The sequence below is a fragment of the Brucella sp. 22210 genome, assembly GCF_052045675.1.
Lineage (GTDB): Bacteria > Pseudomonadota > Alphaproteobacteria > Rhizobiales > Rhizobiaceae > Brucella.
In genome coordinates this window covers 176874-233365 of sequence record NZ_JBQEPD010000005.1, presented here as the reverse complement: position 1 = coordinate 233365, position 56492 = coordinate 176874, and the positions used below count along the sequence as shown (strand labels likewise).

The following is a 56492-nucleotide window of genomic DNA, read 5'->3' as shown; positions in this document are numbered from 1 at the left end:
AATAGTGAAAAGCGTTCTTTAGCAGCGCCGCTTTGGTCATCCCAAAGTCTATCCCGCAAACTTATCCTCCCTTGCAATTTCCTCATTATAAGAAGATATTCCTACTCAGATGAGGGAAGATGAATGTCTTTGGAACTATCGGATGTCATTCATACACGGGCAGATGCTTTTGAAGCATTGCGGTTGATCGCGGCCCGGCACGGGAGGCCCCTTCTTCTCGACCCGGTTGAAGGAACGACGGATCGCAAGCGGGAGGAGTACAGTGTGCAATTGTGCGAGACGCTGATCGACCTTCTGGTGGAGTCGTTCGGTGTGGATGGCAAGGAGTTGCGTGCGCCAACGCGCTGCCGGCGCAATGTGGCACGCATCCGGCAGATCGGGATGTATGTGGCGCATACATCGTTCGGTCTGGCGATGCGGGAGGTGGCGCTGGGGTTCGCGCGGGATCGCACGACGGTCATGCATGCCTGCCATCTCGTGGAGGATATGCGTGACGATGTCGATTTTGACGCCATCGTGACCGCCTTTGAACGCATTGTGAATTCGGCTGTTTCAACCTGGAGGATGGCGGCATGACCACACAGTTTTCGGCCTCGGAAATGAGAGTGCTGAGCTTCCTGAAGACAGGGGCCTGCGAGATGCAGGACTCGGTTCGTGACACGCATATGCTGCTCGTTGGCGAGCAGGGGTCGATTGCTGTCGCGCGGGGCGAAATAGCAGCCATGTGCGGCAAGGGACTGTTGCAGATTGACGGTCAGAAGCTGGCGCTTTCCGGCAAGGGGCGCGGGAGCGCGAAATCCATCAGAAAGGCGTCGCACGAACCGGCGCGCATCACCGCTTCCGTCGAAATGGCTCCCGGCGAGACGGTTGAGGTCAATCTGGCGGAATCGCCACTGGCCATGCTCTATCGGCGCAAGGGCGCGGATGGAAACGCTTTCATTTCGGAGGATGAGTTCCACGCCGGGGAACGCTTGCGGGCTGATTTCACACGGGGTTCGCTGATGCCGTCGATCACATCGCGCTGGGATATCGGCGTTGGTGGCGGTGGACGCGGCGGGGCAGGCGGCATGGCGGAATTGACCGATATTGCGCTTGCCAGCAGGATGCGGGTTGAGCGGGCGCTGGAAGCAGTCGGGCCGGAATTGAATGGTGTGCTGGTTGATGTCTGCTGTTTCCTGAAAGGGCTGGAGCGCGTGGAGCGTGAGCGGCAATGGCCGGTGCGCTCCGGTAAGGTCGTGTTGAAAACGGCCCTTGCCATGCTTCACCGGCATTATAATCCGCCGCGCGAAAGCGACCGCCGCCGGGGCGTGGTGTTGCATTGGGGGGCGGATGGCTACCGCCCGGCAGCGCGGCCCCAGGCGAGGTGAGGCCGCACGCGGATCGATCAAACCGCCTTGCCTTTCTTTGCGAGGGAACCTGCGATAATCAGCTTCTGAATATCGCTGGTTCCCTCGTAAATGCGGCAGATGCGGGCATCGCGATAGATGCGTTCGACGGCGAAATCCTTGAGATAACCATAGCCGCCGTGAACCTGGATCGCTTCCGAGGCGACTTTTTCGGCAATCTCAGAGGCGAATAGTTTCGCCATTGCGGCTTCTGTCTTGCAAGGCTGGCCTGCATCGCGCAGCCGGGCGACATAGTGCAGATAGCTGCGCGCTACCTCGATCTGTGTCTGCATTTCCGCCAGCCGGAAGCCAACGGCCTGATGCTCGATGATAGCTTTGCCGAAAGTCTGCCGCTCCAGCGCATAGGCATGAGCGTGGTCGAAGGCCGCCTGCGCCAGCCCAAGCGATTGTGCCGCAATGCCAAGCCGACCGAGTTCCAGCGTGCTCATCGCCAGAGCATAGCCGCCGCCGACTTCACCCAGCACATGATCGTCGGCGACAAAGACATCGTCGAGTTGCACCTGACAGGTTTCCGACGCGGCAAGGCCGAGCTTGTCTTCGATGCGCACGCAGACATAGCCCGGTGCTGTCGGGGAGACCAGAAATGCGGTGATGCGGCGACGTGGATCATCGCTCTCGGTTGCCGCAAAAATAATGGCGATATCGGCGGATTTGCCATTCGACATGAACTGTTTTGCGCCGGTGAGACGAAAGCCGCCATCAACCCTGACAGCCCTGGTGCGGATCGCAAAGGCATTGGATCCGGCTTCCGGCTCGGTCAGGCCGAAAGCACCGTTGAAACGGCCTTCCGCCAGCGGACGAAGATAAAGTTCCTTCTGCAGGTCGCTCCCATGCACGCGTAAGGGTGACGAAATGAGACCGTTGTGCAGCGCCATCATCGCGCCGATGCTGCCATCAGCGGCCGCGACTTCTTCCAGCGCCAGCACATAGCTCAGATGGTCGGTTGCAACGCCGCCCCATTCCTCGGCAACAAGCATGCCGAGAAAGCCCAACGCCCCGAGTTCCTGCATCTCGGTGCGCGGGAAATAGTGGTGCTCACGGTCGCGCATGGCTGCGGTCGGGGCCAGTTTTTCACGGGCGTAGCTGCGCGCACTGTCGCGGATCATCCGTTGTTCGTCGGTCAGCAGGCAATCATGCGTCATGGTTGGTTTCCTTCAAAAGCGGCTGCGGTTGCAGTGTCAGGTCGTGCAACACGCCGTCGCGCACAAGGCTTTCGATATCCGCGGCAGAGAGTTCCAGTTTTTCATGCAATATGTCAGCAGCATGCGCTCCCAGCGCGGGTGGCGGTGTGGGGGCGGGGCAATCCATGCCGGAGAACTTGGCCGGCTGGCGCAGAACACGGACCGGGCCGTTCGGAGAGATGACTTCCGGCAACAGCCCACGCGAACGCACCTGTTCGCTGCCGGTCGCATCGGAAACTGAAAGCACCGGCGAGCATGGCACGTCATGAGCCTGCAGGGCGTCGATCACTTGTTCAATACTTATTGCCGTGCTCCATGCCTCGATGATGGTCTTCAGTTCGGCATGGTTGTCGTTGCGCGCGGTCGCCGTGGAAAAACGATCGTCGGTCGCAAGCTGTGGTTGGCCGAGAGCCTCTGCCAGACCGGCAAACTGTTTCGAACTCAAAACGGCAATCGTCAAATAGCCGTCTTCAGCCGCAAAGACCCCGAACGGTGCGCTCAGCGGATGGCGGTTTCCTACCCGCTTCGGCGACTTGCTGCCATAAAGCTGCTGGGTCAGTGCCGCAGGCAGAAGATTGAACAGGCAATCATACATGGCCACATCGACAAACTGGCCCTTGCCGGTGCGTTCGCGGGCAAGAAGTGCGGCCAGTGCTGACCAGGACGCAAAAAGCCCGGCTGTCAGGTCAGCAACGGATTCGCCGGTCATCATCGGCGGTCCATCTGGTTCACCGGAAATATCCATGAAACCGGTCACAGCCTGCACGACGAGATCATATGCAGGCAGATTGCCCATCGGGCTTTGCTGGCCGAAGCCGGAAATCGCAACATGGATCAGTCGCGGATTGTCTTTGGCAAGCTCGGCATGCCCGAGCCCCAGCCGGTCCATCACGCCGGGGCGGAAATTTTCCACGATGATATCGGCATTCTTTGCCAGCTCGCGAACGATGTGCCGCCCGCGTTCCTTGCGCAGATCAATGGAGATGCTTTTCTTGTTGCGGTTCATCAGCAGGAACAGCCCGCCGCCATCGGCTGTGCCGGGCGTGATATGGCGATAGTCGTCGCCTTCCGGGCTTTCGATCTTGATGACTTCCGCACCAAGGTCGCCAAGCAAGGCAGTGCAGAACGGCCCGGCCAGAACGCGCGTGAAGTCCAGAACGCGAATCCCGTCGAGGCACGGAGCCCTTTCGTTGAACATGTTGTTATCCCCTTATTGTTTAATTTGAGGGGAGGCTAAACGCAGTTCAGTATCGGAAAAAGAATTGAAATCGAGCAGTCATTATAGGAAAATCCTCTAATGATATCGCTTCGCCAACTCCACTATTTCGTCACTTCCGCCGAGGCTGGCAGCGCGACGGGTGCTGCCGAAAAGCTCAATGTTTCTCAGCCCTCCATATCGGCGGCAATCCGCGATCTGGAGCGCGATCTGGGGCAGCCGCTTTTCGAGCGACGGCAGGCCAAGGGACTGGAACTGACGCCTTTCGGCAGCCGCAAGCTGCAAGAGGCGCGGCTCCTTCTGGCTGGCGCTGAAGACTTCGCCGTATCGGGTAAGGGCGAGGGCGCGGCGCGGCTGACGCTTGGCTATTTCAGCACGCTGGGGCCGGTCTGTATTCCGGGGATATTGGGCCATTTGAAACAGGTTTTTCCCGATATGCGTTTGAAGCTGCGCGAGTTCGATCTGGAAGGCATGGCGCGGGCGCTCGAAAAAGGTATTGTCGATCTCGGCATCACCTATGATGTGGGTCTGCCGGAGACGGTCGCATGGGAAACCATGCTGTCTTACGCACCGCATGCGGTGTTGCCGCCGGACAGTCCGCTGGCTGCAAAGAAGAGCGTGACCCTGGCGGAACTTGCGCGCTATCCGTTCATCCTTGTCGATCTGCCGCTCAGCCGCGAATTTCTGCTGGTGCCGTTCTGGCAGCAGGGTCTGTCGCCAAATATCGCGCTGCGAACCACGTCGGTGGAGATGGTGCGCGGTATGGTGGCGAATGGCCTCGGCGTGTCGCTGCTTTTCACGCGTCCCGGCCATGATTTCAGCCATGATGGGCGAAAAGTTGTGTGCCTGCCCATCGAAGATGAAACGCTGCGCCAGCGTCTGGTGCTGGCCTATCCGTCCGCTGGGCCAGCCACGCTAACGGCGCAAGAGGCCATGCCCGTAATCCGCGACTGTTTTGCCGCACGATCATTTCAGGCGGGGCCGGATAGCTCCGATTGACAGTGACTGGATGCCACCTTATCGCAAGGGCAAAGCCGGTGCGATCTGGTGGAAAAATTGGGGAGAATTTGCATGTCGTCGAATGTCCGGGATCGGCTGGAAACTGTGCTGGCGCGGCTTGAAGCCCGCAGCGATCATGAACATGTTTTCAGCAAGATTTATACGGAGCGGGCGCGGGCGGAAGCAGATGCCGCAGATGTGCGCCTTCGGACGGGGCAGGCCCTTGGTCCGCTGGATGGCCGCATTGTTTCGATCAAGGATCTCTTCGATGTCTCAGGCGAACCGACGCTGGCCGGGTCTGTCGTTCGGCGCACGGCCGCGCCTGCGGTCAGGGATGCGACGATAGTCCAGCGTCTGCGCGATGCGGGCGCGGTGATCGTCGGCAAGACTCATATGACCGAATTTGCCTTCACGCCGGTTGGTCTCAACCCGCATTATGGCGAGCCGGGCAATGCCGTTGATCCGACGCGCATTCCGGGCGGGTCGTCGTCCGGCGCGGCGGTTTCGGCGGCTGAAGGCACCAGCGAAATCGCCATCGGGTCGGATACGGGCGGTTCGGTGCGCATTCCAGCCGCATTGAACGGCATTGTCGGTTTCAAGCCGACGGCGCGGCGCATTCCGCTGGATGGTGCATTTCCACTGGCGCCGTCGCTCGATTCCATTGGGCCGCTCACCAGGACGGTTGCAGATGCCATTTTGACCGATGCCGTAATGGCGGGCGAAGCACCCGTCCTGCCGGATGCGGTGTCGCTGTCCAATCTGCGGATCGCCGTGCCGAGGGGCTATCTTCTGGACGCGATGGAACCGGATGTGGCTGCGCATTTTGAAGCGTCGCTGGCAACGCTTGAAAAGGCAGGCGTGACGCTAGTCGATATCATGCTGGATGATCTGATCCAGCGCTGGCGTGAGGCAAGCACGTCCGGATCGATTGTCGGCATTGAGGCAAGCCGCATCCATGCCAACACATGGCTGCGCGATCCTGACGCCAATGTCGATCTGCGGGTGAAGCGGCCGCTATCGGTGCGCCTGCACGTGCCGGACGAGACCTATCGCGCCATGGTCGAAACCCGAAATCAGCTGATCCGCGAGATGGATGAGCGGTTGAGCGGTTTCGATGCATTCGCCACGCCAGCCACGCCGATTGTCGCGCCGACGATTGCTTCGGTCAGCCACGACGAAGATGAATATGACCGTGTGGAAGGGCTGACGCTGCGCGACACGCAGGTCGGCAATCAGTTCGACCTGTGCAGCATCACACTGCCTATGCCGGGCATGAAACTGCCGACAGGCCTGATGCTGACCGCACGCGGTGGCACCGACAAGCATCTGCTCGCACTCGCTCTGTCGGTGGAAGCTTTGTTAAGCTGAGAGTTTCGCCGCTTCCGCTTCACGGCGGATGCGGGCGACCATAGCACGCAGGCCGTTTGAACGCTGCGGCGTGAGATGCTCGTCAAGGCCGAGCGTCTTCAGCACGCTTTCTGGCTCGATGGCGAGAATTTCCGAAGCGCGTTTGCCGGAATAGAGCGCGAGGACGATGGCAACGAGACCGCGCACGATATGGGCATCGGAATCACCCAGAAATTCGATCACCGGGTCCGTGCCGGTCTGCGGCATCGTCTTGAGCCACACCTGACTGACGCAGCCCTGAACCTTATGTTCCGCATCGCGGGCATCGTCCGGATAGGGTGACAATTCCTTGCCGAGATCGATGACATAACGATAGCGATCTTCCCAGTCGTCGAGAAATTCGAAGTCGGACATGATGCTATCGATTGTGGTCGTCATGATACTCGCCTGAAATGCCGTCTTTGCGGTGTTGTGCCGCTTATATAGTCATGAATGGCGGCAAGGTCACGGGAAAGATCACTGTTTTGCAGGGATCGCGCCCGTGGTCCGGCGATCCAATGCACGCAAGGCCGCCGCACGCGAGGTCGGGATCGGGATGTTGCTCAAACCGGCGGGTTGAGGGGCGTTCTCTCCAGACAGTATTTCAGAGACCGTCATTTCAGGCTTTTCGGTGACGGTTACGGGCTGCGCTTCAGCAGGCGCTTCCTTTTTGTTGCCGAAACGCTGGCTCAGATAATCGAGCATCTGGCCGCTGCCCTTGAGCAAACCACTGCCAGCGCTGGAAATCAGCGATGTGCCATTCTCGCAGAAACTTGGATTGTCCACGCAAAGCTTGCCGATCTCAATGGCCGTTTTGCCATTGGCCAAAAGCTGATCCACGGTGCTCCGCTCACCATTCGCAGTGCCCTGCGCCTCGCCACGTGTCTGGGAGACTGCGGCAGGCTTTTCGGCGCTGTTATTTTCCTGTTCCGCTGGGAAAAAGCGCGGCATCACAATGAATGCCAGCGATAGCCAGAATACGGATTTGATGAGGAAACGGATCATGGCCTTGTTGCTGTGGCGCGCCTTCAACTAGTCGAACAATGTCGCCAATGTCCGATGAAATCGAAAAGATTCCGTAACCGCGCGATTCGCAATTCTGTGATCTGCGGGACGAGAGGCGGAAGATTGTGCCATCTTCGCGCTTTCATACAAGCAATCGCTACCCTCTGTTTACCATAGGTCGAAAAGCACGGCCCTGATGATGCTTATCTGCATTCATGGGCATCGTTTTATCGTTTCCTTAAAGCCTCACCTGCAATCTGAACATCGTCGGGAATGTTCCTCTCGGATGTTCCGGGCCGATGAGTATGTGTATGAGTTTGAGTGAGTAGGGCACGTTGAACGCCATTCTTTTGAAAGCAGCTAAGACCGTTCGCACTGGCGTGCAGACGCTCGGCCGTTTTTACGAACGTTTCTGCCGCCGCTGGGTGATCAAGCCCGATACGACGGCCATGCGCGTTGTCGGCTCGGTCATTGCCGTGCCGGTGCTGCTTATCGCTGCCGTGCTGGCTTCCGGCCTTGCGTCGAGCCCGACCGAATTTGCCATTCTCGCTGCCAGCTTTGCCGGTGTGGCGATGATTTTCTGCGCTCTCTCGTCGATGGGATTGAGCGCTGCCATCCTCGGAACATTGAATTTTGCCGCCTATGGCGCTGGGCTTGCCACGATTGGCATGGTCTCCAGCAGCGATGCCGCCTTGTGGCTGATGGCGTCTGCCTTGCCGCTGGAAATCTGGCTTGTTAGCCGCAAGCCTGCGGCCGCAATCGCTGGTGCCGCTGTGGCCCTCGCCATTCTAAGCGCTTTTGCGATGACGAGCGGCGGTGTGATTGCCGGTGGTTCGCTGACATCCGTCACAGTGCTGGTTCTTTATGCGGCCAGCCTTGTTGCACGTAGCGTCGGTCTGACCGTCAAGCCGCAGCATAGCGAAGCGGTCGCGCGCCAAGTCGCTATTGCCGAAGGCGACGTGCAGTTCGTGCTCGATGCAGAAGGCGTCATCGCATCTGTTGGCAATAAGACTGCTAAGCTTCTTGGCATACAGCCAAAAATGCTGGAGGCGACCGCGCTGGTTGACCGCGTCCATGTGGCCGACCGCGTGCACTATCTTTCACTTCTGGCTGATCTGCGTTCGGGCATTGCGTCTCGTTGCGTCGATATTCGTCTGCGCTCCATCGAAGCTGGCAATCCGGTTTTCCGCGCCTATCGTCTGGAAGGCCTGACTGCTGCTGGCGTCATCACGCTGGTTGGTCGGTCGCTGGAAGGCGAACAGAAGCTTCTGGATGAAATCGCAACCTTGAAGGCCGAGCTGGAATCAGAGCGCGTCGGCAAGGGCCGTCTGCTTGCTTCAGTCAGCCATGAACTGCGCACGCCGCTCAATTCCATTATCGGTTTCTCCGACATGCTTTCGCATGGGGTGGGCGGTCAGCTCGCCAATGAAAAGCATCGCGAATATGCCGGTCTGATCCATCAGTCGGGGCATTATCTGCTGGAACTGGTGAATGCGGTTCTCGACAATTCGCGTCTGGAAACCGGCACTTACGGTATTGCGCCGCAGAGCTTTGCCTTCCGCGACGCGGTAGAAATGTGCACCTCCGTGCTGCTGCCGCAGGCGGAAAAGAAGGGCGTTGCCTTCTGTCACCGCGTTGGCGCTGGCGTCGGCGAACTGACGGCTGACCGCCGCGCAGTGCAGCAGATCCTGCTCAATCTGGCAGCCAATGCCGTGAAGTTCACCGAGACCGGCGGTTGCGTCACAATCGACGCTGCGCGGGTAGTGGCTGACGGTCGCGCCATGCTGGAAATCAGCGTTTCGGACACCGGTATCGGCATTGAGCCGGAAGACTTGCAGCGCATCGGCATGCCTTTTGTACGCGCCGACAACCGTTATACGCGCGCGCAGGAAGGAAGCGGCCTTGGACTATCCGTGGTCAAAGGCCTTGTGGAATTGCATCAGGGATCGATGAACCTCAAGAGCTGTCCCGGCGAAGGCACGGTCGTCACGATCCGCCTTCCGGTGGCAGGTCCGCACTATCTCGCGGGAGATGACGAACAACAGGAACTTGGCACGGTGATCGATATGCACCGTCACCAGGGAGAAAGGCGCAATGACTGGCAGAACGACGAAGACCGGGAGCAGAACCCAGAGCGGGTCGCAGAGCAGATCCACACGCAGACCCGTAAAACAGCGTAGTCTGGGGGCGCGGCTCCTTAAATTCTTCTTCAACTCGGCCTCGGCACTGGCCATAGTTGCCGGTGACTTTGTCGTGCGCAATCCGGTTCTGACCGGTGGGGCAACGGCTTTTCTCGTGGTGATGAGTTTCGTTTCCGCAAATGCACTCTGGTATCAGCCAGAGGCGCACAATGCCGTGTTCTTCCGCACAAGACCTGATTTCGTGTTCAAGCCGACGCCACGCGCGGTTCTGCCCGGCAGCGCTGCCGCCAGTCAGCCGGAAGCAAAGCCCGTCGAAACGGCAACGGTCGACCCGCAGCCTACCGGCAATACGACCGCGCAAGGCGTGAACGATGCGGACCTGTCGGCAGATCGCATGCATGTGACTGCGACGGACGATATGCTGCCCGCACTTGCGCCGAATGCCGATCTGGAGATCGCCCGTCTGCAGCAGCGTCTTTCCATGCTGGGTGTCTATAAGGGCCCGGTCGACGGCTTTACCGGCCCGCAGACCCGTGAGGCTGTGGATCGCTGGCGCGCTTTGCAGCAGAAGCTCGGCGTGCAGCAGGCCAGTGTTCCAGCACAGGTCGAAAGCCCGGCGACTGCTCAACAGGATGACGTCGCCAAGGCTATCGAAGTGGTGGCTGTGCCGACGCCGCGTCCGCAACTATCCGCGCAACCGGCTGTGTTGAAAAACGAGACAACTGCAAAGACGAAGCCTGATCTCGCCGCCTATCAAAAGCCGGTTCAGAAGAAGGAGCCGGCTGGCGCACCGGCAGGCCCGGCGGAGAAAATATCTTCGCAGGATATCATCCGCGTGCAGGCCGGGCTGAAGGCTTTCGGCAATGATATGGTGCCGGTCAATGGTCAGCCGGGCAAGGCGACGGAATCCGCGATTCGTGAGTTCCAGAAGCTGTTCGGCATGCGTCAGACTGGCGAAATTGATTCCACGCTCATCGCCAAGATGCGTGAAATCGGGCTCATCAGCTAGAAGCATTTCCAGCAAAAGTGCGAAGCGGTTTTGCGTCGGATAATGCGTAAGAAAAAAGTATTTACGCGACCATGCGACTGACATCAGATTTCTGGGTTTCAGCATTGATCCGCCGGGTGCAGGGCGAGGGCGGCTTTGCCTATCTTGCTCGCCGCGGATCAACGGAAGCGGGCGCGATCTTCATCAAGGTCAGCTCGCGTCTTGGCACGTGCGATCTCTATTCGCCAGCGCCGCAGACGTCCTATGAGGAAGACAATGATGGCGAGCGCAAGTTCCTACGCATTCTGCACGATGCCGATGACATGACGGCAGGTGACAGGATGCAGCGGGAAATCCGCTTTGATCCGGACCTGTGGCTGGTCGAACTGGAAGATGTGGCCGACGCGTCTTTGTTCTTCGCCATCGCGCAAGACGGCGAGACTTTCTAACTTTATTTGACGAGCCTGTTATCCGCAGCCGGTGCATCGCTATTGGCGGCGTCCGCCAGCGGTTCGTCATCATCGGCCATTTCGCGCAGTTTGCTGCGCAGCATGGCCGACATATCTTCGGCTTTCCAGCGGCGCACGAGCGCCATGGCTTTTTCCCGGTCGATGGAACGGTAGATATGCACGAATTCGCGCAGGCCGTCGCGGTCTGTGTCGATGGTACCAAGAACGGCGGTCATCACCAGAAAGCACTCGGCGGCTGGAAGGCCAAGCGCCTTCAGTGCGATAGGCAGGTGTGATTCCGGCCATTTCCCGATAACGGCATCGGCGCGCTCAAACGACAGATCAAGCGCATCGGCAAGCGCGTTGCGGAAAAACTGGCTGTCGATCAAAAGCGAGGTTTCGATCAGCCGGTCGGAACCGAGCAGCGTTCCCGCATTGAAGAATGGCTGTTGCAGCGCACGGGCCAGACGTTCCGAACTGCCGCCGCTCATCAAAGGCGCTTTGGCTGCCGACAGATCGGGTATTTGCGGTTTTTCAAGCGGCTCGGCTTCGATGTTCGCGAGGTTGTCTTGCAGCGTCAGCGTGCGGTCGATCACCGGATCGGCAAAGCTGCGCAGCACACCTTGCAGCAGAATATCGCCGGACTGGCGACGGGCAATGGCGCGGGCATGGGCAAGGCCATGTTGGTCGATGAGATCGATCAGGTCGCCCGGACGCAGCAGCGGCGAGCGCAAGAGAATGGGGGCGGAGATTTCCACCGGCTCGGCGGCAAGTGCCAGCACGACGCGGCGTGGAGCTTCTTCCAACTGGGCGAGGGCATTGGCCGCGTGACGTTTGCCGCGCGTGGTCGCGCATTGCAAAAGCGGCATCACCAGATCTTCGAGCTGCTGCATGTCCTGACGACCGGGGCGCGTGATACCGGCAAACGCAGAAATAGCGGCCGCCAAAAGGTCGTCCGCTTTGCTCCCCGCTTTTGAATTCGACGGGCTCCGGTTGCCTGAAATTTCCTCCAGGGCGCGGAACTGATCATTTGTCACGCAGAATACTCCGGTAGGCATACACTCGCTGCCATCAAAGGTCCCCGCAATGGCCAGCACACCGGATAATAGGCACGAAGCCTTAGCAACTCATTAACCGTGCCGTAGAAGATTTGGGATCGCCGGAGGCGCGTTCAGTTGCCCTCGAAGGGCGTGCACTGGGCATCGTCGAAGAAGCGTTGCACCTCTGCCTTCCAGGTCGCATCTGGCATAAAGACACGCAGAACAGCAGCACCCTCGCCGATATTTTGCTCGACCGCCAGAGACTGCGCATCGATCTGTGAACCATCCGCCTTGAGGCTCGCCATGCCGACAGGATCAGCGATGATGAGATCAAGCTTGCGCTCGTTGGAGACGTTATCGTTGATGCTGTAGAGATTATCGCCGTTCGGCGCATAGATCGACAAGGACCAATAGGGGACAATGCCCGTGGTGGTCATATGAACGGGCCCATCGGCCAGATCGAAGCGGCAGGTGGCTTCCTTGACCAGCGGGTCCCGATCGCTGACCGGTCCTTTCTTTTCATCAAGCGCGAAAAAGCGATAGGGTGTCGTCGCATTTTCGATGCGCGCCCAGGCATTCGTATCCGAGTAAACCGGAACGAGGAACAGCACGCAGATGTGGACGATGGCCGCGCCGACAAGACCGAGCAGGATGAGGCGGAGGAAACTACCCATGATTGTCATCCATGGCAATCGTCCCCTGTGCGAACAAGGGCAGGCATGACGAGATCGGACAGGCCGGACGAGCTTGCGGCGGGCGTGTCATAGAGTGTCATGACGAGAACCAGCCCGCCTTGGCCCTCCACCGGCAGCCAGTTTCCTGTACGGGCATCGGGACCGATGGTGATGGAAACGCTGCCGTCGCTATCATACAGGGCTTCCTGCGAATGAAGCGCTGCCTGCAGGCCATCACGCGGCTTAATGGGATTAAGGTTGGGCGTGGCCGGATAGACAGTCCAGAACCGGGCTGGCGGTGTAGCTCCCGTCAGGCGATAGGTGCAGCCGCGCTGCAAGTCGCGCCCGCTGCTGTCGCGGCGCGCATAGAAAGGCAAGCCTTCGGCTGTGCCAAGCGCCAGATAGGCCTTGCGGGCGGCGCGAGCGCGGGAATAGGGGTCGGCATCGGCCGTTCCATCGTCGGGAAACGCCGTCCATGCGCCGACCTGCAATTCCCCGAAACCGTTGAAACGGTCGAGAATGAAATGGACGCTGAAAATGCCTCCGCCGAGCGCAAGCGCCAGTACAAAAGCGGCTTTGAGAATGGTCTTAAGCATGGGTTGCGAGCTTATATCCTCAAAGTACCGAAATCTTGGTCCGCTCGGCAATCTTTGGCAGAGGCGGTGCGGCCATGAAACGCTCATGCAACTCCTTGAGAACCTTTGTTGCCATCGGTGAAAGAACCCGTGGCGGCGCGGCCATGGTTTCTTCCGGCTTGGCGTTGGCCACCTGTGGCGCCGGGTTTTTTGGTGGGGCGGGGAAGGGCGGCGTCACGCCGGGGATCGGCTTCAGTTCGACGTTTTGATGCGCATAGGACATCATGCGTTGCCAAGCCATGGCAGGCAGAATACCGCCGGTCATTTCCTTCATCGGCGTGAAATTGTCGTTGCCGAACCAGACTGCCGCCGTGAAATTGCCGGTGAAGCCGACAAACCACGCATCGCGATAATTCTGCGTTGTGCCGGTCTTGCCGCCAACGCGTGTCATAGGCAGCGCTGCACGGCGGCCCGTGCCGCGTTCCGGCACCTGAACCAGCATGGAATTCATTTCGAAGGCGGCTTTTTCCGACAAAGCGCGGTGCGGTTTGGGCGCGTCACGGCTGAAATCCCACAACACACGACCGTCTGAAGAAACGATCTGCGTGAAGGCGTGGCGATTGCCTGCCATGCCTGCATTTGGAAACACATTGAAGCCGGTGGCCTGATCCATCACCGTCATTTCGGATGTGCCGAGCACCATCGTCTTGTGGGATGAGATCGGCGATTCCACACCCATAGCCTTGGTCAGCGCCACGACCGGCGCGGTTGTCAGATAGTCCTTCGCAAGACGCACGGGCACGCTGTTCAGCGAACGCACGAGCGCTGTCGTCAGATCGACCCGGCCCGCAAAACTGCGGCCATAGTTGCGCGGTGACCAGTTACCCCAGCTGACCGGCGCATCGGAAACGATTGTATTGGGCGTAAGGCCCTTTTCCATCGCCGCTGCATAGACATAGGGCTTGAAGGACGACCCTGCCTGACGCAAAGCCCGGGTGGCGCGGTTGAACTGGCTTTCGCCATAATCGCGCCCGCCGACAAGCGCCCGCACTGAACCATCATTGGCGAGAACGACGGTTGCAGCTTCCGCCACATTATATTCCTTGCCGAACTGGCGCAGGTGATATTCGAGCGATTCCTCTGCTGCACGCTGGATATTGCTGTCCAGCGTGGTGCGAACGATCAGCGTGTGCTGCGGCATTTGCCCCGCGACGCGCTTGACCTCATCGAAGGCCCAGTCGAGGAAATAATCGGGGCTTTCATTCTTGGCGCGGTCGATAACGGTTGCTGGATGACGACGCGCAACGGCGACCTGACCTTCGCTCAGGAAGCCGCTTTCAACCATATTCGACAAGACGACATTGGCGCGTGCACGCGCGGCAGGCAAATTGACATGCGGCGCGAATTTGGCAGGCGCCTTGAACAGGCCTGCCAGCATGGCAGCTTCGGCGAGCGAGACATCCTTGATGTTCTTGCCGAAATAGAATTCGGAAGCGGCTGCGATGCCGAATGTGCCGCCACCCATATAGGCGCGGTCGAGATAGAGCTGCAGGATTTCCTTCTTGCTCAGATTGCTTTCTAGCCACAGGGCGAGGAAGGCTTCCTTGATCTTGCGTTCCAGCGTTCGTTCGTTGGAAAGAAACAGGTTCTTTGCAAGCTGCTGGGTGATGGTCGAGCCACCCTGCACAACGCCATTTGCACGCATATTCTGGCTGAGTGCGCGGCTCAAGCCCCAGAAATCGATGCCGTAATGGTCGAAGAAGCGGCGGTCTTCGGTGCCCAGAACCGCCTTGATGACATGATCCGGCAATTCGTCGATGGGGACGGCCTGACGGTGCAAAATGCCGCGCTGGCCGATTTCATTGCCGTAGCGGTCGAGGAAAGTGACGGCGTAATCGTCCTGCGCGCGCCAGTCTTTCTTGGTTTCCTCAAAAGCGGGCAACGCCAGCATGAGGAGCACCACGGAACCTGCAACGCCGAGCGTGAAACCTTCGTCCAGAACCTCAACAACAAAGCGCCGGAAGCCGCGCACGCGAAAGCGGCGCGAGAAGATGGTGATGTTTTCCCACCATTCGCCCAGACGGAAATGCAGATTGTACAAGCCTGAATCGATCCAGGCGTCGAGTCCAATCAGGCGTGAAACCCGGAAGGGTTTCCGCTGCTTTTTTCCGGAATCTTTGTCTGCCGTATGACGCATAAACTCTGACTTCGGCACTAGAGGATCGGGAAATACAGTGAACTTGCTCTTATAATATAGCAAACTAATAGGCCACGAGCCTAGTGGGTGGAAGTTGACGTTTGGTTGCCAGCCGACAGACGAGCAAAAATTAAGTGGCAATCGTGAAAAGAACGCTGAAACATGAAGTTGCCAGATAATTTTTAATGCCATTATTTGTCCCGCCGATGAAACAGGTACTCAGTTTGCGCTCATCTTTTCGTAACGGCTCAAATGTCAAACTGAACCATGTCAACAAAAATAGGAATATAATCCTTGACTGCGTAACGGTATTTATGTAGCCTTTAGTCAGGGTCGAAGAAGTGTTGGCCCTGATGGATGAATGCCCGGAGCTAACGGGATCTAAAGATTTGTAACCTCGCAGGCGCACTTGCTAGCGGGGTTTTTTGTTTTGGGTGTGTGGCACCGCAGGCCTCCAGCATAAAATGAGCTCCTGCCGTCCGTTGCAGATATCGGCCACCCGTCGCGTAGCGCTCGTCAAGAGTGTGGAAGCTCCAGGAGCTTGATCAATATTGGGGATTCTCATGAGCAATTTGAACGATATGCTTGTTTTTGCCATGGCATCGCCATGGTTTGCCAAAGTGACAGGTGCAGTTGCAGGGGCGGTGGTCTCACTTGTCTATACTTTTCCCCGAAGTAGACGCGAAATGGTCGCTCGCTTGGTCGTTGGTGTAATATGTGGGGTGATTTTTGGCGGGGCCGTTGCAGTTAGAATTGCTAACTCATTTGGCCTCACGCTAACATTTGATAAAACCGAACTGATGTTAATGGGATCGGCGTCAGCCAGTTTTTCTGCTTGGTGGACGCTGGGGCTTCTCAAGTGCTTCATAAAGCGGCAAGCACCCCCATCTCTGCTGCATGTCCCTTCTGACAAAAACGGCATGAACGGCAATGTGTGAATAAAGTTGGAAGATAATCGCAGCTGATGGTCTTAGAGCCTGTTCCAAAAAGGGTTGAGCGATTTCAGTAGGTTATGATTCAATCGGATTTCTGACATACGATGGAGATCACGATGGTCTGGACTGAAACCGCTCGCCGACAGTATGACCGTCGCAATTGGCGTTATGCAACTGATTTAACGGATGCCGAATGGTTGATTATTGAGCCCCTGATGCCAGGGTCCAACCGCCTTGGACGCCCTCGAAAGACGAACCTGCGTGAAGTGGTGAACGCGCTTCTTTATATAGCCTCTTCAGGCGGCACCTGGCGGCTTCTTCCAACGGATTTTCCGCCGTTTTCCACGGTACAGAAATACTTTTATCGATGGCGGGATGAAGGGACACTGAGCGCAATCAACAACACGCTTGTTATGGTAGCACGCGAGTTGGCGGATAAGCAGCCTAGTCCAACAGCTGGTGTGATCGATAGCCAGTCGGTGAAAACGACGGAAAGTGGCGGAATACGGGGCTTTGATGCTGGGAAAAAGATCAACGGACGCAAGCGTCATATTGTGGTTGATACACTGGGTTTGATGGTTGGTCTCGTGATCCATTCGGCGGGCATTCAGGACAGAGATGGTGCGCCGGATGTCTTGAAAACCATTCTCAAACGGTGGCCATGGTTACGGCATATCTTTGCTGACGGCGGATATGCAGGACCAAAACTCAAAGGCAGGTTAGAAAAGGTCGGGAAGTTTACACTGGAAATCGTCAAGCGGTCCGATCACGCTGAAGGTTTTGAAGTCCTCCCGCGCCGATGGGTTGTCGAGCGCACATTTGCATGGCTGGGAAGGTGTCGCAGACTGGCCAAAGACTTCGAGAAAAACATCGCTTCTTCTGAAGCGTGGATTTACATCGCAAATATACGCTTACTCACACGACGGATCGCAAGGACCTGATATCGTTACATTCATTATGATTCAGGCTCTTAAAGATGCCAGCAACTATGCCTCGTTTGAGAACTCAGCTGAGGTATTTTAAGTTATCCTCCAAAACTTGTTATGGTGTGATACTCTCTTCGTGCGATATGTATTCTTCTGCAGACTGGGCAGAATGCAGCGTTATCATGCGGATCGTCTGTTGTTCTGATACACGCGTTTAACAATGTAACATTCTTAATCTTTTGAAGAATTTTGGGTTTAGCGGAGGAAGCAGAGAAGCTCTCTCGCGCCGAGCCTTTGCCTAGCTCCGGTTAATGGTAGCGTCAGGTGCCGCTGTGCGGCGCGAGCAGGAAACTGCCCGGTGTGGATTTATGCCAAAGCGATTCGCACCGCCGACGTGGGCGTCGGCGCGTTTGAACTGCGGGTTGCGATGGTCAGCACAAAAATCGGAGCCGGTGATATGGCTGTACTCAATCTGGCGGCTGGCTTATAATTTCTTGGAGAAACAAAATGACAGACGACAAGGGCTGGTATCTTTCCCGCACCGTCTGGGCGGGGCTAGTCTCGATTATTCTAGGGCTGGCGGGGGCTTTTGGGGTCGCAGACAGCGATATCGATCAAGTTGCGCTAACGGATGTTTTACTGCAACTGGCCGCTGCAATCGCCGGAATTGTTACGATATTCGGTCGCATCAAGGCAACTTCGCGCATTTCATAATTTCACAAAGCGTGATAGCAAGGGGAAATTATCCTTTAAGGTCTATAGCGAGAACAGCCTGTTCATGCATCGTTCAGCTGTCGTGCGCTATATAAGGCGGCATGATGAAAAAGAACTCTGCACTCAAAGTTTTCGCGCTTCTCGCGGTGAGTTTTGGCTTGTTGCCCATCGGCGGCATTGTCGATGCTGGCGCCATGCCGATTGCTGCGCCGCAGACCTCCAATCTTCTGATTGCGGCTGCCGGTGACTGTGCCGCCGTGGGCGAACAGGTTGCCGCCAAACAAGGCGGGCAACTTGCCAAGGCCACGCCTTCTACCCAGAACGGCGCGCCGGTCTGTGTTGTCGTCGTGCTCGTTCCGGGCCGCGACGGCGAACGTCCGCGCCGCGTCGAAGTGGCTGTGCCCAATCGATAAAAATTCCCGGCATGGGTTTTGAAGCCGGTTTGCATTGTCATGGGCAGACCGGCTTTTCCGTTGCTTATGATCCGTTGAAGGGAGACAGCCCGCTTGCGTATCCTGATTGTTGAGGACGACAAGGACCTGAACCGGCAACTTTCCGATGCGATGGTTGCCGCAGGTTACGTGGTCGATAGCGCCTATGACGGCGAAGAGGGCCACTTTCTGGGTGATACGGAACCGTATGATGCGGTGATTCTCGATATCGGCCTGCCGCATATCGACGGCATCAGCGTTGTGGAACGCTGGCGTCGCAACGGGCGCGCCATGCCTGTCCTCATGCTCACCGCCCGTGACCGCTGGAGCGACAAGGTTGCCGGTATCGATGCCGGTGCGGACGATTATGTCGCCAAGCCTTTTCATATTGAGGAAGTTCTTGCCAGGCTTCGTGCGCTCATCCGCCGTGCTGCCGGACATGCCTCGTCGGAGATGGTCTGCGGCCCGCTGCATCTCGACACCAAGACCTCCAAGGCCAGTGTCGATGGCATATCGCTGAAGCTGACCTCGCATGAATATCGGCTTTTGTCCTACCTGATGCATCATATGGACGAGGTGGTTTCCCGCACGGAACTGGTGGAGCATCTCTACGATCAGGATTTCGATCGCGATTCCAATACGATTGAAGTTTTCGTCGGGCGCCTCCGCAAAAAGATGGGCGTTGATCTCATCGAGACCGTACGCGGCATGGGCTATCGTATGCGCTCCGATGCAGGCGCTGATCCGAAGGGGAACGACAACTGAAGCGTTTTCGCGTCATCCCATCGCTCCGCTCTCTCGCCGTTCGCGTTGTCACATTGTCGACGCTATGGGTGATTGCGGCACTGGTGGTGGTCGCTACCCTCATCGGGTCGCTTTACAGCGATGCCGCCCGCAGCAATTTCGAACGGCTTCTCACCGCGCATCTGTTCAGCCTCGTCGGCGCTGTCAGCGTTTCGGCGGAAGGTGTGCTTCAGGGACGACCGGAGCTGGGCGAATTGCGCTATTCCAGCCCACTTTCCGGCTGGTACTGGTCGGTAGACCCGATCGCACCCAATATGAGCGGGAAGCTGGAATCGCCATCGCTGATTGGACGTATCGTCCCGGAAATGCCGATAACACAGGCGCCTTTCGACAGTTCCTTCATGCGCAGCTATTCCTTGCCGGGGCTTAACGGCGAAGAGCTTTCCATCGTCGAAACGGAAGTTGTGCTGGATAATTCTGGCCGCGTGGCCCGTTTCCGCGTGATGGGCAATCTCAGCGAAGTCATGAATGAGATTTCCGATTTTAAGACAAAGCTCGCCGCATATTTGGCGGTGTTCGGCATCGGCAGTATCCTGATCAATGCGGCAATCATTCTGTTCGGTTTGCGCCCGCTGGATAAGGTGCGTCAGGCGCTTACCGATATTCGCGAGGGACGCTCATCGAAGCTCGATGCCTCGCTGCCGATGGAAATCGCGCCGCTTGCCCGCGAAATGAATGCGCTGATCGAAAACAATCGCCGAATCGTTGAACGATCCAGAACGCAGGTTGGCAATCTCGCCCATTCGCTGAAGACGCCGCTCTCCGTGCTTGTCAATGAAGGTCGCACCATTGGCGGCGATCAGGGACGCGTCGTGCAGGAGCAGAGCGAGGCCATGCAGGTGCAGATCCAGCACTATTTGCAACGCGCGCGCATTGCAGCGCAGCGGGACAGCGTGGTTTTCCGCACTTCTGTCGCGCCGGTGATGGAGCGCATGCATCGCGTAACTGCCAAGCTTAACCCTGCACTCCATGTCAGCTTGCGCAATGATTTCCCGCACGCGATCTTCGCTGGCGAAAAGGAAGACCTTGAGGAAATCGTCGGCAATCTTTTGGAAAATGCGGGAAAATGGGCGGGGCGCCGTGTCAGTATTACTGTGAGGTCAGCCTCGGATGCCCAGCGGCAGTTCGAAATCGCGATCGAGGATGATGGGCCGGGACTAGAGGCTGACAAGATCGAGGCAGCGTTGAAACGCGGCAGCCGCGTGGACGAAACCAAGCCGGGGACGGGTCTTGGTCTTGCCATCGTGCAGGATACGGTTCGCGAATATGGCGGGCAGCTGCATCTGGACAAAAGTCCGATGGGAGGCTTGCGCGTTCGTACCGTGTTGCCGCTTGCGGAAGATTAAGGTTGCGATTTAAGTTAAAGCGATGTCTTTGCTTTTTAGCATTTGCGTATGCAAAACGATTTCGCACTTTTGCTGAAAATGCTCTAAGAAGCTGACATTTATAGAGCGCATGATGCGATAATATGCAAGCTCATTGGTTCATGAGGGCCGGTTTGTTATGATGATGAAATTCAGGTTTTCTTCTCCGGCTGTGGTTGTTCCAACCCTGGTTGCCCTGTCGATGGTCTTGACGGCATGCGGGACATCGGGCGGTGGCAGAGGGCTGACGTCGCTGGGCGGTTCGTCATCGTCAGCGAAGCCGGAATCGAGCCTGCTCGCATCTCTGGGCAACGGCCTACTCGGCAATACGGCAAACCAGCTCAGCCCGGGCGACCGGAGAAAGGCGCTGGAAGCTGAATATCGCGCTCTCGAATATTCTCCGGCGGGCAAAGCCGTTTCGTGGAGCGCCGGGTCGAATTCCGGTGATGTGACGGCGGCGCAGCCTTATCAGGTCGGCTCACAGAACTGCCGCCAATATTCGCATACTTTCGACATTGGCGGTTCGCAGCAAACCGTGCGCGGCACTGCCTGCCGCAATACGGACGGCAGCTGGACACCGCTGACCTGATCTGTCGCAAACAGACCATTGGAACCGCGAGCACGCCTTTGCGGCGAATTGCCCTAGGCGGCCAGTTGTGACAGGTATTGGTTGGTTTTTCCCATGCCTACGCTTAAGTCGTAGCCATGGGATTTTGGTTGATTGCAGCATTACTGACGTTAGCAGCCACTTTGGCTGTCTTGTTGCCTCTCACGCGGCGCAAGCAGGCTTTTTTGCCTGCCGAAAAGAATGATCTTGAGGTCTATCGCGATCAGCTGCGCGAAGTCGAAGCAGATGCCGCCCGTGGCATGATCGATGCGCAAAGCGCCGAACAGGCACGGATTGAAATCTCCCGTCGTATTCTGAGCGCCGAAAAAGAAAGCCAGGACGCCGCGAGCGCAGCGCAGTCTGCGGGTTCAGGCCGCGTTCTGGCACTCATCGCCGTACTGGCCGTGCCGCTGATCGCATGGGGCGTCTATCCGCTGTTTGGCAAGCCGGACGTGCCGTCCATGCCGCTTGCCGGGCGTCTCTCCGATAATCCTGATCGCGGTTCGGTCGATGAACTCGTGGCACGGGCGGAAGCGCATCTGGCGAAAAATCCTGATGATGCACGCGGCTGGGACGTGCTGGCGCCGATCTACATGCGTCTTGGTCGCCCGGCTGATGCGGTGAATGCCTATCGTTCTTCCATCCGCATCGACGGTGAAAATTTCCCGCGCCTGCTGGGTCTGGCGGAAGGGCTTGCCGCCGTTTCAGGCGGCACGATCACTGCCGAGGCAGAGTCGTTTCTGAACAAGGCAGTTGAGCTTGAGCCAAACGATCCGCGTCCGCAGTTCTATCTTGCGCAAGGCGAGATGCAGGATGGCCGCCCGGATGCTGCGATTGCCCGTCTCAAGACACTTCTGGACAAGGCTCCAGCCGATGCTCCCTGGCGTGGTCAGGTCGAGCAGGCTATCGCGCGGCTGAGCAATCCTTCGGACAATCAGCCGACCCAGCAAAATGGCCCGTCATCCGACGATGTCGAGGCGGCCTCGTCTCTGTCGGCGGAAGATCGTCAGGCCATGATCGAGGGTATGGTTCAACGTCTGGATGAAAGTCTTCGCCAGAATAGTGGGGATGTCGAAGGCTGGAAGCGTCTCGTGCGGTCCTATATGATCCTGCATCGCCGCGATGCGGCGCTTGATGCCCTGAACCGGGGCATGACCGCCCTTGCGGAAGAACAGCGGACCGAGCTTCGCAGTTTCGCATCCGGCTTGGGCTTAGAGGCACAAAAATGAGCGCGACCGCAGAAGAAAACGCACGCAAGCCAAAGCCGGCCAGCAGTCTTGCCCGAACAATTGGCCAGAGAAAACGCAAGCGCCTTATACTGATCGGAGGCGCGCTGGCGGTTCTGGCCGTGGCGGTGGGGCTGATGCTGATGGCCTTCAATCAGGACATCCGGTTCTTCCGCACGCCCGCCGACCTGACGGAGCAGGAATTGACCTCGGGCTCGCGCTTCCGCCTTGGCGGTCTGGTTGAGGAGGGCTCGGTCAGGCGCGATGGCAGTGAGCTGTACTTTACGGTCACCGATACGATCAAGACCGTGAAAGTGGTGTTTGAAGGCATTCCGCCAGACCTGTTCCGCGAAGGGCAGGGTGTGGTGGCTGAAGGGCGTTTCGGACAGGACGGCGTGTTCCGCGCCGACAACGTGCTTGCCAAGCACGACGAAAATTATGTTCCAAAAGACCTTGCCGACAGCCTGAAAGCCAAAGGCGTCTGGGAGGGCAAATAACCATGCGTGAGCGTTTGGATAGATCGGGAGACTGCCTATGAGTGTCGAGATCGGCCATTTCGCGCTGGTGCTGGCGCTGGCTCTGTCGATTGTTCAGTCGGTCGTGCCGGTTATCGGTGCGCGCCGACGCGACACGCAGCTTATGTCGGTGGCCGTGCCAACGGCGATTGCAGTCTTCGCGCTGGTCTGCCTGTCTTCAGCGGTTCTGGTTCACGCTTATGTCGTGTCGGATTTCTCTGTGCTGAATGTCGTCGAAAACTCGCATTCGCAAAAGCCGCTCCTCTACAAGATCACCGGCGTTTGGGGAAACCACGAAGGCTCCATGCTGTTGTGGGTGTTCATCCTGACGCTTTTCAGCGCGTTGGTCGCAGCATTTTCCGGCAACCTGCCTGAAACTTTGCGCGCCAATGTTCTGGCCGTTCAGGGCTGGATCGGCGTGGCCTTTCTGGCCTTCATCATCTTCACGTCGAACCCGTTCACCCGCATTCTTCCGGCTCCAATGGAAGGCGGCGATCTCAATCCGATCTTGCAGGATATCGGCCTCGCCATTCATCCGCCGCTGCTTTATCTCGGTTATGTCGGCTTTTCGGTCTGCTTTTCCTTTGCGGTTGCGGCCCTTCTGGAAGGTCGTCTTGATGCGGCCTGGGCGCGCTGGGTGCGCCCGTGGACACTGGTCGCATGGACGTTCCTGACCGGCGGTATCGCGATGGGTTCCTACTGGGCCTATTACGAGCTTGGCTGGGGCGGCTGGTGGTTCTGGGATCCGGTTGAAAACGCGTCCTTCATGCCCTGGCTGGTCGGCACCGCCTTGCTGCATTCCGCGCTGGTCATGGAAAAGCGCTCGGCGCTCAAAATCTGGACAGTCCTGCTGGCGATCCTGACCTTCTCGCTGTCGCTGCTTGGAACTTTCCTCGTCCGCTCGGGCGTGCTGACTTCGGTACACAGTTTTGCGACCGATCCCGGTCGTGGGCTTTTCATTCTTGCCATTCTCGCCATTTTCATCGGCGGTTCTTTGTCGCTGTTTGCCCTTCGCGTGCAAAGCCTGACGGCGGGTGGCATTTTCCATCCAATCTCGCGGGAAGGGGCACTGGTCTTCAACAACCTGTTCCTGACCACTGCCGCCGCGACTGTTCTGATCGGCACACTTTATCCGCTGCTGCTTGAAGTCATGACCGGCGAAAAGATTTCCGTTGGCGCACCGTTCTTCAATATGACATTTGGCCCGCTGATGATTCCGCTTTTGTGTGCGGTTCCGTTTGGTCCGCTTCTCGCATGGAAGCGCGGCGACCTTTACGGCGTTTCCCAGCGCTTGATGACGGCTTTCGCTCTGGCGCTGGTGGCTGCCGGTATCGTGCTCTGGACCACTTCGGCAAAATCGCTGCTGGCGGCTTGCGGCGTGGGTCTCGCTGCCTGGTTGATTTTCGGCAGCCTCACCGATCTGGTGCAGAAGGCTGGTATCGGCAAGGTTTCGGCAACGAAAGCATGGGCCCGTTTCAAGGGCCTGCCGCGCTCGGTTTTCGGAACAGCTCTGGCGCATATCGGTCTTGGTGTGACGCTGCTCGGCATTGTCAGCGTGACGACCTTCGGCACCGAAAATGTACTCATCATGCGTGCAGGCGACACGGTTAAAGTTCAGGACTACACATTGCGGTTCGAAGGGCTTCGGCCTTTGACCGGTCCGAACTTCACAGAAAATCGCGGCACGTTCACGCTGCTCGATTCGAGCGCGCGCGATCTTGGCCGGATAGAGCCATCCAAGCGCTTTTTCCCCGCACGCCAGATGCCGACGACAGAATCGGGCATTCGCACGCTCTGGTTCAGTCAGGTCTATGTGGCGCTTGGCGACGAGCCGGGTGACGGTTCGGTGGTTGTCCGTATCTGGTGGAAGCCGCAGGTGACGCTGATCTGGTATGGCGCATTGGTCATGATGCTGGGCGGCCTGTTTTCGCTCGCCGACCGCCGTTTGCGTGTTGGCGCACCCGCGTCCAAGCGAAAGACCACGTCGCAGGAAGCGGAGGCTGCAGCATGAAGATGCGCAAACTCTTTGTCATGTGTGCTCTCGCTATTGCTCTGGTATTGCAGGGCACGGCAGCCTTTGCCGTCAATCCGGATGAGGTTCTGCCCGATCCGGTGCTTGAAAAGCGCGCCCGCACCATTTCCGGCGAATTGCGCTGCATGGTCTGCCAGAACGAATCCATCGATGATTCGAATGCGGAGCTTGCCCGCGATCTGCGTCTTCTCGTCCGCGATCGTCTGAAGGCAGGCGATACGGACGCTCAGGTGCTGGACTTTGTCGTCGCCCGTTATGGTGAGTTCGTGCTGTTGAAGCCGCGCCTGTCGGCCCGCACCGTTTTGCTTTGGGGTTTCCCGGTCATTGTGCTTGTGATCGGCGCTGTGGCGCTTGTCTTTGCGTTTCGTGGACGACGAAGGCTCGGCGAAGCAGCGCAGCCGCTTTCTGAAAGCGAAAAAGCAGAACTCGCCCGTCTTCTGAATAATAAATAGTTTTCGATATTTACGAGCGATTTTCTCCCTCGCTCACGGTGAACCTTACGAAACTTTCATGTTGCGGAAATTGAGCGGTAAGGTAGCTCTAACTATCTTGCGCTCTATAAAGGAATTACAGGGCCTCGTTTCCCAAGACGAGAGCGAAGGCCGGATTACCGCTCGTAAGGAGAAATAGATGTCCAGAGCTAGCACTTCCCATTATCGCAAGAGCGTTGCAGCTGTCGCAGTTTGCGCTGCCCTTGCCGGCGCGTTCGTTGCGACTGGCCCGCTTGGCGCGCTCAATGATGCGCGTGCGGAAGCCGTTCAGGTGACGCCGCCGCAGCAGACTGTCGGCTTTGCCGATCTGGTGGCAAAGGTACGTCCGGCTGTTGTCAGCGTGACCGTGAAGAAGAATGTGCAGGACGCAGACAATAGCGGCGGCGGTCAGAATTTCGGATCGCGTGGTTTCGACCAGCTTCCCGACGATCATCCGCTCAAGCGCTTCTTCCGTGATTTCGGCATGGAGCCGCCACGTGGCGATGCGCGTCCGGGTGCACGTCCTGATCGCGGTCCCGGCAAGCGTCCTGGCCGTCCGGGTCATGAACGCCCATATGCACAGGGTTCCGGTTTCTTCATCTCTGAAGACGGTTATGTCGTCACCAACAACCACGTCGTTTCCGACGGTGACGCCTATAGCGTCGTCATGGATGACGGCACCGAACTCGACGCCAAGCTGATCGGTACTGATCCACGCACCGACCTTGCCGTTCTGAAGGTCGATGATGCCAAGCGCAAGTTCACCTATGTCGCTTTCGGCGATGACAATCAGGTTCGCGTCGGCGACTGGGTTGTCGCAGTCGGCAATCCGTTCGGTCTCGGCGGTACGGTGACTTCGGGTATTGTTTCGGCCCGTGGCCGTGACATCGGCGCTGGTCCTTACGACGACTTCATCCAGATCGATGCGGCCGTCAACAAGGGCAATTCGGGTGGTCCGGCCTTCAACCTGTCCGGTCAGGTCGTCGGTATCAACACCGCCATCTTCTCGCCGTCGGGCGGCAGCGTCGGCATCGCCTTCGCAATCCCGTCGGGCACCGCAAAGCAGGTCGTCGATCAGCTCATCAAGAAGGGCTCGGTTGAACGCGGCTGGATCGGTGTGCAGATACAGCCGGTGACGAAGGATATCGCCGCTTCGCTTGGTCTGGCCGAAGAAAAGGGCGCAATCGTCGCTTCGCCGCAGAAGGATGGTCCTGCAGCCAAGGCTGGCATTCAGTCCGGTGACGTGATTACCGCCGTGAATGGTGAGCCGGTTCAGGATCCGCGTGATCTGGCCCGTAAGGTTGCCGGTATCAATCCGGGCGAAAAGGCTGCACTCAGCGTCTGGCGCAAGAACAAGGCTGAAGAAATCAGCATCACCATCGAAGCCATGCCGCAGGATCTGAAGCAGGCCGGTGGCGCGACTGATGAAGGCAAGGGCAGCCAGCAGAATGAAACGCTCGACAGCTACGGCCTGACCGTCACGCCTTCGGAAGATGGCACCGGTGTTGTGGTTACCGACGTCGATCCCGATAGCGATGCCGCTGATCGTGGTGTGCGCTCCGGCGATGTCATCGTCAGCGTCAACAATCAGGCTGTGAAGACTGCCAAGGATATCAACAGCGCCATTAGCGAAGCCTCCAAGTCGGGTCGCAAGGCTGTGCTGCTGCAACTGCAGAGCAATGATCAGAGCCGCTTCGTGGCCCTGCCGATCGATCAGGGTTGATGACCGGCATCCGCAGCGACTTTTGATGAACTGGATGCCAGGCGGGTAACTGCCTGGCATCATCTTAGAGCGCGTTTCGATCTGATTGTATCAGATCTGCGCTCTAAGTTTTTGTTTGCGCACATCTTATCCGAAAACCGTCTTACACTTTTCGGGATGTGCTTTATCTCCGAATGTAATTTATAAGTGGCGCCATGAAAATTCTCGTTATTGAAGATGACCGCGAAGCTGCTCGTTATCTGGAGAAAGCTTTCAGCGAAGCCGGGCATTCGGCAGATATCGCCGGTGACGGCGAGACCGGCTACACATTGGCCGAAAACGGTACTTATGACGTGCTGGTCGTTGACCGCATGCTGCCGAAGCGCGACGGGCTTTCCGTTGTGGCTGGCCTGCGTGCCAAGGGCATGGAAACGCCAGTGCTGATTCTATCGGCGCTCGGTGAAGTGGATGACCGCGTGACGGGCCTGCGTGCCGGTGGCGACGATTATCTGACCAAGCCATATGCGTTTTCGGAGCTTCTCGCGCGTGTGGAGGTGTTGCAGCGCCGTTCCAGCCCACGCGAGGCCGACACGATTTATCGCGTCGGCGATCTCGAACTCGACAGGCTAGCGCATACCGCGCGCCGTCAGGATGTTGACATCACGCTGCAACCGCGTGAATTCCGTCTGCTTGAATATCTCATGCGTCATGCCGGTCAGGTTGTGACCCGCACCATGCTGCTTGAAAATGTCTGGGATTATCACTTCGACCCCCAGACCAATGTGATCGACGTGCATATTTCGCGCCTGCGCTCCAAGATCGAAAAGGGCTTTGACGGCCCGCTACTGCACACGGTGCGCGGCGCCGGTTACATGTTGAAGGCCGGGCGTACAAAACAGACCGCCGCCAAGGTGGACTGATGGGTCGGTTTTCTGCGCTTATGCGCACCACGGCGGTGCGTCTGTCGGCTCTTTATCTGCTTCTCTTTGTCGTCGGCGCTGTCGCTTTGGTCTTCTACATGACCAATCTGTCGGCTTCGATTCTCACTGCCCAGACACAACAGGCGCTGGGTGAAGAAGTGGCGAGCATTGGCAAGAGCTATGCGCGCGGCGGTATTCCGCAGCTTGTGCGCAGCATAGACTATCGTTCGCGCCAGCCGGGCGCCTATCTCTATCTGGTTGCCGATCCATCGGGGCGCATTCTGGCGGGCAATGTCGAAAGCGTAGAGCCCGGCGTGCTGGACACGGATGGCATTGTCGAGCGGGCCTTCGTCTATAAGCGCTATGGTGAGCAGGGGACGGAAAGCGACCACCGCGCCGTCGCCGTGGTGATTGCTCTGCCGAACGGCATGCGTCTGCTGGTTGGGCGTGATCTCGGCGAGCCGGAGCGGTTTCGCGATATCATCCGTAGCTCGTTGATGCTGGCGCTTGGCATCATGGGTGCAGGCGCGCTGCTGATCTGGCTCTTTGTCGGACGTCGCGCCTTGAAGCGTATCGATGACGTGTCCAAGGCTTCGCAGCGCATCATGGATGGTGACCTGACCGGACGTTTGCCGGTCAACGGTTCCGGCGATGAGTTCGACCGTCTATCAGGCAATCTCAACGTGATGCTCGGGCGGATACTGGAGCTGAACGAAGGACTGAAGCAGGTTTCCGACAATATTGCCCACGATCTCAAGACGCCGCTCACTCGTCTGCGCAACCGCGCCGAGGAAGCTTTGGCTGGCAAGAAGGCCGGCCCCGAATATCGCGAGGCGCTTGAAGATATCATCAGTGAGTCGGATCAGCTGATCCGCACCTTCAACGCGATCCTGATGATCTCGCGTCTGGAAGCCGGTTATTCGGCGGAAAATCTCGAAGATTTGCCCGTCGCGCCCATCGTGCGGGATGTGGCGGAAATGTACGAACCGGTTGCCGAAGATGCAAATGTAAAGCTGACGCTTGGTGCCTTGGACGAGGTGGTGCTGCATATCAACCGCGAACTGGTTGGTCAGACGGTTTCCAATCTCGTGGACAATGCGATCAAATATGCCGGTGGCGAGGAGCGCGAGGCCAATGTGTCGCTTGCCATGGAGCGCGACGCCAACTGGGTGCGGATCATCGTTGCCGATAACGGGCCGGGCATTCCGGAGGAAAAACGCGAACAGGCGACAGAACGTTTCGTCCGTCTTGAGGAAAGCCGCACACAGCCGGGTTCCGGCCTCGGTTTGAGTCTTGCCAAGGCGGTCATGAAGTTGCACGGTGGCGCGCTTCGTCTTGAAAGCAACGAACCGGGATTGCGTGCCGTTCTGGAGTTTCCGTTGCCGCATGGCGAGGTGAAATAGCAAAATGTAAGAGGGGATCATGGCGGCTGACGATACAAAGGAACTGTTTTTCGAGAGAGACCTTTGTGCGCTGACGCCGCTCGATCCTGATCGGGCGCGATCCTTCCTCGCCGACCTGATAGAGCGGTCCCGTGAGGACGAACTGTCAGATGTCGTCGCTCTGCTGGAAAAGAAGAAGGCTTCGGCCTTCCTGTCGGCGGTGCTCGATCTGTCGCCGTTCATTCGCGAAGCGCTGACCCGGCATCCGTCTATTCTGAGCCGCATCGTTTCTGCTTCGCCCGAAACCGCGTTGCACGACATTCTCGCGACGGTTTCGCTCTGCGGCATGGAGGAGGGCGCGAGCGAAGCATCGCTCATGACCGATCTGCGCCGCTTCAAACGCGAAGCGCATGTGCTGATCGCGCTTTGCGATCTGGCCCAGATTTTCAATACGGAAGCCACCACCGGCTGGCTGACAGAACTGGCTGAAGCCTGCACCGGCGCTGCCGTGCGCTTTTTGCTGCGCGATGCGGATGCGGCTGGGAAAATCAATCTGCCCGACCGCAACAAGCCCGACAAGGACTGCGGCTGGATCGTGCTGGGCATGGGCAAATTCGGCGCGCGCGAACTGAACTATTCCTCCGATATCGACCTGATCGTCTTTATCGACGAAACCAAACCGGCCATCGGCGATCCTTATGAATGCGTTGACACGTTTTCGCGCCTGACACGGCGGCTTGTCCGTATCCTCCAGGACCGCACGGCGGACGGCTATGTCTTCCGCGTCGATCTTCGCTTGCGTCCTGATCCGGGGTCGACGCCGCTTGCGATTCCCGTTGGCGCTGCGCTGCATTATTACGAAGGGCGCGGCCAGAACTGGGAGCGCGCCGCCATGATCAAGGCGCGACCCGTCGCCGGTGATCGTGCCTCCGGTCGTCAGGTGCTGGCGGAACTCTCTCCTTATGTCTGGCGCAAATATCTCGATTATGCGGCGATTGCCGATGTTCATTCGATCAAGCGGCAAATCCACGCCCATAAGGGCCACGGCGACATTGCCGTTCACGGTCACAATGTGAAGCTCGGGCGCGGGGGTATCCGCGAGATCGAGTTCTTCGTCCAGACCCAGCAGCTGATTGCTGGCGGGCGCTTCCCGGAGCTGCGCGGCAATCAGACTGTGCCGATGCTGGGCCAGTTGGCAGAGCGCGGCTGGATCACGGAAAAGGCGCGCGATGCGCTGGCGAAGGAATATTACTTCCTGCGCGATGTGGAACACCGCATCCAGATGATCGCCGACGAACAGACCCATATTCTTCCCGAGGACGATGAAGGCTTTGCCCGTGTCGCTCATATGATGGGCTATGCCGATGCGGCTGAGTTCTCGGAGGTTTTCCTCGACGCGCTCAAGATCGTTGAAAAGCACTATGCGGCGCTTTTTGAGCAGGCGCCGGAACTCGGCACATCGACGGGCAATCTCGTCTTCACCGGCGATGTGGATGATCCGGGTACGCTGGAAACGCTCGCAGCCATGGGCTATGAGCGCCCCAGCGACATCTGCCGGGTTATCCGCACCTGGCATTTCGGGCGCTATCGCGCCACCCAGTCGGCGGAAGCGCGCGAGCGCCTGACCGAATTGACGCCTGCGCTCCTCAATGCCTTCGCCGAGACCAAGCGCGCCGATGAGTCGCTGTTGCGTTTCGACAGTTTCCTGCAAGGGCTTCCAGCGGGCATCCAGCTTTTCAGCCTGCTTCAGTCCAATCCGCGCCTGCTCAATCTGCTTGTGATGATCATGAGCGCCGCGCCGCGGCTGGCCGAAATCATCACGCGCAATCCGCATGTTTTCGACGGTCTGCTAGACCCGGCAATCTTTTCAGAGATGCCGACCCGCTCCTATCTGGAAGAACGGCTGCGCGTCTTTCTCGGAGCCGCGACGGACTACGAGGAAGTGCTGGATCGGCTGCGCATCTTCGCGGCAGAGCATCGTTTCCTCATCGGCATTCGCCTGTTGACGAGCGCGATTGACGGTGTGCGCGCCGGGCGCGCTTTTTCCGATCTGGCTGAGCTGATGATCGGTAAGGCATTTGAGGCTGTTGAAGCCGAATTGCAGCGTCGCCACGGCAAGGTCAAAGGCGCGAAATCGGCGCTGCTCGCCATGGGCAAGCTCGGCAGTCGTGAGCTAACTGCGGGTTCCGATGTCGATCTGATCCTGCTTTACGATCACGACACGGATGCCGATGAATCTGACGGTGAAAAGCCGCTCGCTCCGTCGCAATATTATATTCGCCTGACGCAACGCCTGATCGCCGCTCTGTCCGCACCGACGGCGGAAGGTGTGCTCTATGAAGTCGACATGCGTTTGCGCCCTTCGGGAAACAAGGGGCCTGTCGCAACTCATATCGAGTCCTTCGGCAAGTATCAGCGGACAGAGGCCTGGACCTGGGAGCATATGGCGCTCACGCGGGCACGCCCGATCCATGGCGACGAGAGCTTTATTACGCATATCACGGCGGAGATCGACGAGGTGCTGTCAGCACCCCGTGACGTGAAGAAGATCGCCAAGGACGTGCGCGAAATGCGCGACCTGATCTATCAGGAAAAGCCGCCGCGTGATGACTGGGATTTCAAGCTGAAGCCCGGCGGCATTGTCGATCTGGAATTCATCGCGCAATTCGCGGTTCTGGTTGGGAACGTTACCAAGAAGCCGCGCCCGCTGGGAACGGAAGAGGTTCTTGGCTCGCTCGACCCGGCCTATGCCGAACCCGCGCTCGCCGACAGTATGGTCGAAGCGCATCGGCTTTATACGAATTTGAGCCAGACCATTCGCTTATGCCTCGGCAGCGATGCGCCGCGAGACGAGTTCATTCCGGGTATGATTGATCTTCTCTGCCGCGCTGCCGATATGCCGGATATCAAGCGCGTTGAACATCATCTGACCGAACTGGCGAAGGAAGTCCGCGCGAGTTTTGAAAAGCTTGTAAGCGCTTAATTTTAAGCCGCGTGGATTGCGGTACTGTGCCCGCTGATCTGCACGGCCTTGCGGTCAGGTATGCTGACCGCAACCACCGTGCCGACGCCCTCGGTCGAGCGAATGCGCAGCCAACCGCCATGCAGTTCCGCCAGCGAGCGGGTGATGGCGAGGCCGAGGCCTGACCCGCTATGGGTTTTGGTGAACTGGTTTTCGACCTGTTCAAACGGCTGGCCGATCTTTTTCAAAGCCGACTTCGGAATACCGACGCCCGTGTCCTGAATGGTCATGAACAGGGCCGATCCGGTCTTGCGGGCGCGCACTGTGATATGTCCGTTATGGGACGTGAACTTGACCGCGTTGGACAGGAGATTGATCAGCACCTGCTTGACCGCACGGCGGTCGGCATAGAGCTGCATGGCGTCTTCGATCCGCGTTTCGACCGTAATGTTCTTCTCATCGGCTTGCAGTGAAATCATGCGCACCGTCTCATTGATGAGCGGGCAAAGATCGATCTGCTCGCGGTCGAGCGAGAAATGACCGGCTTCGATCTTCGACATGTCGAGAATGTCATTGATGACGTTCAGCAGGAAGTTACCGCTGGTGTGAATGTCGTTGATATATTCCTCGTAGCGGTCGGAGCCGAGCGGTCCGAAGGTGCCCGCCTGGATCATCTCCGAAAAGCCGATGATCGCATTGAGCGGCGTGCGTAGCTCATGGGACATATTGGCGAGGAATTCCGACTTGGCACGGTTGGCCGCTTCGGCGCGTTCCTTTTCCTGACCGTATTTACGGGCCAGCTCGGACAGTTCGCGCACACGGTCGCGCTCACCCTTACGGGCAATCGACAGATCGTGAATGGTCGCCATGAGACGGCGTTCGCTATCCACCAGACGTTCCTGATGCAGCTTGAGCTGGGTGATGTCGGTGCCGATGGAAACCAGACCGCCATCCTGCGTGCGGCGTTCGTTGACCTGTAGCCAGCGACCATCGCTGAGCTGGCGTTCGAAAGTCTGCCCGCCTGCGCGATTGTGTTCGTTGGCCATGCGGCGTTCAAAGGTGAATGGGCGCGTATGAGCGTCAACTTCGTTGCGTGGTACACCCGGCTTCAGTGTCCAGACCGGCAGGCCGGCATATTCGCTGAACTTGGAATTCGCCATCACCAGACGGTTGTTGGCATCCCACAGAATGAAGGCTTCCGAGATGTTCTCAATGGCTTCGCGGATGCGCATGTCGGCTTCCGCCGTCGCTTGCGCAAAGCGGTGCTGCTCGCTGACGTCGAAGGCGATGCCGACCAGATGCAAGTCGCCTTCAGCCGCAATATCGGCACGCACACGCATCCAGACCCACGATCCATCCGCATGACGCATGCGGAACACGCGGTCCACGTGAGAAAAGTCGCCAGCCGCCGCCTGCTCGGCGAGGGAATAGAGGTCGCCATCTTCCGGATTGATGATTGCCGCGACATCGCTGAACGGCAGCACTGCGTCCTGCGCTTCATAGCCCAGCATTTCATACATGGAGCGGGACCAGTAGATGCGCCCGCGCGCCATGTCCCAGTCCCAGAGACCGCAGCGTCCGCGCGCCATGGCGAGATCAATCCGGAGCTGGATCTGATTGGAAAGGTCGTCGGCTTCGCGGGCCCGCGCCGCCTGACTGAAATAGGCGTAAAGAATGGCGAACATGACACCGGTGGTGCCAGCAAAGAGCGTGACATTCAGCGAGACGGCGCGACGCCACTCGGCAAAGATCGTATTCTCCGCTTCCGTCGCGATGATGGAATAAGGCGCTGTCAGCGGCTTGGACAAAGCGCCATAGGCCGCTTCGCCTTGCAGGAGAATTTTCAGCACACCTGCGCGTTCGGCAAAGAGGAACAGCGGCTGCGCTTCCGACAGGATCGTATCAATCGGCTTGCCGGATAAATCGGAGAGTGGGCCGGAAGCTGCGACCACCGACGACTGGCCGTCAACGATGGCAACTGTCATGCCGGACGATGAGAGGCCGCGCGAGCGAAACTCGGCAATGGTATCCTGCAAGTCCTTGGCGGAAACCTGCGCGCCTGCGCTGGTGCCGTTTGCCACGCGCTCGATCATCTGCGCCAGATTGGCAGTCGCTGCCGACAGCGAAGCCTTGTGCTGCTGTTCAATGTCGTCATGCCAGGCCAGCATGGAAAACACGCGGGCGACACCGAGAATGACAAGAAAAATGATGATCAGCGCGGGAACGAGGCGGCGCAGAATGGGCTCCATCGAGATGAATTTGCCATAGGCCGGACCCGCGAGAAGACGGACATGGCCCGAGACCTTGCCTTTCCTTCTCTTCCGACCGGATTCGCAATGCGTCCCCGCCGGCGCGCCATACGCGTCGGTGCTCGCCATCTGATGGTCCCTCGTGAAATGCCTGCGAGTGAAGTGATTCGGAATACGCCACCTCCGAATACATTCAATGAATCAAAAGTGATTCGCGCTGTCCAGCGATTTCGTTAACGAGACGTAAAAAAGGCCAGTCGCCGACGTTGATTTTCTTATGAATCTCAAGCCTTTATCCGGAATCAGTTCCTTAGCCGACGCGCTTAAATCCATGAAAAGACTCATGAAAAACCTGGTCGCTTCCGAAGCGTGCCAGAGCAGGGCGAAAGCGCATAGCTGTTCACCCTGTCAGCCGCAGAAGGGCAGCTGGCAGGAGCGAATCAGGTTGCTTCGATTGTCGCCCGCGAATCAGGCGAGAGTACGATCCACGATGTCGCGCAGGTCGGTTGAAAGCTTGGGCACGCCCGATATGCGGGCGAGGGCCGCGCGGGCATGTTCACGCCGCGTTTCTTCCAGCGACCGCCAGGACCGCATCGACGTCAGAAGCCGCGCAGAGAGCTGCGGGTTTTCGGGATCGATAGCGAGGATCGTCTCGGCGAAGAACACATAGGCCGCGCCGTCCTTGCGATTGAAACCGGTCGGGTTCGACGCCGAGAAGGAGCCGATCAGCGAGCGCACGCGGTTTGGATTGTCGAGCGAGAACAGGCGGTGGACGGCAAGCTGGCGCACGGTTTTCAGTGCGTGTTCGCCGGGGCGGGTGGCCTGAACATTGAACCACTTGTCCATGACAAGCCCGTCGCCGCCGAAACGCTGTTCGAAGCTGGAGAGCGCTTCCCGCGCTTCATCCGTATCGCCGAAGCGGTGAACGAGAACCGTCAGCGCCGCAAAGCGGTCGGTCATGTTGTCGGCTCCCGCATATTGCAGGGCGGCACGACGCTGGTTGCCTTCGTGGCGGCTCAGATAATCCAGCAGCGCATTGCGCAAGGCGCGCTTGCCTGCCGCTTCCGCATCGGGGGTAAAAGCGCCAGTCTGCTTGAGTCCGTCATATAGCCGGGCGAAATCACCCGCATAGGCCGATGCAATAGCGGCGATCAGGTGATCCCGGCTGGCAAGGATGGCGTCGGGATCGACATTATCGCCCATTTCACGGGCCACATCGCTTTCGCTTGGCAAGCTCAGGCAGAGCGCGCGGAACGCCGGATCAAGTGTCTCGTCGGATGCGACGCGACCGACCAGTTCCACCACCTTAGCATTCAGCTCCGGCTTATGGCCGCCACGAACGCGCTTGGCGCCCTCGAGCAGGGTGCGGGTGAGAATGCTGTTCATGGCCTGCCAGCGTGCAACCGGATCGCTGTCATTCAATGCGAGGAATGTCAGGTCCTCTTCGGAAAGCGGCGAGGTCAGATTGACCGGCGCGGAAAAGCCGCGTAGCAGCGAGGGAACCGGACGCGCCTTGATGCCGTGGAAAACAATGGTCTCCGATGAGTGGTGCAGGTGAATGACATTGTCATGCACATCGCCGCCTTCAACGGAAGTCGGCTTCATATCTTTGCCGTCCGGGCCGATGAGGCCGAAAGCAATCGGAATATGCATCGGCTTTTTCACTGACTGGCCGGGTGTTGGCGCCAGCGCCTGACGCAGGCGGATTGTGAAGGTTTCAGCCGTCGCATTGTATTCGAAATCCGCATCCACTCGCGGTGTGCCTGCCTGATCGTACCAGAGCGCGAATTGCGCGAAATCTTGCCCGGAAACGTCGGCAAAAACCTTGATGAAATCTTCGATGGTGGCAGCATCGCCGTCATGGCGCTCGAAATAGAGGTCCATACCCTTGCGGAATAGGTCTGGCCCGATGATCGTGCGGATCATGCGGACGACTTCCGAGCCTTTTTCATAGACGGTTGCCGTGTAGAAATTGTTGATCTCGCGATATTCGCGCGGTCGCACCGGATGGGCGAGAGGGCCGCCATCTTCTGGAAACTGCTGCGCCTTCAGGATCTTCACTTCGGCGATGCGCTTTACCGGACGCGAGCGTTGATCGGCGGAGAATTCATGATCGCGATAGACGGTCAGCCCTTCCTTGAGGCAAAGCTGAAACCAGTCGCGGCAGGTGATGCGGTTGCCGGTCCAGTTGTGGAAATATTCGTGTGCGATGACAGCCTCGATACCGGCATAGTCCACATCGGTCGCAGTTTCGGGATCGGCCAACACATATTTGTCGTTGAAGACATTGAGCCCCTTGTTCTCCATCGCGCCCATGTTGAAATCCGACACGGCGACAATGTTGAAGACGTCGAGATCATATTCGCGCCCGAACTTTTCCTCATCCCAACGCATGGAGCGCTTCAGCGCGTCCATGGCGTAAAGTGCGCGCGATTCCTTGCCGTGTTCGACATAGATGGCGAGATCAACCGGGCGACCGGAAGCGGTTGTGAAATGATCCTTCACAACGCCGAGCGAACCGGCAACAAGCGCGAAGAGATAAGACGGCTTGGGATGCGGATCATGCCACACCGCAAAATGCCGGTTGGCGCTGCCTTTTGTCGTTCCGTTTTCTACCGGATTGCCATTGGAAAGCAGGATCGGCGCGGCATCACGGTCGGCTTCGACACGCACCGTATAGACGGAAAGCACGTCAGGGCGGTCATAATAATAGGTGATGCGACGGAAGCCTTCGGCCTCGCATTGCGTGCAATAGACGCTGCTGCTGCGATAAAGCCCTGAAAGCTGCCGGTTGGTCGTCGGATTGACGGCGGTGACGATTTCCAGCGTGAAGCGCTCACCTTCCGGCAGATCGCTGATGGTCAGGAGATCGGGTGTTGCGACATAACTATTATCAGCAAGCGGGGTGCCGTTGATGGCAATGCTGACGAGCTTGAGTTCGTCGCCATCGAGGACCAGCGGCGTGCCGGGCGCGGTGCCCGGACGGCGCTCGATTGTCAGCTCGGCACGGACAACGGTTTTCTCTGGCTCCAGCGTGAAGTCGAGCTTTGTTTCCGGTATCGCGTAAGGTGTCGGGCGGTAATCTTCGAGACGGAATGTCTGGCCGGTTTCTGTACGCATCGCGGAACTCTTTCTGTGAAGTCTTGTGCTGGATTCGTACCCGGCTTTTGCCCAAACGACAAGAAACGAGCGCCGGGCAAATAAATTTGCCGAACACAACGCTATGGCTGGCAGTTCATGGCAAACAGGCATAAGAAAACAATGTGGTCATACTACTTGGCCGCAAGTTTTACGCGGTATATGTGGGGAATTGCATCGTGAACGCTCGTGCGAGCGCAGCTGTTGAGGCGGCAGGGCTAGATTCAAATCCGATGCTTGGTATCGGTCTCAAGATTGCTTCCGTTGCCGTCTTTGTCGGCATGTCCACCATGCTCAAAGCTGCCGATGGTGTGCCGCTAGGCCAGCTTATTTTCTTCCGATCTTTTTTCGCAGTCATCGCTGTTCTGCTCTATTTGCAATGGCGTGGGCAACTCTCGGGCGCGTTTCGGACACAGCATGGCTTCAGCCATTTTTGGCGTGGGCTGGTTGGCGTCTGCGCCATGACAATGAGCTTCTTTGCGCTGATGAAACTGCCGCTGCCGGAAGCAATCGCCATTAATTATGCCTCTCCGCTGATGACGGTGATTCTCGGTGCGGTCATTCTGCATGAAGTCGTCCGGTTCTATCGCTGGAGCGCAGTGCTGGTCGGGCTTTTCGGCGTGCTGATCATTATCTGGCCGCGCCTGACGCTGTTTTCCGGAGGCAATGTCGGACAGGACGAGGCCATTAGAGCCTTGTCGGCGCTTGGAGCCGCTTTCATGGCCGCTATCGCCATGCTTCTGGTCCGGCGGCTCGTGCAAACCGAGCGCACGGCGACCATCGTGATCTATTTCTCGCTATCGGCCAGCGTCATTGCACTGGTCAGCCTGCCTTTTGGCTGGGTTGTGCCCAGCTGGACACAATTGGCGCTGCTCGTCGGTGCCGGATTTGCTGGCGGCATCGCCCAGATTCTGCTGACCGAATGCTACCGTCACGCGCCGATGTCTACCATTGCGCCATTTGAGTATACGTCGATGCTGCTTGGCCTGTTGATCGGCTTTCTGCTGTTCGGCGATGTGCCGACGCTGGAAATGCTCGTCGGCAGCGTCATTGTCATGGCGGCTGGCGGCTTTATCATCTACCGCGAACACAGGCTCGCGGTTGAACCGCACAAGATCAACGCGCCGCAAGGCCAGTAAAGGGCGTCAGCTTGCCGTTTCCTGCGGTCCTTCGGAGCGCGGATCAAGCTGCATGGTTTCCGGTGTGGACTGGCCGTCCGGCGTGTGGAACTTGTATTCGGTCTTCTGCTCGCTGATTGCCGGACGTTGCAGCCTGCGAATGCGCCAGAAGGCGTGCAGGCCGTAAACGCCAAAGGCGATGGCCATGGTCACGAAGAATCCGGAAGGGCCGATGGCATCCATCAGCGGACCCGACAGCGCCGGGCCCACAACGCTGCCAGCACCATAGATGATCAACAATCCGCCGGAGATTTTGACGAATTCGCTGGCATCGGCATAGTCATTGGCGTGGGCGACGTTGAGGCTATAGATCGGATAGATCACCGAGCCGAACAGGAACATCATTGCGTAAATCGCATAGGGTGTGGTCGGGTGAAACAGCACCATGACCAGCGACAAGGCGAAGCCGATGATACCGGCCAGCACCATGACATAGCGCCGGTCTACGAAGTCGGATGCGCGGCCGAGCGGATACTGGAAGATGGCGCCACCGATCATTGCGGAGGCGAGCATGGTCGCGATACCGAAGGTCGAAAGCCCATTCATTTCGCCGTAGATAGCAGCAAGAAAGTTCCATGTACCGGCGACGATACCGGCGATAAGCGAGCCAACGGCTGCGGCTGGCGAGCGGCGGTAAAGCCCCTTAAGGTCAAGCGAAACCTGCGTCAGCGGGTTTGGTGACTGGGCGCTGGACAGGGCAGTCGGCAGCAGGGCGCTGGCATAGATGATCGCGCAGATGATGAACAGCGTCTGGGTCATCGCATCGCCGAAGGGCAGAATATACTGTCCGCACATCAGGCCGAGCATGGTGATGATCATATAGATCGAGAAAATGCGCCCGCGCGATTCATTGGTCACGCGCTCGTTTAGCCAGCTTTCGATGATCATGTAAGCGCCCGCAAGCGAAAAGCCCGCGACGCCGCGAAAGATCATCCAGGCCACCGGGCTGACCACGAGCGCATGAAACAACAGCGCCATCGACAACAAGGTCAGCAGAGCGGAAAACACGCGCACATGTCCGACGCGCCGCACCAGATGTGGCACCACGATACAGCCGATGGTGAATGCCAGCGAATAGCTCGTGCCCATCCAGCCGATGGTTGTGGTGGACCAGCCCTCCATTCCGCCGCGCAACGGCAGGAGAATACCCGCGAGGCCACCGGCGAGCAGCATCAGGAACGTGCTTGCAAGCAGGGCGGCGATGGGCAGGAGCTGGCCAGCCATGAGGTACTCCAATGAGATGAATTCGGAATCTAAAACTACTTGTCGCCGTCTGGCGCTTTGGCAAGCGGCGAAATAGAACAAGTTTGCGGCATGTTGGTGACAAGCATTGTTCTGATGAACGAGCCGATGCCACCGAAAGGCCGGAATATCAATTGCGTATTTCGTCTAATTTCAACTTTACGGACAGAAAGTCACGCCAGGCAAAACGCTTCTGTGCGGGTGTGCGCAGAAGATAGGCGGGATGCAATGTCGGCAAAACCGGAATTTCCATTCCGGACGGCGTGCGATGAATTTTCCAATTGCCCCGAAGCCGCAATATGCCCTCGGTTGCACCCGTCAGCGCCTTGCCGGCTGGCCCGCCGAGCGCGACCAGTATTTTCGGCGCGGCAAGCTCGATCTGCCGCTCGATGAACGGGCGGCAAAGCTCGGTTTCCAGCGGCGTGGGGGTGCGATTGCCCGGCGGGCGCCAGGGGATCGTATTGGCAATATAAACGCTTTCGCGCTTGAGGCCGATGGATTCGATCATCCGGTTCAGGAGCTGGCCGGATTTGCCGACAAAAGGCAGGCCTTCCATATCCTCATCCCGTCCCGGCGCTTCGCCGATGAACATGATATCGGATGAGGGGTCACCATCGGCAAAGCACAGGTTCTTCGCGGTGAGTTTCAGATTGCAGCCGTCAAAGGCCGCAAGCTTCTCGCGCAGTTCATCCAGTGTCGCAGCTTGTGCTGCGGCCTCACGGGCCAGAGCGATCTGGGCCGTATCGGGCACGTCGGCTGCTGCCTGGACAGGTCTGCTTTCAGGCGAGGGGGTTGCGGCGGCTGAGGGTTGTTGCCAGTTTTGCGCACGGCTTGGCTGATTGGGCTGCTGCTGTGGGCGAGGGCGCTCGGCTGCCTGCGTGTCCTGTCGCGGTGCGGCAGGTGCGCGCTGCGGTTCGGCAAAGCGGTCGATAGGCGTGTCCGAGAGCGGCATGTCAACGCCCGCTTCCGCATAGAAGCGAAGCAAGCCTTCCATATCCAGTGTCTCTCGGCCATCAGTCATCTTTGTACCTCAACAGATGAGGTGGCGAATTTTGGCGGTGAATGCAAGAGCGCGTCGCGCTTTTCGCGATCAAACTACGGACTAACCACCGGAAGCTTACGCTGGGCGCGAGAAATCATGCCAATCCCGACAAGTCGCGACAAAAAATCCCTACAGGCCATTTTCAAACAATTGAAATTGACGTTTACGTCAAAGTAAATATCATTAAACGCACTCAGACGCCGATTTTGGACAATTCGACGCATTTGCGACAGTTGCTAACTCTGTAAGAGGATAAAGGCGAATGACGGGAACAGGCAAATCCTATTGCATGCTGCCCAGCGCTGGCCAAACAGCCGGTTGATGGGTATTCGCAATGGGATTATGCGTAAAAACAATTGGATGCATCATCCGCACTATCGTAGTGAAACGATGATGTCATACCGAACGGAGGGATGAATGTCCGAAGCCCCAGAACATGCGAACCAGGAGCTTCCCGAACGCGAGAGCATGGAATTTGACGTTGTGATCGTCGGCGCGGGCCCCGCGGGTCTTGCTGCGGCGATCCGCCTGAAGCAGGTCAATCCAGAGCTTTCAGTCGTGGTCCTTGAAAAGGGCGGGGAAGTCGGTGCGCATATCCTGTCTGGCGCCGTTGTCGATCCGGTGGGTATCGACCAGCTTCTGCCGAACTGGCGCGACGATGAAGGGCATCCTTTCAAGACGCCGGTGACGGACGATCATTTCCTGTTGCTGGGTCCCGCAGGTTCAGTGCGTTTGCCGAACTTCGCCATGCCGCCTTTGATGAACAATCACGGCAACTATATCGTGTCGCTCGGCAATGTCTGCCGCTGGCTTGGCACGAAGGCCGAAGAGCTGGGCGTCGAAATCTATCCGGGCTTTGCTGCGACCGAAGTTCTGTACAATGACGAAGGCGCTGTCATCGGTGTGGCCACCGGCGACATGGGCGTTGAGCGCGACGGCACTCATGGGCCGAATTATACGCGCGGCATGGCGCTGCTCGGCAAATATACGCTGATCGGCGAAGGCGCACGCGGTTCGCTGGCCAAGCAGTTGATCTCGAAGTTCAAGCTGGATGAAGGCCGCGAGCCGGGCAAATTCGGCATCGGCCTCAAGGAATTGTGGCAGGTCGATCCGTCCAAGCACAAGCCGGGTCTGGTCCAGCACTCCTTTGGCTGGCCGCTCGACATGAAGACCGGCGGCGGTTCGTTCCTCTATCACCTCGAAGACAATATGGTTGCGGTCGGCTTCGTGCTGCACCTCAACTATAAGAACCCGTATCTGTCGCCGTTTGAAGAATTCCAGCGTTTCAAGACGCATCCGGCCATCAAGGATGTCTTTGAAGGCGGCAAGCGTCTGTCCTATGGCGCACGCGCCATTACCGAAGGCGGCTTCCAGTCGGTGCCGAAACTGTCCTTCCCGGGCGGCGCGCTGATCGGTTGCTCGGCAGGTTTCGTAAACGTGCCGCGCATCAAGGGCAGCCACAATGCGGTTCTGTCCGGCATTCTCGCCGCCGACAAGCTGGCGGAAGCCATTGCAGCTGGTCGCGCCAATGACGAGCCGGTCGAGATCGAGAACAGCTGGCGTTCAAGCCTGATCGGCAAAGACCTGAAGAAGGTTCGCAACGTCAAGCCGCTGTGGTCGAAGTTTGGCACGGTTATAGGTGTCGCTCTGGGCGGTCTCGATATGTGGACCAACCAGCTGTTCGGCTTCTCCTTCTTCGGAACGCTCAAGCAGGGCAAGAACGACGCGCAGTCGCTCGAACCGGCGGCAAAGCACAAGAAGATCGACTATCCGAAGCCGGATGGTGTTCTGACGTTTGATCGCCTGTCGTCGGTGTTCCTGTCGAACACCAATCATGATGAAAACGAACCGATCCACCTGCAGGTCCGCGACATGCAGTTGCAGACGTCGTCGGAACACGATGTTTTCGCTGGCCCGTCGACGCGCTATTGCCCGGCAGGCGTCTATGAATGGGTGGACAAGGACGGCAACTCGGCTGCTGATCCAAGCGCCAAGGATGTCCGTTTCGTCATCAACGCGCAGAACTGCGTGCATTGCAAGACGTGCGACATCAAGGACCCGAACCAGAACATCAACTGGGTGCCGCCACAAGGCGGCGAAGGACCGGTCTATGTGAACATGTAAAGGTTCACATGAGGCGTCTGTTTCTGCCAGACACACTACCTAGCAGTCGAGCAACTGCTAGGTAGCATCCGGCAGGAAAATCGTGGCTTCCATGAATGTCACGGCGTTGCCGCGCAGAATAACGCGGTCCCCGACCAATTCGCAGTCGAGCCATCCTCCGCGCGCCGACGCCTGATAGGCGGTCAGCTTGTCGCGCTGCAATCGCGAAGCCCAGTAGGGCACAAGCGTGGCATGGATGGAACCTGTCACCGGATCTTCCGGAATTCCCGCCCCCGGAACAAAATAGCGCGACATAAAGTGTGCCTTTGCGCCGTCCACTTCCTGGCCTGTCACGACAAGACCGACGGAGCCGAGAAGGGCGATGGCCGCCAGGTCTGGAACGAATTTGCGCACGGCATCGGCGCTGCCAAGATCGGCAAAGAAATTCTCGAAGTTGCGAAAGATGTGAACCGGCGGTTCAACGAAAATATCTGCAATTTCGTGTGGCAGCGCATCAATAGGTTCTGGCGACAGACGGGGAATATCGAGACTGTATCCGTTCGTCTCTCGCGATACGCTCAGTTCACCAACCCGCGTGTGGAAGACGAGCAATGTGTCCGCCTTTCCTGTGGTGAACAGCACATGCGCTGTTGCGAGGGTGGCGTGACCACAGAAATCAACCTCAAGCGCCGGGGCGAACCAGCGCAAATCCCATGCGCCATCGGGGCGGGCTTTGACAAAGGCGGTCTCGGCGAGGTTGTTCTCCTGCGCAATCGCCAGCATTTGCGCATCCGGCAGCCAGTCTTCAAGGATGAGGACAGCAGCCGGGTTTCCTGCGAAAACTCGATCGGTGAATGCATCGACCTGATACATTTGCATGCGGAAAGCTCCTTGCTGTGGATGATGCTGCCGTCGCACGTGAAATTCAGCAGCAGCATCCACTGGGATTCCGCACCTTAGTCAAGGTCCGAACGCTGAGGCGTTCTATTGAAGCATAACGGATTGCGTTTCCGGCTCGTCTTCGTCCGGGCGCACCGGGGCTGGAACGGAGAAGTCCAGCCTTACGGGCAGATGATCCGACCCGGCGTCTTCGCGGGCTGAAACCTTGGGCGAAACAATGTCCGCGCTGGTGAAAATCTGATCGATAGGCAGGCCGAGATAAGGCGCCAGTGACACCGGCAGGAAGGACGGGAACCATGTTCCGCCAATGCCGGTCATATGTGTGGTCTTCGATGCGACTTCGACCCGGCGAACGGCATTGCTCCACGGCACGGCGTTCAGATCACCTGCGATGATCGTTGGCCCCGCCAATTGCTTCAGGCCCGGTTCGATATAGCCAAGCTGATAGGGCTGCCAGCGCGGCCATGGCCAAGAAAAATGCAGCGAGGCCACATTGATATGCGTGCCGCCGAGATCAACGGGCGCGATGGCGAGCAATCCGTCACCGATGCATACAGGCTGACCGCCTTCAACGAAGGGACGGCGAGACAGAATGCCGACACCCCAGGTTCGCGAATCTTCACGGCAGCTGAGACGATAGGGATAGGTGGCCTGAAGAATATCGAGCCATTTGGTCCACTGCTCGCTGGCTTCCTGATAGGCGATGATATCCGGCTTTTCGCGGGCGATCATCTGCAAGATGCGCTTTGGCTCCGGATTGTCCTCGCGCAGATTGATCTGAACAAGGCTGTAGCGCGGCCCCGTAGTTTCGGCAGTCGTTGCGCCTGCAGAACCGCTGAGAAAATCACGCGCCATGCCGAGCGTGGTGCTGAGCGCCATGATGGCGAACAGCAGCAGCATTGCGCCTTCGCGTCGCATCTTGGTGAAGAGCAGCGGCAGGGACAGCACGATCATCAGGACGGCAAGATGCGCGCGAAAATGCGAAAATGTATCAAGCGCGGGATGAACCGCGCCGAGAAATCCCAGCACAAGCGGGACGGACACCGCCACGGCGGCAAGCAGCAACAGGAAGGGGATATTCTCACGGCTTTTCGACATGAGATGCCCTCTAGCGATTGAATACGGCGCGATGATGGAAAGCGGAGGGAAGGGAGTAGGGGAATAAGGGAATAGGGGAGTATGTTTTGCAAGAAGGTCTTGTGGCGCTTCTGCCTGAAACAGGGCTCCAACATATTCCCTTACTGCCCTATTCCCCTACTCCCCTAACCTCACTGGAACGCCGTTTCGTAGAAGCTTCGGAGCTTGCGCGAATGCAGTCTTTCATCCGGCATGGCGGCGATTTTTTCGACCGCGCGAATGCCGATCCGCAAATGCTGCGCCACCTGCCGCTTGTAGAACTCGGTGGCCATGCCCGGCAGCTTCAGTTCGCCGTGCAGCGGCTTGTCCGAGACGCAAAGCAGGGTGCCGTAGGGCACGCGGAAGCGGAAGCCGTTGGCGGCGATGGTGGCTGATTCCATGTCGAGCGCAACCGCACGTGCCTGCGAAAGCCGCTGCACAGGGCCACGCTGGTCGCGCAGTTCCCAGTTGCGATTGTCGATGGTGGCAACGGTGCCGGTGCGCATGATGCGCTTGAGGTCGTAGCCTTCGAGGCCGGTGATTTCTTCAACCGCTTCTTCCAGCGCAACCTGAATTTCCGCCAGCGCAGGCAGGGGAACCCAGACCGGCAGGTCGTCGTCCAGCACGTGATCCTCACGCATATAGGCGTGGGCCAGCACATAGTCGCCAAGCTGCTGGCTGTTGCGCAGACCTGCACAATGGCCGAGCATCAGCCAAGCATGCGGACGCAGCACGGCAATATGGTCGGTGATCGTCTTGGCGTTGGAAGGCCCGACGCCGATATTGACCATGGTGATGCCGGAATGGTCGGAGCGCTGCAAATGATAGGCAGGCATCTGCGGCAGGCGCGCCAAAGGGGTGCCTTCGCTTGGCGCGGTTTCGCCTGCACGGGTAATCAGATTGCCCGGTTCCACGAATTGTTCGTGACCGCCGCCGCCTTGCGCCATCAGATCGCGGGCATAGGCGCAGAACTCGTCCATGTAGAACTGATAGTTGGTGAAGAGCACGAAGTTCTGAAAATGCGCCGGGCTCGTCGCCGTATAATGCGCCAGCCGGTGCAGCGAATAGTCGATGCGCTGTGCCGTGAAAGGCGCAAGCGGCATCGGCTCGCCGGGTGCTGGTTCAAAATCGGCATTGACGATCTTGTCGTCGGTCGCAGCCAGATCAGGCACATCGAAAAGATCGCGCAGCGGATGCTGGAATGCGCTGGCGACGGAGGCCTCCACATAGGTGCCTTCCATGAAGGCGAAATGGATCGGGATCGGCGTGGACGACTCGCGTACCGTAACCGTCACGCCGTGATTGCGCATCAGCAGGCGGATCTGTTCATTCAGATAATGATCGAACAGATCGGGGCGGGTAATGGTCGCGGAATAGTCGCCCGGCGTTGAAACATGGCCATAGGCCAGCCGCGAATCCACATGCGCGAAACTCGACGTGGAGAGGCAAATTTCGGGATAGAAGGCGCGGTATCGCTGTGCCGGGATTTCGCCGCGCGCCACTTTTTCGAAAGCATCGCGCAGGAAGGCTGTGTTGCGATCATAAAGCTTTTGCAGGGCGGCAACCGCCGCACTCGCGTCGGTAAACACCTCTGGCTCGATCGGCGCTGGTGTTTTGATTTCGTTGAGAAATGGCTGTTCGATTCGCTGTGTCATGGCTCAGTATAGCAGAGTTCACGACGATGGAATGACGCAGTTATGCGGTTCGTTGCAGGCTGACATAAAGCACAAGGCCAATGCCGCTCATCTTGCTGTGCTGGCCGATTTGCGTATAGGCGAAGGTGGCGGCCGGGCCGGTAAAAATTGCAGTGAAGAGGAATACCCGCAGGGCGATTCCCGCAGTCGAGCGGATGTTGGCGATCATGGCCGTGGCCCCGGCTTGACCTGGGCGGAAGCCAGCGGACCAAACACCGTCTGGTCACGATAGGTGTCGTGTTTCCTGTCGGCGAATACACCAGCGACAATCGCCAGTCCGGCGATCAGTAGCCATACAATCGTCAAGCTTCTCAGCAACATGAAAGCCCCCAAAAGGTTGAAATCCGTCCTTGTTGTTGCCCAGTTTAGCGAGCGCGCCTGAACCACATCTGAGGCTGCCGTTCATGCGCGGTTCAAAAATATTGATGTTCCGTTAAATGCGCCGCATTGGCCTTGTGCCTGTCGAAATGGGTCTTATGTTTCCCATCATTGGAATGCGGGAAGGAACCCGCCCAAATCCGCCGCACACTCTCGAACGAGTTGGAGAAAGCCCATGGTTGAACAGACAAAGCCCATCGAGCTGTATTATTGGCCAACGCCGAATGGCGTCAAAATCAGCATCATGCTGGAGGAACTTGGCGTTCCCTATGAGGTCAAATATGTCAATATCGGCAAGGGCGACCAGTTCCAACCGGACTTCCTGAAGATTGCCCCGAACAATCGCATGCCGGCGATCATCGACCCCGAAGGTCCGGGCGGCGAGCCGATCTCGGTTTTCGAATCCGGCGCCATTCTCCAATATCTCGGACGCAAATTCGGCAAGTTCTACCCGACAGACGAGCGCAAGCGCGTGGCTGTTGACGAATGGCTGATGTGGCAGATGGGCGGACTGGGCCCGATGTCGGGTCAGGCGGGGCACTTCCGGCTCTATGCGCCGGAAAAGGTGCAGTATGGCATCGATCGCTATACCAACGAGGTCAATCGTCTCTATGGCGTGCTCAATCGTCAGCTCGAAGGCAAGGATTACATCGCGGGCGAATATTCTATCGCCGACATGGCCAGCATCGGCTGGGTGAATGCTTTCAAGAACTATGAGCAGAATCTCGACGAATTCCCGAATCTGAAGCGCTGGCACGACACCATGAATGCGCGCCCGGCCGTCGCGCGCGGTCTGGTCGTCGGGAAGGAAGAGCGGGAAAAATCCAATTTGGCCAACGACAAGGAAGCGCAGAAAATTCTCTTCGGCCAGAAGGCGCGCTAGGCAAGAAATAAAAGAAAAGGGCGGCTGTTCAGGCCGCCCTTTTCGTTTGGAAACTGTTGTCGACGATTATTGGCGCGTCAGGCTTTCGCTCTTGCAGATCAGGCCGCCAAGCACGCAGCCCGACAGAGACAGCGTGTTACCCTTGACGGAAGCTTTGCCCGTATAGGTCTTGCCTTCGTCAAGCTTGTTCACTTCGCCCTTGTAGCTGCCATCCGTGCCGGACATGGTGCCGATGGACTTGCCCTTATATTCGCCGGTCATGACGGTGCCGCAGAACTTGTTGCCGCCGCAGGATGCATAGCTGATGATCGTGCCGTTCGGGCGCTTCCAGCTGCCCACGATTGCTTCGTCAGCAAGAGCTGGCGCGGCGAAGCTGGCTGCAAGTGTCATTCCAAGAATAAGAGTGCGGATCATTCATTCCTCCCGATGCGCGCCAGTCCCTCCATCGGGCGGTGGCGCAAGCCGCTTCATTCATTTGCCGTGGTCGCCGTAACCGAGGTTGCCGTTTGATCACCGGACCTCAGAACGCGCCACTCATCATGACGACAGTGTTCTCCCCAGTTCGCCATGATTTACGCAAACGTAAACGTAAACGAGATTTCGCGAGAGCGGAAGCGGAATTTTTGCATTCATGAGCGCGCTGGGCGAGGGGATTCCATGCCGTTTGTAAACGCCGCAATGCACCATTTCTGCCGACCCCGATTGTCCTATGGTTATCATCCGGTTTCCATGCATCGAGCGGATTTGGATCGATTTTTCGGAAAAATCCAGCAATCCGCGAGGCTTGGATGTTTAACAAAATCCCAAGTTTACACCTTGTTGGGATTTTGTTGGTCAGACGTTAAGCATCTGGTTTAACGCGCATTTCAGCCCTGAGGTCTATTCTCTACATCATGAACGGAACGACAGAGACGGCAGTTTCAAGGCGATAACAACCGCCACGAGATAAAGACCGGACGGTTCTCGGGATTTAACAGGGACAAAGAAAAATGGCACAGTTTCAGAGCTTTACGCAGCAGCAAAAGATCGCATCGCAGGACCGCATTCTTCTGGAAATGGGCATGAAATATGCGATTGGTCGCGATTGCGAGATCGATGTGATCGCAGCCCATAAGTGGCTCAACATCGCCGCCATTCGCGGTAACGAAAAGGCCGCCCGGATGCGCAATCAGGTTGCCGCCACCATGAGCAAGACTGAACTGGCCGCAGCCCTTCGCGATGCGCGCGAATGGATGACCACGCACTGAAACTGCGAAACGCATGACCGAAACAAAAAGCCGCCTTCGAAGGCGGCTTTTGTGCGTTAGCTCATGCCGAGATAGCGGCCTGGCTTGTGATTGATTGCCACGATGAGGTTCATCGCCACGGCGCCGAGCACTGACAGCATCATATTCTGCCAGGGTATGAAGAAGAGCGACGCCAGCATGATCACCAGATCAAGGCCGAGCTGGAACCAGCCCGCCCGAATTCCGTATGCGTCCTGAAGATAGAGCGCCAGAATATTGACGCCGCCGACGCCGGAGCGGTGCCGGAAAAGGGACAGCACACCCATTCCCATCAAGGTGCCGCCCATCAGCGCGGCAAACAGCGGATTGACAGCACTGAAGTCGACGCTCTGCGGGATCAGCCATGCGAAACCTGACAACATGCCAACCGCTACGAAAGTGCGGATCGTGAATGGCCATCCCATGCGCCGCACGGCGAAATAATAGAAGGGCAGGTTGATCAGGAAATAAAGCAGCCCGAAACTTGTTCCCGTCGCATATTGAATAAGAAGGGCGATGCCGGCTGTGCTGCCGGTCATCAAAGTTGCGTGGCTATAGAGATTGATGCCAAGCGCGATGAAAGACGTACCAATCAGCATGGCCATGGCGTCTTCGTACAAGCGATGGCGGTCGAGGCTTGCAACACTGGGCGTGTCAACAAGCGGAGCGGGGCTATCTGCGAGATCTGCCACGTTTAGACTCCAACAGCGATAGCCGGAATTCCGGCTCAAAAAAGTCAAAAACCGGATTGGAAGCCGGCGCTCATTTCAACTGATCTTTGCGCTGTGCGGAGGTGTCGTTGCTTCGATGATCGCACACGAGCGTCAAGTCTTGGGAGACCTCAACAATATAGCAGCGTGAAAGCGCCTTGGCACCATTTGCAATATTGCTATTTTAAGCCTGCCTTTATCGGCTCCCTACAATTTTAGGGCGGTATGCTTTTGATTTATTTCGTCACGAATGCCGTCGAGAAATAGGTCTACTTCCCGTGGACTACATAAATGGTGCTTTATGAGATGGTTTGGGGCCTGTTCCATGAATTTGAGTGCACGAATCCGCCCATTTTTGCGATAATCGACCACCCATTTGATGAAATCCCAGTCGAAACGCTCCGGGCAGCCATCGCCCATATCCGGTCGCGTGCGGCCATGATATTTCAGGATGCGTCGGACTACCCGCAGAAGACGTCGTCCGGTCGAAATGTCGAGGAAAATGAGCATGTCGGCGCGTGACGCACGATGGGGCATGGTATGGCTGTGATTGCCTTCGAAGACCCAGCGATCACCATCCGCCGCCTCGTTGGTCAGGCGGGCGATTTCATCAAGCGGACGCATGACCCATCCCGCTTGCCAGTAGATGGTGTCGATGTGGATGACGGGCAGGTCCAGCAGCTGGCCCAACTCCCGCGCCAGTGTCGATTTTCCCGAACCGGCGCCGCCGATGATCATGATCCGCTGTATCATCCCACATCGTCCTTAATGCAGTTTCCGCTTAAATACAAAACGGTCAATTTGATGACGTTACTATGTCGTTACTATGAAGGGGGCAGCCATAACGGGCCGAAAATGACCGTTAGAAAATTTGTATTGCCCGCACCTGTAATATTAAGCAAACGATTGACAGTCAATTTCGCCAGGAGCAATGTTGGCGCGGAAAAGGAATGAACGGGAGCAACAGGTTGAGCCTGATTTCTTCTTAATTCCGGCATATGCGGAGAAAGATGAAATTTCCGGCATATGCAAATGAGATTGGTCGTGAAGCATCAATCCGGTGCCTTACGATCCAAGGGCCGTATTCGATAGGGAGTGACGCAATGTCCATTCGAACCATCACAGCTTTGGCAGGCACCGCCATTATCATGGGTGCAGCGGCTTTCACCTTCTCTTCGCCCGCAAGTGCGTTGACGATGAAGGAATGTAGCACCAAGTATCAGGCCGCCAAAGACGCTGGAACGCTCGGCAATCTGAAGTGGAACGACTTCCGCAAAGCCCAGTGCGGTGACGATGCCGCCGCTGCACCAGCTGCTGCTCCGGCGGCGCCTGCCGCGGCAGCGCCAGCCGCCAAAACTGCAAAGACGGCAGCTCCTGCGGCTGATGACAGCGCCAAGGGCCTGACGATGAAGCAGTGCAGCACCAAATATCAGGCCGCAAAGGATGCAGGCACGGATAATGGCGTGAAGTGGAATGATTTCCGCAAGGCTGAATGCGGTGCCGGTGCCGATCCTGTTGCGTTGAGCACCGATGGCAATTCGGAACCTGCAGCACCGACTGCTGCTGCTCCGAAAGGCATGAAGTTCCCAACCGCCGTTTCTGCGAAATATTCGAGCGAATCGGCTGGCAAGGCACGCATGCACACCTGCCTCGAGCAGTATCATGCATTGAAGGATGCCAATGCACTTGGCGGCCTGAAGTGGGTGCAGAAGGGCGGCGGTTATTACAGCCTTTGCAATGCACGCCTCAAGGGCAATTCCTGATCGATATCGACTCGATATCGCTGAGAAAAAGAGGGGCCGTGAGGCCCCTTTATTTTTGCTTCGAAAACCATCCGGTCAAAGCGACACTCAACCAGCCGAGGATCATCAGGCTTCCACCGGTTGGTGCGGCGAGCGGAAAGAGCCGGTTACCCGTGATGTCGCGCATGAAAAGATCGCCGCAGAAGAGCGCCAGGCCGACGACCACAAGCGCACCGCCGATTGCGGCTGCACGGCTGGCGGGGGCAAACAGAGCCAGCACAAGCAAGGCTGGTGCATGGCCCAGCAGCAAAGGTGCTATGCTGCCGAGATGGTTTTCGCCGCCATGGGCCGCCCCGGCATAGGCTGCGATTGCCAGCGCGCCGCACAATCCGCCAAGCGTGCTGAAAAGAACGTTATGGGGTCTGCCATTCGATAAGCTGGGCATGATGGCTCACTATTCAAACAGTTTCGGTGCTTTTGATCGACTGGCGGGCGTCTTCCAATGCGCCGGGCAGGGCGGCTTCGAAAACATCCAGCTGTTCTTCGATCCCCACACTCACGCGAATGCAGCGGTCGAGAACCGGAGCGCCCGGCTTGCGTACGAAAACATCGCGCGCGATCAGTCCATTCATTATGGCGGTGGCAAATGCCGCGTCGCGGCCGCAATCAATAGCCACGAAATTGGTTGCAGAAGGAATAGCGCTCAAACCGTTGGCTGCCGCAATAGCAGCGATACGGTCGCGACCTGCATGGATTTTCGCGACAACATTCTTGAGATAGGCCTGATCTTTAAGCGCTGCGATAGCCGCCGCTTGTGCAACGCGGTTCACGGCAAAATGGTCACGAATCTTGTCGAAGGAGCGGATCGCTTCAGCGCAGCCGACAACATAACCGCAGCGAATGCCAGCCAGCCCATAGGCTTTTGAGAATGTACGCATGCGAAGGATATTCGGGCGATCTGTTTCAAAAGACGGGAACGCCGAATCAGGCCCGGTCTCGCAATAGGCTTCGTCCAGAATGAGCATCGTCGTTTCAGGAATGCCCTCGATGAAGGACTGGATATCAGCTCCTTCATGCCAGGTACCCATCGGATTGTCGGGGTTCGCGACATAAACGATGGCGGCGTTTTCGCGCTTTGCAGCGGCGAGCAGGCCGTCGAGATCGGATTTATCGTTTCGATAAGGGACGGTGACCAATGCGCCGCCGTAACCTGCGACGTGGTAATTGAAAGTCGGATAACCGCCAAGCGAGTTGATAACCTTGTCGCCTTCGCGAACATACTGCCGAACGACCAGCCCAAGCAGAGCATCAACGCCCGCGCCGGGCATGATGTTTTCCGCTTTCACACCATGATGGGCTGCAATAGCGTGGCGCAGTTCGTAGTTTTCGGGATCGCCATATTTCCAGACCTCTGCGGTTTCGCGTTGCATCGCCTCAATCACCGATGGCGCCGGGCCGAAGCTGCTCTCATTCGCACCGATGCGGGCTTTGAAAGGCTTGCCACGCTGCAATTCCAGCGTTTCTGGACCGATAAACGGCACGGTTGAAGGCAGCTTTTCCACAAGAGGCGTGAGGCGGGGTGATCCCATGGCGATATCCAGTCAGCTTTCAGTCAGGCAATGAAGGCGGCTTGGTCAGGCGAGATGGTCCGCAGCTGTTACCACGTGGCCGTTCGTCCTCCCGATTGAAAGGCATAGCAAGTCATGTCCGTCGGTTCCACCAGAATGGTGAGAAAAGCGTCTGTGGAATGTGCGGCAGTTTGTTTGCTGGCTATAGCGAAGCGAAAGGTCGGGATTGTGCCAGTGGACTGTTCGGGCGAAGGCGTTTCACCGACCTCAATCGTTTATCTACATGCTAACTAGCTAATGCGTTGTATATTGGTGGCGCTGAGCATCGGCCGTGGTCGAGTTCGTCTGTTTCATTGCGGTTGAAGACGTTCCGATCAAGTCTCTATGTCCTTGATTCGAAACCGTAATCAGAATTGGCTAGATAAGTCCGGCGTTTTGTCCGAGCACGTTTGATAGTTTGACCAGTGCAGGCGCGACAGACCGCACTTGCTGTGTCCGCCGCTCTCCCGTGTCAAGCGATCAATATGCGCGAGCGACTGTGTGGAAGCGGCAGGAAACTCAGAATCTTGAATGATTGGAGGGGAGCCATTCCATGACGGCACATGCGTCAACCTTTCCAGCCTGCGATGCGGCAACGGAAATACCGGGTGCTATGGGCTTGAAGTTCGCTTGCAGCGTGGCGCTGGAAGCAAGCAAGGAAATGCCGCTGTCAACCTGAGACAGTGGTGCCTGTTTAAGGGCAATCGACAAGGCTCGGTGTGCTGATTCGTCAGGCACAATTGCGATTAAAGCGCTGAATCTCGTCTTCTCTGACCCTTACAAGCAGGCTGCACAGCACAGCGAATTGTTTTCGCGTGTGAGCGCGCTGAACTACAGCTGGAAACCCTCTAGTGGATTTCCAGCACTTTCACGCAAGAATCGAGATCATGGGTAGCCAGATGCGCATATCGCATGGTCATTTGCAGTGTCTGGTGGCCAAGCCACATCTGGACACGGCGAATATCAATGCCGCCGCGAACAAGGCGGGAAGCGCAGGTGTGACGCAGAATATGCGGTACGACCTGATCGTCGGTGCCCAGACCGACTTCCATCTTGGCGTCATTCCAGATCTGACGAAACCGGACTTGATTGAGCATCGCAAATGGCCCTTTGAGCCGCTCGTGCGGAATCTTCGTCGCCTTTCCCGCACGGCGGGTGAGGGGGACTGTTCGGCTTCTATTGGATTTGGTGAGCCAGAAGGTGACGCGATGGTCCTGCAAATCATTCCACGTCAGTCCAATGGCCTCGCCAAGACGGCAGCCTGAATCGACAAGGAACACTGCAAGCCGGAAGCTGTCTTCGCAGCGCGATTTGATCGCCGCGAACAGACGCTTTTCTTCCTCATATTCGAGAAAGCGGATGCGTCCCACCCGTTCTTTCTGTCGGACAAACTCCGGCAGACTGTAGATGTCCCCCATTTTATGCGCCTTTCGCAGCAGCTTGCTCAGCGCAGCCATCTTTCTGTTGATGGTTGCATTGCTGTTGCCGCGCTCACGAAGCGTGCCAATAAGGGAATCAAGCATTTCCTGATCGAAACCTGAAAAGCGTTCGCCCTTCAGAATTTCGTCGATCTCGCCGAGAAACGACCTAACATTATATTTGTGCGAGCCGTCATCCCACAGAATGTTTATGTATTTTCCCGTCAGCTCAGCGATAGAGAATTTCTCTACGAGCCTATGGTTTTGGCTTCTGTCGGATGCGTAGTTCAGATTGTAGTCGATGATCGGCGCATATTTGTCACCAGTACCAACTACCGTTTCCCCAATAGTTATCATTTTGTGCCCCCCGGCATTCTGCGGGTTGCACAACTAATGGAATAATTAAAGAAGCACAAGATAAGTAGGCTAACTTTATGCAGAGACATGGTGCGATCCTTGTTTCAGGCCCCCCGTTTGTCCCCAATTTCCAGTTTCTCGATAACTCCCCTTGTCGCCGCCCGTTCAAAATCCCCATTTTGGCGCGGGTGACTTCACAGCTCTGTGAACACTGATTCTATGATTGCAGACGCCAGCGGTTTCCCGCTGGCGTCTTTGATTCAGACGTTGGTCTGATTAGAACGAACGCTGGAAGCGAACCATGCCGCCGAGGGCATCCTTGTCGCCTGCGTAGTCGCGCCATTCGCCACCGAAGCGGGTGTACGAAACTTCCGGCGTGATGGTGAAGCCAGGAACGAGTTCGTAAGCGACGTTAGCCGTAACTGCGGTCTTGCCCCAGTCGTCGTGTGCGCCCTGAATGTTGATGACAGCCTTGTCGGTTGCCTTGAACTTCGCGCCACCCCAGACAGCCCAATCGCCGCCCCACATGCCGTACATCTGGTCCGGAGAGCCTTCCGAAGCGTAGCCACCCTGCAACCAAACCGAGAAGCGGTCGGTGATGTTGATGTCGCCGCGAACCTTGGCAGCCCATTCTTCGATAACCGAGTCGTAAGCTACGACACCAGCGATCGAACCCCAGCCGCCAGCATACTTCAGGCCGCCAACAACGTGCGGCATGTAGCCGTCGATGGTGAAGCCGTCGTCACCCTGTTCAAGAGCAACTACAGCCGAGAAGCCGTTGCCGCCAGTGAAGGTGTAGGAAATCTTGCCGGTGCGGTAGCCGCCAACTGCGACCACGTCATCGTTGATGACATCGCCGAGGTAACCGGTGAAGGTCTGGAATTCCGACTCATCGATACCGACCTTCAGGCCGCCGAGTTCGATATAGGCGAACTGCAGAGCAACGTCAGAACCGGTCAAGCCGTACTCGCCGTCATGACGCGAGTTAGCTGCGCCGTAGTTGAAGCGGGTTTCGGTGTAGGTCTTCAGCGTGCCGTATTCGGTTTCCGAAGCGGTCGAGGTGCGGAGAGCGAAACGAGCGCCCTTATCCCAGCCCTTACGGTCGTAACCGGTGTAGACGTCATCGCCGCCCTTTACGTCGTAACGGACGTAACCATGGATGCGCAGGCAGGTTTCGGTGCCTGGGATGTAGAAGTAGCCAGCGCCGTATGCGTCGCAAACGC

53 protein-coding genes are annotated in these 56492 nt (G+C 57.7%); 29 read left to right on the top strand and 24 right to left on the bottom strand.

The window, feature by feature from the left end:
* Nucleotides 1-129 precede the first annotated feature (129 nt).
* Entirely contained in the window at nucleotides 130-576 is a 447-nt protein-coding gene (locus tag ACTJKP_RS09685) for a helix-turn-helix domain-containing protein (RefSeq protein ID WP_440630499.1), read from the top strand.
* Complete coding sequence (locus ACTJKP_RS09680) at nucleotides 573-1367, top strand: DUF6456 domain-containing protein (RefSeq protein WP_440630476.1); 795 nt, start codon at nucleotides 573-575, stop codon at nucleotides 1365-1367. The genes ACTJKP_RS09685 and ACTJKP_RS09680 overlap by 4 nt, the downstream gene beginning before the upstream one ends.
* Before the next feature lie 17 nt (nucleotides 1368-1384).
* On the opposite strand, the gene ACTJKP_RS09675 is transcribed toward ACTJKP_RS09680, so the two are convergent.
* A complete protein-coding gene (locus ACTJKP_RS09675) occupies nucleotides 1385-2548 on the bottom strand; it encodes an acyl-CoA dehydrogenase family protein (protein WP_440630475.1) in 1164 nt (387 codons plus the stop codon).
* Nucleotides 2538-3785: a CaiB/BaiF CoA transferase family protein gene (locus ACTJKP_RS09670; protein ID WP_440630474.1), complete on the bottom strand. Its 1248-nt coding sequence runs from the start codon at nucleotides 3783-3785 to the stop codon at nucleotides 2538-2540. The genes ACTJKP_RS09675 and ACTJKP_RS09670 overlap by 11 nt, the downstream gene beginning before the upstream one ends.
* A gap of 99 nt (nucleotides 3786-3884) precedes the next feature.
* Here ACTJKP_RS09670 and ACTJKP_RS09665 point away from each other — a divergent pair, with 99 nt between their 5' ends.
* Both ACTJKP_RS09665 and ACTJKP_RS09660 read left to right on the top strand, forming a co-directional pair.
* Nucleotides 3885-4802, top strand: coding sequence for a LysR family transcriptional regulator (locus ACTJKP_RS09665; RefSeq protein ID WP_440630473.1), 918 nt, complete (start codon nucleotides 3885-3887; stop codon nucleotides 4800-4802).
* A gap of 72 nt (nucleotides 4803-4874) precedes the next feature.
* Complete coding sequence (locus ACTJKP_RS09660; RefSeq protein WP_440630472.1) at nucleotides 4875-6170, top strand: amidase; 1296 nt, start codon at nucleotides 4875-4877, stop codon at nucleotides 6168-6170.
* Here ACTJKP_RS09660 and ACTJKP_RS09655 read toward each other — a convergent pair.
* On the bottom strand, nucleotides 6162-6587 hold the full coding sequence (locus ACTJKP_RS09655) for a SufE family protein (RefSeq protein ID WP_138785723.1): 426 nt from the start codon (nucleotides 6585-6587) through the stop codon (nucleotides 6162-6164). The genes ACTJKP_RS09660 and ACTJKP_RS09655 overlap by 9 nt on opposite strands.
* Nucleotides 6588-6665: 78 nt before the next feature.
* Nucleotides 6666-7193, bottom strand: a complete 528-nt coding sequence (locus tag ACTJKP_RS09650) for a hypothetical protein (protein ID WP_440630471.1) — start codon at nucleotides 7191-7193, stop codon at nucleotides 6666-6668.
* A 335-nt stretch (nucleotides 7194-7528) separates the two neighbouring features.
* Here ACTJKP_RS09650 and ACTJKP_RS09645 point away from each other — a divergent pair, with 335 nt between their 5' ends.
* The 3 genes from ACTJKP_RS09645 (at nucleotide 7529) to ACTJKP_RS09635 (ending at nucleotide 10771) form a co-directional block, all read left to right on the top strand.
* Nucleotides 7529-9373, top strand: coding sequence for a sensor histidine kinase (locus ACTJKP_RS09645; protein WP_440630470.1), 1845 nt, complete (start codon nucleotides 7529-7531; stop codon nucleotides 9371-9373).
* Nucleotides 9288-10343 carry a peptidoglycan-binding domain-containing protein gene (locus tag ACTJKP_RS09640; RefSeq protein WP_440630469.1) on the top strand — a complete coding sequence of 352 codons (1056 nt, stop codon included), beginning with the start codon at nucleotides 9288-9290 and terminating at the stop codon, nucleotides 10341-10343. The genes ACTJKP_RS09645 and ACTJKP_RS09640 overlap by 86 nt, the downstream gene beginning before the upstream one ends.
* Nucleotides 10344-10414: 71 nt before the next feature.
* Nucleotides 10415-10771 carry a DUF1491 family protein gene (locus ACTJKP_RS09635; protein WP_078340175.1) on the top strand — a complete coding sequence of 119 codons (357 nt, stop codon included), beginning with the start codon at nucleotides 10415-10417 and terminating at the stop codon, nucleotides 10769-10771.
* Nucleotides 10772-10773: 2 nt separating this feature from the next.
* Here the strand turns inward: ACTJKP_RS09635 and ACTJKP_RS09630 are convergent, their stop codons facing one another.
* The 4 genes from ACTJKP_RS09630 to ACTJKP_RS09615 all read right to left on the bottom strand — a co-directional run bounded on the left by ACTJKP_RS09630 (nucleotide 10774) and on the right by ACTJKP_RS09615 (nucleotide 15257).
* Nucleotides 10774-11808, bottom strand: coding sequence for a DUF2336 domain-containing protein (locus ACTJKP_RS09630; RefSeq protein WP_440630468.1), 1035 nt, complete (start codon nucleotides 11806-11808; stop codon nucleotides 10774-10776).
* 134 nt (nucleotides 11809-11942) lie between these two features.
* A complete protein-coding gene (locus tag ACTJKP_RS09625) occupies nucleotides 11943-12485 on the bottom strand; it encodes a DUF1254 domain-containing protein (protein ID WP_138785729.1) in 543 nt (180 codons plus the stop codon).
* Nucleotides 12486-12490: 5 nt separating this feature from the next.
* The gene (locus tag ACTJKP_RS09620) at nucleotides 12491-13081 is read right to left on the bottom strand and encodes a DUF1214 domain-containing protein (protein WP_440630467.1); all 591 of its coding nucleotides are present in this window, start codon (nucleotides 13079-13081) and stop codon (nucleotides 12491-12493) included.
* 19 nt (nucleotides 13082-13100) lie between these two features.
* Complete coding sequence (locus ACTJKP_RS09615; RefSeq protein ID WP_440630466.1) at nucleotides 13101-15257, bottom strand: penicillin-binding protein 1A; 2157 nt, start codon at nucleotides 15255-15257, stop codon at nucleotides 13101-13103.
* A gap of 563 nt (nucleotides 15258-15820) precedes the next feature.
* Between ACTJKP_RS09615 and ACTJKP_RS09610 the strand changes: the two genes are divergently transcribed.
* The 16 genes from ACTJKP_RS09610 (at nucleotide 15821) to ACTJKP_RS09535 (ending at nucleotide 32268) form a co-directional block, all read left to right on the top strand.
* Nucleotides 15821-16195, top strand: a complete 375-nt coding sequence (locus tag ACTJKP_RS09610; protein WP_440630465.1) for a DUF6107 family protein — start codon at nucleotides 15821-15823, stop codon at nucleotides 16193-16195.
* 113 nt (nucleotides 16196-16308) lie between these two features.
* Entirely contained in the window at nucleotides 16309-17133 is an 825-nt protein-coding gene (locus ACTJKP_RS09605) for an IS5 family transposase (protein ID WP_440630464.1), read from the top strand.
* 343 nt (nucleotides 17134-17476) lie between these two features.
* Entirely contained in the window at nucleotides 17477-17608 is a 132-nt protein-coding gene (locus ACTJKP_RS09600) for a hypothetical protein (RefSeq protein ID WP_440630463.1), read from the top strand.
* 17 nt (nucleotides 17609-17625) lie between these two features.
* On the top strand, nucleotides 17626-17832 hold the full coding sequence (locus tag ACTJKP_RS09595) for a hypothetical protein (protein WP_440630462.1): 207 nt from the start codon (nucleotides 17626-17628) through the stop codon (nucleotides 17830-17832).
* Nucleotides 17833-17936: 104 nt separating this feature from the next.
* Nucleotides 17937-18245, top strand: a complete 309-nt coding sequence (locus tag ACTJKP_RS09590; RefSeq protein WP_078340170.1) for a hypothetical protein — start codon at nucleotides 17937-17939, stop codon at nucleotides 18243-18245.
* 93 nt (nucleotides 18246-18338) lie between these two features.
* Nucleotides 18339-19028: a response regulator transcription factor gene (locus ACTJKP_RS09585; RefSeq protein ID WP_440630461.1), complete on the top strand. Its 690-nt coding sequence runs from the start codon at nucleotides 18339-18341 to the stop codon at nucleotides 19026-19028.
* Between the two features lie 53 nt (nucleotides 19029-19081).
* Nucleotides 19082-20413 (top strand): ATP-binding protein, encoded by a 1332-nt coding sequence (locus ACTJKP_RS09580; protein ID WP_440630460.1) that lies wholly within the window; start codon nucleotides 19082-19084, stop codon nucleotides 20411-20413.
* Between the two features lie 157 nt (nucleotides 20414-20570).
* Complete coding sequence (locus tag ACTJKP_RS09575) at nucleotides 20571-21020, top strand: hypothetical protein (RefSeq protein ID WP_440630459.1); 450 nt, start codon at nucleotides 20571-20573, stop codon at nucleotides 21018-21020.
* Between the two features lie 116 nt (nucleotides 21021-21136).
* Nucleotides 21137-22267 carry a c-type cytochrome biogenesis protein CcmI gene (gene ccmI / locus ACTJKP_RS09570; protein ID WP_440630458.1) on the top strand — a complete coding sequence of 377 codons (1131 nt, stop codon included), beginning with the start codon at nucleotides 21137-21139 and terminating at the stop codon, nucleotides 22265-22267.
* A complete protein-coding gene (gene ccmE, locus ACTJKP_RS09565) occupies nucleotides 22264-22761 on the top strand; it encodes a cytochrome c maturation protein CcmE (RefSeq protein ID WP_440630457.1) in 498 nt (165 codons plus the stop codon). Before ccmI ends, ccmE begins: the two co-directional genes overlap by 4 nt.
* Nucleotides 22762-22798: 37 nt before the next feature.
* Entirely contained in the window at nucleotides 22799-24790 is a 1992-nt protein-coding gene (locus tag ACTJKP_RS09560; protein ID WP_440630456.1) for a heme lyase CcmF/NrfE family subunit, read from the top strand.
* Nucleotides 24787-25263 carry a cytochrome c-type biogenesis protein gene (locus ACTJKP_RS09555; RefSeq protein WP_440630455.1) on the top strand — a complete coding sequence of 159 codons (477 nt, stop codon included), beginning with the start codon at nucleotides 24787-24789 and terminating at the stop codon, nucleotides 25261-25263. Before ACTJKP_RS09560 ends, ACTJKP_RS09555 begins: the two co-directional genes overlap by 4 nt.
* A 178-nt stretch (nucleotides 25264-25441) precedes the next feature.
* Entirely contained in the window at nucleotides 25442-27004 is a 1563-nt protein-coding gene (locus ACTJKP_RS09550; protein ID WP_078340163.1) for a Do family serine endopeptidase, read from the top strand.
* Nucleotides 27005-27198: 194 nt separating this feature from the next.
* The gene (locus tag ACTJKP_RS09545; protein WP_078340162.1) at nucleotides 27199-27903 is read left to right on the top strand and encodes a response regulator transcription factor; all 705 of its coding nucleotides are present in this window, start codon (nucleotides 27199-27201) and stop codon (nucleotides 27901-27903) included.
* Nucleotides 27900-29306: a sensor histidine kinase gene (locus tag ACTJKP_RS09540; protein WP_176168360.1), complete on the top strand. Its 1407-nt coding sequence runs from the start codon at nucleotides 27900-27902 to the stop codon at nucleotides 29304-29306. The genes ACTJKP_RS09545 and ACTJKP_RS09540 overlap by 4 nt, the downstream gene beginning before the upstream one ends.
* A gap of 19 nt (nucleotides 29307-29325) precedes the next feature.
* Nucleotides 29326-32268 (top strand): bifunctional [glutamine synthetase] adenylyltransferase/[glutamine synthetase]-adenylyl-L-tyrosine phosphorylase, encoded by a 2943-nt coding sequence (locus tag ACTJKP_RS09535; protein WP_440630454.1) that lies wholly within the window; start codon nucleotides 29326-29328, stop codon nucleotides 32266-32268.
* 2 nt (nucleotides 32269-32270) lie between these two features.
* Here the strand turns inward: ACTJKP_RS09535 and ACTJKP_RS09530 are convergent, their stop codons facing one another.
* Both ACTJKP_RS09530 and pepN read right to left on the bottom strand, forming a co-directional pair.
* Nucleotides 32271-34625, bottom strand: coding sequence for a PAS domain-containing sensor histidine kinase (locus ACTJKP_RS09530; protein WP_440630453.1), 2355 nt, complete (start codon nucleotides 34623-34625; stop codon nucleotides 32271-32273).
* Between the two features lie 339 nt (nucleotides 34626-34964).
* Nucleotides 34965-37616: an aminopeptidase N gene (gene pepN / locus ACTJKP_RS09525; protein ID WP_440630452.1), complete on the bottom strand. Its 2652-nt coding sequence runs from the start codon at nucleotides 37614-37616 to the stop codon at nucleotides 34965-34967.
* Nucleotides 37617-37867: 251 nt separating this feature from the next.
* On the opposite strand from pepN, the gene ACTJKP_RS09520 reads away from it, so the two are divergent.
* Complete coding sequence (locus ACTJKP_RS09520) at nucleotides 37868-38773, top strand: DMT family transporter (protein ID WP_440630498.1); 906 nt, start codon at nucleotides 37868-37870, stop codon at nucleotides 38771-38773.
* Between the two features lie 6 nt (nucleotides 38774-38779).
* Here the strand turns inward: ACTJKP_RS09520 and ACTJKP_RS09515 are convergent, their stop codons facing one another.
* Nucleotides 38780-40036, bottom strand: a complete 1257-nt coding sequence (locus ACTJKP_RS09515; RefSeq protein ID WP_440630451.1) for an MFS transporter — start codon at nucleotides 40034-40036, stop codon at nucleotides 38780-38782.
* A gap of 148 nt (nucleotides 40037-40184) precedes the next feature.
* Nucleotides 40185-41075, bottom strand: a complete 891-nt coding sequence (locus ACTJKP_RS09510; protein WP_440630450.1) for a uracil-DNA glycosylase — start codon at nucleotides 41073-41075, stop codon at nucleotides 40185-40187.
* 438 nt (nucleotides 41076-41513) lie between these two features.
* On the opposite strand from ACTJKP_RS09510, the gene ACTJKP_RS09505 reads away from it, so the two are divergent.
* Entirely contained in the window at nucleotides 41514-43220 is a 1707-nt protein-coding gene (locus ACTJKP_RS09505) for an electron transfer flavoprotein-ubiquinone oxidoreductase (RefSeq protein ID WP_440630449.1), read from the top strand.
* Between the two features lie 57 nt (nucleotides 43221-43277).
* Here the strand turns inward: ACTJKP_RS09505 and ACTJKP_RS09500 are convergent, their stop codons facing one another.
* The 5 genes from ACTJKP_RS09500 to ACTJKP_RS09480 all read right to left on the bottom strand — a co-directional run bounded on the left by ACTJKP_RS09500 (nucleotide 43278) and on the right by ACTJKP_RS09480 (nucleotide 47230).
* Entirely contained in the window at nucleotides 43278-44078 is an 801-nt protein-coding gene (locus ACTJKP_RS09500) for a PhzF family phenazine biosynthesis protein (RefSeq protein ID WP_440630448.1), read from the bottom strand.
* A gap of 105 nt (nucleotides 44079-44183) precedes the next feature.
* Nucleotides 44184-45197, bottom strand: a complete 1014-nt coding sequence (locus ACTJKP_RS09495) for an endonuclease/exonuclease/phosphatase family protein (protein WP_440630447.1) — start codon at nucleotides 45195-45197, stop codon at nucleotides 44184-44186.
* Between the two features lie 170 nt (nucleotides 45198-45367).
* Entirely contained in the window at nucleotides 45368-46870 is a 1503-nt protein-coding gene (locus tag ACTJKP_RS09490; RefSeq protein ID WP_440630446.1) for an AMP nucleosidase, read from the bottom strand.
* Between the two features lie 40 nt (nucleotides 46871-46910).
* A complete protein-coding gene (locus ACTJKP_RS09485) occupies nucleotides 46911-47078 on the bottom strand; it encodes a hypothetical protein (protein WP_171058772.1) in 168 nt (55 codons plus the stop codon).
* On the bottom strand, nucleotides 47075-47230 hold the full coding sequence (locus ACTJKP_RS09480; RefSeq protein WP_440630445.1) for a hypothetical protein: 156 nt from the start codon (nucleotides 47228-47230) through the stop codon (nucleotides 47075-47077). The genes ACTJKP_RS09485 and ACTJKP_RS09480 overlap by 4 nt, the downstream gene beginning before the upstream one ends.
* Nucleotides 47231-47462: 232 nt before the next feature.
* On the opposite strand from ACTJKP_RS09480, the gene ACTJKP_RS09475 reads away from it, so the two are divergent.
* Nucleotides 47463-48170, top strand: a complete 708-nt coding sequence (locus ACTJKP_RS09475; protein WP_078340149.1) for a glutathione binding-like protein — start codon at nucleotides 47463-47465, stop codon at nucleotides 48168-48170.
* 66 nt (nucleotides 48171-48236) lie between these two features.
* Here the strand turns inward: ACTJKP_RS09475 and ACTJKP_RS09470 are convergent, their stop codons facing one another.
* The gene (locus tag ACTJKP_RS09470) at nucleotides 48237-48584 is read right to left on the bottom strand and encodes a DUF2147 domain-containing protein (protein ID WP_182520100.1); all 348 of its coding nucleotides are present in this window, start codon (nucleotides 48582-48584) and stop codon (nucleotides 48237-48239) included.
* Between the two features lie 575 nt (nucleotides 48585-49159).
* Between ACTJKP_RS09470 and ACTJKP_RS09465 the strand changes: the two genes are divergently transcribed.
* Nucleotides 49160-49417, top strand: a complete 258-nt coding sequence (locus ACTJKP_RS09465) for a hypothetical protein (protein WP_078340148.1) — start codon at nucleotides 49160-49162, stop codon at nucleotides 49415-49417.
* A gap of 56 nt (nucleotides 49418-49473) precedes the next feature.
* Here the strand turns inward: ACTJKP_RS09465 and ACTJKP_RS09460 are convergent, their stop codons facing one another.
* On the bottom strand, nucleotides 49474-50127 hold the full coding sequence (locus tag ACTJKP_RS09460) for a YitT family protein (protein WP_440630444.1): 654 nt from the start codon (nucleotides 50125-50127) through the stop codon (nucleotides 49474-49476).
* A 225-nt stretch (nucleotides 50128-50352) separates the two neighbouring features.
* Entirely contained in the window at nucleotides 50353-50898 is a 546-nt protein-coding gene (locus ACTJKP_RS09455; protein ID WP_440630443.1) for a DNA topology modulation protein FlaR, read from the bottom strand.
* Nucleotides 50899-51248: 350 nt separating this feature from the next.
* On the opposite strand from ACTJKP_RS09455, the gene ACTJKP_RS09450 reads away from it, so the two are divergent.
* Nucleotides 51249-51908 (top strand): antifreeze protein, encoded by a 660-nt coding sequence (locus ACTJKP_RS09450; protein WP_113534003.1) that lies wholly within the window; start codon nucleotides 51249-51251, stop codon nucleotides 51906-51908.
* Between the two features lie 49 nt (nucleotides 51909-51957).
* Here the strand turns inward: ACTJKP_RS09450 and ACTJKP_RS09445 are convergent, their stop codons facing one another.
* A complete protein-coding gene (locus ACTJKP_RS09445; RefSeq protein WP_440630442.1) occupies nucleotides 51958-52332 on the bottom strand; it encodes a DUF423 domain-containing protein in 375 nt (124 codons plus the stop codon).
* 13 nt (nucleotides 52333-52345) lie between these two features.
* Nucleotides 52346-53476 (bottom strand): pyridoxal phosphate-dependent aminotransferase, encoded by a 1131-nt coding sequence (locus ACTJKP_RS09440; protein WP_440630441.1) that lies wholly within the window; start codon nucleotides 53474-53476, stop codon nucleotides 52346-52348.
* 571 nt (nucleotides 53477-54047) lie between these two features.
* On the opposite strand from ACTJKP_RS09440, the gene ACTJKP_RS09435 reads away from it, so the two are divergent.
* The gene (locus ACTJKP_RS09435) at nucleotides 54048-54173 is read left to right on the top strand and encodes a hypothetical protein (RefSeq protein ID WP_440630440.1); all 126 of its coding nucleotides are present in this window, start codon (nucleotides 54048-54050) and stop codon (nucleotides 54171-54173) included.
* Between the two features lie 169 nt (nucleotides 54174-54342).
* Here the strand turns inward: ACTJKP_RS09435 and ACTJKP_RS09430 are convergent, their stop codons facing one another.
* Together ACTJKP_RS09430 and ACTJKP_RS09425 are read right to left on the bottom strand one after the other, a co-directional pair.
* The gene (locus tag ACTJKP_RS09430) at nucleotides 54343-55269 is read right to left on the bottom strand and encodes a tyrosine-type recombinase/integrase (protein WP_113534000.1); all 927 of its coding nucleotides are present in this window, start codon (nucleotides 55267-55269) and stop codon (nucleotides 54343-54345) included.
* A gap of 276 nt (nucleotides 55270-55545) precedes the next feature.
* The coding region (locus tag ACTJKP_RS09425) for a porin (protein ID WP_440630439.1) at nucleotides 55546-56492 on the bottom strand (947 nt) is incomplete at its 5' end.

What these genes read in the sequence shown, in the direction of transcription:
- ACTJKP_RS09505 (WP_440630449.1), top strand. Translation starts at nt 41,514, where the DNA reads ATGTCCGAAGCCCCAGAACATGCGAACCAGGAGCTTCCCGAACGCGAG.
- ACTJKP_RS09440 (WP_440630441.1), bottom strand. Translation starts at nt 53,476, where the DNA reads ATGGGATCACCCCGCCTCACGCCTCTTGTGGAAAAGCTGCCTTCAACC.
- ACTJKP_RS09480 (WP_440630445.1), bottom strand. Translation starts at nt 47,230, where the DNA reads ATGTTGCTGAGAAGCTTGACGATTGTATGGCTACTGATCGCCGGACTG.
- ACTJKP_RS09575 (WP_440630459.1), top strand. Translation starts at nt 20,571, where the DNA reads ATGATGATGAAATTCAGGTTTTCTTCTCCGGCTGTGGTTGTTCCAACC.
- ACTJKP_RS09650 (WP_440630471.1), bottom strand. Translation starts at nt 7,193, where the DNA reads ATGATCCGTTTCCTCATCAAATCCGTATTCTGGCTATCGCTGGCATTC.
- ACTJKP_RS09680 (WP_440630476.1), top strand. Translation starts at nt 573, where the DNA reads ATGACCACACAGTTTTCGGCCTCGGAAATGAGAGTGCTGAGCTTCCTG.
- ACTJKP_RS09560 (WP_440630456.1), top strand. Translation starts at nt 22,799, where the DNA reads ATGAGTGTCGAGATCGGCCATTTCGCGCTGGTGCTGGCGCTGGCTCTG.
- ACTJKP_RS09430 (WP_113534000.1), bottom strand. Translation starts at nt 55,269, where the DNA reads ATGATAACTATTGGGGAAACGGTAGTTGGTACTGGTGACAAATATGCG.
- ACTJKP_RS09670 (WP_440630474.1), bottom strand. Translation starts at nt 3,785, where the DNA reads ATGTTCAACGAAAGGGCTCCGTGCCTCGACGGGATTCGCGTTCTGGAC.
- ACTJKP_RS09610 (WP_440630465.1), top strand. Translation starts at nt 15,821, where the DNA reads ATGAGCAATTTGAACGATATGCTTGTTTTTGCCATGGCATCGCCATGG.
- pepN (WP_440630452.1), bottom strand. Translation starts at nt 37,616, where the DNA reads ATGCGTACAGAAACCGGCCAGACATTCCGTCTCGAAGATTACCGCCCG.
- ACTJKP_RS09455 (WP_440630443.1), bottom strand. Translation starts at nt 50,898, where the DNA reads ATGATACAGCGGATCATGATCATCGGCGGCGCCGGTTCGGGAAAATCG.
- ACTJKP_RS09495 (WP_440630447.1), bottom strand. Translation starts at nt 45,197, where the DNA reads ATGTCGAAAAGCCGTGAGAATATCCCCTTCCTGTTGCTGCTTGCCGCC.
- ACTJKP_RS09550 (WP_078340163.1), top strand. Translation starts at nt 25,442, where the DNA reads ATGTCCAGAGCTAGCACTTCCCATTATCGCAAGAGCGTTGCAGCTGTC.
- ACTJKP_RS09475 (WP_078340149.1), top strand. Translation starts at nt 47,463, where the DNA reads ATGGTTGAACAGACAAAGCCCATCGAGCTGTATTATTGGCCAACGCCG.
- ACTJKP_RS09675 (WP_440630475.1), bottom strand. Translation starts at nt 2,548, where the DNA reads ATGACGCATGATTGCCTGCTGACCGACGAACAACGGATGATCCGCGAC.
- ACTJKP_RS09470 (WP_182520100.1), bottom strand. Translation starts at nt 48,584, where the DNA reads ATGATCCGCACTCTTATTCTTGGAATGACACTTGCAGCCAGCTTCGCC.
- ACTJKP_RS09640 (WP_440630469.1), top strand. Translation starts at nt 9,288, where the DNA reads ATGACTGGCAGAACGACGAAGACCGGGAGCAGAACCCAGAGCGGGTCG.
- ACTJKP_RS09660 (WP_440630472.1), top strand. Translation starts at nt 4,875, where the DNA reads ATGTCGTCGAATGTCCGGGATCGGCTGGAAACTGTGCTGGCGCGGCTT.
- ACTJKP_RS09555 (WP_440630455.1), top strand. Translation starts at nt 24,787, where the DNA reads ATGAAGATGCGCAAACTCTTTGTCATGTGTGCTCTCGCTATTGCTCTG.
- ACTJKP_RS09655 (WP_138785723.1), bottom strand. Translation starts at nt 6,587, where the DNA reads ATGACGACCACAATCGATAGCATCATGTCCGACTTCGAATTTCTCGAC.
- ACTJKP_RS09485 (WP_171058772.1), bottom strand. Translation starts at nt 47,078, where the DNA reads ATGATCGCCAACATCCGCTCGACTGCGGGAATCGCCCTGCGGGTATTC.
- ccmI (WP_440630458.1), top strand. Translation starts at nt 21,137, where the DNA reads ATGGGATTTTGGTTGATTGCAGCATTACTGACGTTAGCAGCCACTTTG.
- ACTJKP_RS09490 (WP_440630446.1), bottom strand. Translation starts at nt 46,870, where the DNA reads ATGACACAGCGAATCGAACAGCCATTTCTCAACGAAATCAAAACACCA.
- ACTJKP_RS09545 (WP_078340162.1), top strand. Translation starts at nt 27,199, where the DNA reads ATGAAAATTCTCGTTATTGAAGATGACCGCGAAGCTGCTCGTTATCTG.
- ACTJKP_RS09615 (WP_440630466.1), bottom strand. Translation starts at nt 15,257, where the DNA reads ATGCGTCATACGGCAGACAAAGATTCCGGAAAAAAGCAGCGGAAACCC.
- ACTJKP_RS09535 (WP_440630454.1), top strand. Translation starts at nt 29,326, where the DNA reads ATGGCGGCTGACGATACAAAGGAACTGTTTTTCGAGAGAGACCTTTGT.
- ACTJKP_RS09665 (WP_440630473.1), top strand. Translation starts at nt 3,885, where the DNA reads ATGATATCGCTTCGCCAACTCCACTATTTCGTCACTTCCGCCGAGGCT.
- ACTJKP_RS09635 (WP_078340175.1), top strand. Translation starts at nt 10,415, where the DNA reads ATGCGACTGACATCAGATTTCTGGGTTTCAGCATTGATCCGCCGGGTG.
- ACTJKP_RS09465 (WP_078340148.1), top strand. Translation starts at nt 49,160, where the DNA reads ATGGCACAGTTTCAGAGCTTTACGCAGCAGCAAAAGATCGCATCGCAG.
- ACTJKP_RS09445 (WP_440630442.1), bottom strand. Translation starts at nt 52,332, where the DNA reads ATGCCCAGCTTATCGAATGGCAGACCCCATAACGTTCTTTTCAGCACG.
- ACTJKP_RS09595 (WP_440630462.1), top strand. Translation starts at nt 17,626, where the DNA reads ATGACAGACGACAAGGGCTGGTATCTTTCCCGCACCGTCTGGGCGGGG.
- ACTJKP_RS09435 (WP_440630440.1), top strand. Translation starts at nt 54,048, where the DNA reads ATGACGGCACATGCGTCAACCTTTCCAGCCTGCGATGCGGCAACGGAA.
- ACTJKP_RS09590 (WP_078340170.1), top strand. Translation starts at nt 17,937, where the DNA reads ATGAAAAAGAACTCTGCACTCAAAGTTTTCGCGCTTCTCGCGGTGAGT.
- ACTJKP_RS09605 (WP_440630464.1), top strand. Translation starts at nt 16,309, where the DNA reads ATGGTCTGGACTGAAACCGCTCGCCGACAGTATGACCGTCGCAATTGG.
- ACTJKP_RS09530 (WP_440630453.1), bottom strand. Translation starts at nt 34,625, where the DNA reads ATGGCGAGCACCGACGCGTATGGCGCGCCGGCGGGGACGCATTGCGAA.
- ACTJKP_RS09520 (WP_440630498.1), top strand. Translation starts at nt 37,868, where the DNA reads ATGCTTGGTATCGGTCTCAAGATTGCTTCCGTTGCCGTCTTTGTCGGC.
- ACTJKP_RS09620 (WP_440630467.1), bottom strand. Translation starts at nt 13,081, where the DNA reads ATGCTTAAGACCATTCTCAAAGCCGCTTTTGTACTGGCGCTTGCGCTC.
- ACTJKP_RS09500 (WP_440630448.1), bottom strand. Translation starts at nt 44,078, where the DNA reads ATGCAAATGTATCAGGTCGATGCATTCACCGATCGAGTTTTCGCAGGA.
- ACTJKP_RS09515 (WP_440630451.1), bottom strand. Translation starts at nt 40,036, where the DNA reads ATGGCTGGCCAGCTCCTGCCCATCGCCGCCCTGCTTGCAAGCACGTTC.
- ccmE (WP_440630457.1), top strand. Translation starts at nt 22,264, where the DNA reads ATGAGCGCGACCGCAGAAGAAAACGCACGCAAGCCAAAGCCGGCCAGC.
- ACTJKP_RS09510 (WP_440630450.1), bottom strand. Translation starts at nt 41,075, where the DNA reads ATGACTGATGGCCGAGAGACACTGGATATGGAAGGCTTGCTTCGCTTC.
- ACTJKP_RS09450 (WP_113534003.1), top strand. Translation starts at nt 51,249, where the DNA reads ATGTCCATTCGAACCATCACAGCTTTGGCAGGCACCGCCATTATCATG.
- ACTJKP_RS09625 (WP_138785729.1), bottom strand. Translation starts at nt 12,485, where the DNA reads ATGGGTAGTTTCCTCCGCCTCATCCTGCTCGGTCTTGTCGGCGCGGCC.